This is a genomic window from Brevundimonas sp. EYE_349, assembly GCF_023147505.1.
GTDB lineage: Bacteria > Pseudomonadota > Alphaproteobacteria > Caulobacterales > Caulobacteraceae > Brevundimonas.
The window spans coordinates 169245-213139 of sequence record NZ_JAHXPB010000007.1; the positions used below are offsets into that span (position 1 = coordinate 169245).

Here is a 43895-nt window from a genome sequence, read left to right on the forward strand (position 1 = left end):
CTCGGAGTTTCAGCAAAGGTCAGGCAGGCCGTCAGGACGGCCTGCAAGGTGGCGCGTAGGGGCTCAGCCTGTTGAGGGTCATAGGCTGAGGGCCATGTCGTGGGGTCCGGCGCTTTGGCCGGGTCGTCCATATAGCCGCGACAGGCCAGCTCCATCTGGACGGCGTGAATCCCGATCTCGGGCCTGCCATAGTGTCGCGTAATCCAGCCGCCCCGGAATCGGCCGTTGGTGACGCGGGTGAACGCCCCGGCGTCGCAGGCGGCTTCGACCGCGCGGGTCAGGGCCGGATCGCACGAGAGGTCATCGTTGGTGCCGATGTTTAGATTGGGCAGTTCGCCGTTGAACAGGTTGGGAACCATCGATCGGATAGCGTGGGCGTCGTAGACGACGATGCGATCATGCTGGCGGCAGATGCGGGCGATCTCATCGCGCAGAGCGACATGGTAGGGCTCGAAATAGGATTGGCGGCGCCGCTCGATCTCATGCGCATCCGGACCTGCGATCTTGTACAGCGGCTCCCCGTCGAATGTCTCCCGTGGGCACAGGCCCGTGGTAAACTGACCGGGATACAGAGAGGCGCCCGAAGGGTCGCGGTTCACGTCGATGACGCTCCGACTCAGCCGGGTTCGCACCGTGGTCGCGCCGAGATCGGTCGCGAAGGCGTAAAGCTTATCGACCCACCAGTCAGCGTCCTTCGTCGCCAGCCAGGGCGAGACAAATTCGCCCACGAGTTCGTCCGGAATATCCGAGCCGGTGTGCGGGAGGCTGATGATCAGGGGTGCGGTTCCACGATGGATTTCAAGCCAGTCCATCAGCAGATCCCGGGAAGCGCGACGCCGGCCGCCTCGACCGCCGCGCCGGACCGTACCAAGGAGAGGGCGGCCTCGATGTCGGGATGGAAATGGCGGTCTTCGTCGAGATGCGGGACGCCCTCGCGGATCAGGCTGCGGACAGCTTCCAACGCGGTGCTCGACCCCAGTGGGCGATGGAAGTCGCAGCCTTGGGCCGCAGCCAGAAGTTCAATGCCGACGACGGCGTTGGCCGATTCGACCATCGCCAGAAGCCGCCTCGCGCCGTGGGCGGCCATTGAGACATGGTCCTCCTGATTGGCGGAGGTCGGGATGGAATCGACGCTGGCCGGATAGGCCTTCTGCTTGTTCTCCGAGACGAGCGCAGCGGCGGTCACCTGGGGGATCATGAAACCCGAGTTCAGCCCCGGCCGCGCGGTCAGGAATGCGGGCAGGCCGGACAATGCCGGGTCCACCAGCATCGCGATCCGCCGCTCCGACAGGGAGCCGATCTCGCAGATGGTGAGCGCGATCATGTCGGCGGCGAACGCGACGGGTTCGGCGTGGAAATTGCCGCCGGACAGGGCTTCGTCCGTGTCCCAGAAGATCAGCGGATTGTCGCTGACGCAGTTGGCCTCGATCGACAGGGTGGTGGCGGCTTGTCGCAGCACGTCGAGCACCGCGCCCATCACCTGGGGCTGGCAACGCAGGCAATAGGGATCCTGGACTCGTTCGTCGTCGACGGCGTGGGACGCCCGGATGTCCGAGCCGCCCATGAGGGATCGCAGCGCCGCCGCCGTCTCGATCTGACCGGCGTGACGGCGCAGGACGTGGATGCGCGGATCGAACGGGGTGTCCGATCCCTTGGCCGCTTCCGTGGACAGGGCGCCGGAGACGAGCGCGCTCTGGAACAAGGTCTCGGCACCGAACACGGCGGCGAGCGCATTCGCGGTCGAGAACTGGGTGCCGTTAAGCAAGGCCAGGCCCTCTTTCGGCCCCAACGTCAGGGGCTCCAGCCCCGCCTCGGCGAGCGCCTCGGCGGCAGGACGACGGACGCCCCCAGCCTCGATCTGGCCCACCCCGATCATGGCGGCGGCCATATGGGCCAGAGGCGCCAGGTCGCCGGATGCGCCAACCGATCCCTGGCACGGAATGATCGGCGTCAGGTTGCGGACGATCAGCGCCTCCAGCAAAGCGACCGTCTCTGGCTGCACGCCGGACGCGCCTTGGGCGAGGCTGGCCAGTTTCAGGGCCATCATCAGGCGGATCACCGGCGTTGGCGACGGGTCTCCTATGCCGGCCGCATGGGACAGGACGATGTTGCGCTGAAGCGTGGCCAGGTCGCCCGCCTCGATGCGGACGCAGGCCAGTTTTCCGAAACCGGTGTTGATCCCGTAGACTGGCTCGCCGCGCGCCAGGATGCGCTCGACCGCTGCGGCGCTGGCCCGGATCGGCTCGGCGGCGCTCGCGTGCAGGACGGCCCCCGCGCCCAGATAGACAGCGCGCCACTCGGACAGGCTGACCTCGCCCGGCTTCAGAGTAATCGTTTCGGTCATTGACCTCTCCAGACACGGACATGGAGCGGATTGAACCCCATGCGGTAGACAAGGTCGGCGGGCCGCTCGATGTCCCAGACGGCGAGGTCGCAGCGTTTGCCGACCTCAAGCGTGCCGATCTCGTCGAGTTGGCCCAAGGCGCGGGCGGCCTCGCGGGTGACGCCGGCCAGACATTCGTCGACCGTCATCCGAAACAGGATCGCGGCCATGTTCATCGTCAGCAACAGGGAGGTCAGCGGCGAGGTGCCGGGATTACAATCGGTGGCCAGAGCCATCGGAACGCCTGCCGTCCTCAAGGCCTCGATCGGCGGCAGGCGGGTCTCGCGCATGAAATAATAGGCGCCGGGCAGCAGGGTGGCGACGACGGCCGCCTGGGCCATAGCGGCGATCCCGGCGTCATCCAGATATTCGAGATGGTCGGCCGACAGGGCGCCGAATTCGGCGGCGAGCGCCGCGCCGTGCTGGTTCGACAACTGCTCGGCATGGAGTTTGACGGGCAGGCCGTGCGCCTTGGCCGTTTCGAACACCCGGCGCGTCTGGGCGGGGGTGAAGCCGATACCTTCGCAGAACGCATCAACCGCATCGATCAGGCCTTCGGCGGCGAGCGCAGGGATCATCTCGCGGCAGATGAGGTCGATATAGGCGTCGGCCTGGCCCGCGAACTCGGGGGGCAGGGCGTGAGCGCCGAGGAAGGTCGTGCGGATCGACACGGGGCGAAGTTCGCCCAGCCGCCGCGCCGCTTGAAGCGACAGCCGCTCGTGTTGAAGCGACAGGCCATAGCCGGACTTGATCTCGACGGTGGTCGCGCCCTCGGCGATCAGGGCGTCGAGCCTGGGCAAGGCCGTGGCGATCAGACCGGCCTCGTCGAGCGCGCGTGTCGCCGCGACCGTCGAGGCGATGCCGCCGCCCGCGCGCGCGATCTCCTCATAGGTGGCGCCGGCCAGCCTGACTTCGAACTCGTGGGCGCGGTCGCCGCCGTAAACCAGATGGGTGTGCGGATCGATCAGGCCGGGGGTGATCCACCGGCCCCCGCAGTCGATGATCTCGGCGGGATCAAACGAAGGTGCTTCGGAGGCAGCGCCGACGTGGACGATGAACCCGTCACGGGCGGCGATGACCCCATTCTCGACGATCCCGAGACCAGAAGCGTCGGGCGCGACCGTCGCCAGCCGTGCATTGGTCCAGACGCGATCACATTCCATGGTCCGCCATCCAACATCTCACAGGAATCGCTAGCCGACCGCCCCGGTATTGTATAGACATATTGCAGACCGATGAGGATTGTCCAGTGACAGTCGACGCCCAGAACGCCGCATCGCCAGAGACCTGGCTTTGGTTCGAGCACGCCCTACTCGACACGGGATGGGCGCAGTCCGTCCGTATCGGACTTCGCAATGGCTTGATCGATGTGATTCTGACCGGGGTCGTGGCCGAACCCGGCGACCACATCCATGTGACCGGCGTTCCCGGACTGTCCAATCTACATAGCCATGCGTTCCAGCGCGGTATGGCGGGGCTGGCCGAAGCGCGGGGACCATCGCGCGACAGCTTCTGGACCTGGCGTGAGACCATGTACCGCTTCGTCGATCGGCTGCGTCCCGACGAGCTGGCCGCTATCGCCGCCATGGCCTTCGCCGAAATGCTTGAAGGGGGCTTCACGCGCGTCGCCGAGTTCCACTATCTGCATCACGACCTCGACGGTCGGCCGTATGACAATGTCGGGGAGATGGCTGAGGCGATCGCGGCGGCGGCGGCGGAGACCGGCATCGCCCTGACGTTGCTGCCGGTCTTCTACGCCCATTCGGGGTTCGGTGGCGCGGCGCCTGCAGAGCCGCAGCGGCGGTTCGTCAATGATCTGAATGGCTTCCACCGTCTGATGCAAGCCAGTGAAAGGGCGATCTCGATCCTGCCTGACAGTGTCATCGGCGTCGCGCCCCACAGTCTAAGGGCGGTGACCCGCGAGGAACTCGGCGTTGTCTGCGGCATGACGCGCGGCCCCGTGCATATCCACATCGCCGAACAGGTCCGCGAGGTGGACGACTGCCTGGTCTGGTCGGGCGCCCGGCCGGTCGATCTGTTGTTCGACACGGTCGAGGTCGATCGCCGGTGGTGTCTGGTTCACGCCACCCACATGTCCGCCTCGGAGACCCGGCGACTGGCCAACAGCGGCGCGGTCGCCGGTCTTTGCCCGATCACGGAGGCCAATCTGGGCGATGGAATATTCCCGGCTGCGGCTTATTTGGCGGCGGGGGGCCTCTGGGGCGTAGGGTCGGATTCCAACGTCCTGATCGACGCGGCGCAGGAACTGCGGATGCTCGAATATTCCCAAAGATTGGGCGAACGATCGCGCAACGTAATGGCTGATGAAGCGGGCGGTTCGACGGGCGGCGCGATGTTCCGTGCGGCGCTCGCCGGCGGCGCGCAGGCGGCCGGGGATTCGATCAGTCACGGGCTGGCGGTCGACCAGGTCGCCGATCTCGTCGCCTTGGCCAACGAGTCAGGCGCGGACGAAAGGGTGTTCGGAGACGTCCGCCTCGATCAATGGATCTTCGCCTCGCGTGACCGCCGGGTGGACGCCGTCTGGCGGCGGGGTGGACAAGTCGTGAGGAATGGCCGTCATGTGGCGCAAGCCGAAACAACCCGGCGGTATGCTCGCGTGCTGTCGAGGATTCTGGACCTTGGGAACGCATGACCGGCGGCGCTGACACCACCCTGCACAAACGCATCCGCTCCGAGATCGCGGAACGGATTCTGTCAGGGGATTGGGCGCCGGGTCACCGCATTCCATTCGAACACGAACTGATGGCCCAATATGGCTGTTCCAGGATGACGGTGAACAAGGCGCTGACGCCTCTGGCCGACAACGGCCTGATCGTTCGTCGACGACGGGCGGGGTCGTTCGTCGCCCGTCCGCGCATCCATTCGGCGGTGCTGGATATCCCCGACATCCAGGCGGAGATCACGGGGCGAGGCGAGCCCTACGGATACGAACTTCTGTCTCGCAAGATCCGCACGGCGAGCCGGCGAGACAACAAGAGCCTGGAGCTTGCCGTCTCAGGCCGAATCCTCACCTTGCAGTGTCTTCACCGGGCGAGCGGGCGTCCCTTCGCGATCGAGGAACGGTTGATCAGTCTGAGCGCCGTACCGGCCGCAGAAGCGGTCGATTTCACCCGGACCCCGCCGGGAACGTGGCTTCTGGGGTTCGTTCCCTGGACCGAAGCCGAGCACAAGATCAGCGCGATCAATACGTCCAAGGCATCGGCCAAACTGCTCCTGATCGAACCTTCGGTCGCCTGCCTGTCGCTCGAAAGGCGGACATGGCGGGGAGACGACCCCATTACCCACGTTCGACTGACCTTCCCCGGGGAAGCCTACGATCTCGTCGCCCGTTTCGCCCCGAGAGGGGAAAAGGCGTAAGGGCCGGAGCCCGCGATCTATAAGCCGCTTCGCCTCAGGCGCCGTTGTGACGGCCGAAGGGGCGCGTCGAACCGTCGTGCAGGACGAGCAGGGTCGTATAGGGCTCGCGCCCGGCGGCTTCCATGCCCGGCGAACCGGCCGGCATCCCGGGTGCGCTGAGCGCGCGGGCGGCCGGGCGTTCGCGCAGCAGACGATCGACATCGCCGACGGGACGTGACCTTCGATCGCGTATGAGCCCACCACGGCGGTATGGCAGGACGCCATGGTGTCCGGGATACCGTGACGACGTCTGATGGGCGCCAGATCTTCAAGCTCGACGACCTCGACCGTCCACCCCGCCTGCCGCATGTGAGTGACCCATCCGCCGCAGCAGCCACACCATGGGGTCTTGTAGGCTGTCAGGCGCTTGGCCGGTGCGGCTTGGGCGGCCCCGCCGTTAAGGACGACCACGGAAAGACCCAGCATCAGGGATCGTCGGGAGGTTCGGATTCTCATCGGCGTGTTCTCCAGTTCGTCACGGGGCGACGAGACGATGGATGAGACTCAACGGCTTGGCGACCCAAAGCCCAGCGGTGCGACGCTGCGTCCCGTCCGGGGTTTCCTTGGTGATCGGGCTATCCGTTCGCCTTATGACCAGCGTGCGCTGCGCTCGCGAATCCACAGCCGGCCCGGCTTTTCGACCAGAAGGTGGAGAGCGATGGCGAGCGCGCACGTCGCCACGAACAGGCCGACCAGTTCCAGGGGTGTGATCCTGAACGCGCTGTCGATGCCGCGCATTTCGGCGATCACGCCTTTCCAGGCCACGATGACCGGCATGTGAACCAGGTACAGGGCGAAGGACACTTCGCCCGCGAACACCAGGGGCGGTGACGCCAGGACGCCCTCGCAATGGCTCTTGCCCAGCATGGACCAACTGAAGACGACCGGCGCGGCCAGGGCGACGATGATCCGGTCGTCCAGCGACATCTGCATGGCGGTCAGGAGCAGGATCGTCGACCCGAGAGCCAGGCAGACGACCGTGGCGCGGGACCAGGTCAGGCCGCGCCCCAGTCCGTGAAGCGCCATGCCGAGCAGGAAGGCGGGAACGATCCGCAGGATGCCCATGTCGTCCTCCGCGCGCGGCAGGACCTTTCCGAAAAACGTCCGGTAAACGGCGTCGATAAGGACGTAGGCGATCAGGCTGACGATCACCAATGCCCATGGTCTGCGCCCGAACTTCACGGCCAGGAAGGCGAATGCCGGGAAAAGCAGATAGGCGAACCACTCGGCGGAGAGCGACCAGGCCGGGCCGCTCCAGTTTTGGCCCACCGCGCTGGGAAACCATGCCTGAACCAGAAACAGGGTCTCGAAGAAGCCCCTGACGGTGAAGGTCGACGGGTCATAGCGGACGCCGAACGCCAACGCGCCCAGCACCATGACCAGCACACCCAGCAAGACGGTCAAATGAAGCGGATAGAGCCGCGCCAGGCGCGCGAAGATGAAGCGCCTGTAGCTGAAGGTCCCTGCCGCGAAGGACGGACCGTAGACATGGGCCAGGATGAAGCCCGACAGCATGAAGAAGGCGTCGACGGCGAGACGGCTGCGTTCAATGATCGGACTGAAGCCCAGGGCGGGGTCCCACTGGAGTTGGTAATGGAACAGGACCACGCCCAGAGCCAGAAAAGCCCTCAGGCTGGTCAGCGCGCGAAGATCGGCGGGATAGCCCTCGCGGGTCGGCGATACGGATGTCATTTGCGAGCCCCGCCCCGTACAGGACTCTCTGCCTGTCCAATGGACTACGCGCGCGGAACGGACATCCCTCACGCCGATCGGGGAAGGCGCCGTTCTGACGTGGGAGCCCTTGGCGGATCGGCGCAAGGGCGAGCGATCCTATCGGGACGCCCGGCCGAGAAGCGCGATCAACTCTGTCGCCTTGGCCTTCCGATCCGCAGGATCGTCGCCGGTCATGGCTCCCATCACACAGTGGTCAAGGTGATCTTTCAGCACCTCGCTCTCGACACGCAACAGAGCGGCCCGCACAGCTTGGAGCTGGGTGAGCACATCGACGCAATAGCGCTCGTCCTCGACCATCCGCACGATGCCGCGCACCTGCCCTTCGATGCGGTTCAGGCGGTTCAACACCTTGGGCTTTGTCTCTGCCTGCATCCGGGCCTCCGATCCAATAGGCTGGATATAGCGTGACCCGGACCTTGTCGCATACCCCCATAGGGTATAACTAGCATTCAGCCCTTCAAGGAGCCTGTCATGTCCTCGCCTTCTCATCCGCACGATCACAGTCGCTGTTCGACGGCGAAAGCGCCCGATGACGCAGGAACCGTGATCGACCCGGTCTGCGGCATGTCCGTCGATCCGGCGACGACGGCGCATCATGCCCATCACGACGGGGCCGATTATTCCTTCTGTTCTGCGGGATGCCTCACCAAGTTCGTCGCTGAACCCGGTCGATATCTTGATGAGAAGCGGACGCCCCCGGCGGAAATCCCCGGCGCGATCTACACCTGCCCGATGCATCCGGAGATCCGGCAGCCGGGCCCCGGGTCCTGTCCCATCTGCGGCATGGCGCTGGAGCCCGAAACCGTCACCGCCGTCGCACCCCCAAACCATGAGCTGATCGATTTCACGCGCCGCTTCTGGATCGGTCTCGTGCTGACCGTGCCGGTATTCGCGCTGGAGATGGGCGGGCATCTGACCGGCCTGGCGATGCGTATTCCGGGCCAGACGTCGAACTGGATCCAGTTCGCCCTGGCCACGCCCGTCGTTCTGTGGGCGGGCTGGCCGTTCTTCCAGCGCGGCTGGACCTCGCTGCGCACGCGCCGTCTGAACATGTTCACCCTGATCGCCATGGGCGTCGGCGTGGCCTGGGTCTACAGCGTGGTCGCAGTCTTCCTCCCCGCTCTTTTCCCGCCCGCCTTCCTGCGCATGGATGGAAGCGCGCCGGTCTATTTCGAGGCGGCGGCGGTCATCACCGTCCTCGTCCTGGTCGGCCAGATTCTGGAGTTGCGCGCGCGAGAACAGACGTCCGGCGCCATCCGCGCCTTGCTGGATCTGACACCCAAGACGGCCAGGCGGGTGCGGGACGATGGAACCGACGAGGATATCACGCTCGATCTGGTCATCGTCGGCGACCGGTTGCGCGTCAGGCCGGGCGAACAGGTGCCCGTCGACGGGGAGGTGCTGGACGGGCGGGTGTCCATCGACGAGTCGATGGTGACCGGCGAGTCCATGCCGGTGACGAAGGAGATCGGATCGAACGTCGTCGGCGGCTCGCTCAACAAGACCGGGTCTTTCGTGATGCGGGCCGACAAGGTCGGCGCGGACACGCTCCTGTCGCGAATCGTCCAGATGGTGGCCCAGGCCCAGCGCAGCCGCGCGCCGATCCAGCGGCTGGCCGATACGGTGTCGGGCTGGTTTGTTCCCGCCGTGATCGCGATCGCCCTCCTCGCGGCCTTGATCTGGGGATTGATCGGTCCGGAGCCCCGGCTGTCCTATGCCCTCGTCGCGGCGGTTTCGGTTTTGATCATCGCCTGTCCCTGTGCACTGGGGTTGGCCACCCCGATTTCCATCATGGTGGGCGTCGGTCGCGGCGCCCACGCCGGCGTCCTGATCAAGAACGCCGAGGCGCTCGAGCGTTTCGAAAAGGTCGATACCCTGGTCCTGGACAAGACAGGCACCCTGACTGAGGGGCGTCCCTCCGTGACCGCTGTCCGGCTCGCGACCGGGTTCGACGAGGTCGAACTGCTGCGGTTGTCGGCCAGCCTTGAACGCGGCAGCGAACATCCCCTGGCCGACGCCATCGTCCGGGCCGCGACTGAACGCAAACTTGTCCTCTCCGAAGCCAGCGAGTTCGACAGCCCGGTCGGACGCGGGGTTTCAGGGGTCGTCGACGGGCGGCGCGTGGCCCTCGGCAACGCCCGTTACCTGGGCGAAATCGGTGTCGAGGTCTCGGCGCTGGAAGCTGAAGCCGAGACGCTGCGACGCGACGGCGCCACGGCGATCTTCGCAGCCGTTGACGGCAAGGCCGCAGGCGTCCTCGGCATCGCCGACCCGATCAAGGCGACCACGCCCGAGGCCATCCGGGCGCTTAAAGCGGCGGGCCTGCGCCTGGTCATGATGACGGGCGACAACCGCACGACCGCCGAGGCCGTGGCTCGCAAACTGGGCATCGACGAGGTCCAGGCCGAGGTCTTGCCGCAGGACAAGGCGGCGGTCGTCGAGCGACTGCGCGCCGAAGGGCGGATCGTCGCTATGGCCGGGGACGGCGTCAACGACGCTCCGGCCCTGGCCGCCGCCGACGTTGGCGTGGCCATGGGCGCGGGATCCGACGTGGCCATCGAAAGCGCCGGCGTCACGCTTTTGGGCGGTGACCTTCAGGGCATCGTCCGGGCGCGAAGACTGTCGAAAGCGGTGATGGGGAACATACGCCAGAACCTCCTCTTCGCGTTCGGGTACAATGCGCTCGGCATTCCGATCGCGGCGGGACTGCTCTATCCCGCCTTCGGTCTATTGCTGTCGCCGGCGCTGGCGGCCCTGGCCATGGCCTTGTCTTCGGTCAGCGTGATCGGCAATGCGCTCCGTCTACGGGCCATAAAGCTTTGATCCGAGCCGGCGCGTCCTCGAAAGAGGCGCGCAAGCGGCTTCATTACGCATTTTGGCGCAGTCCCCCTCGCTGTCCGAACGCGGTTCCGGGTTTATTTAATCGGGTCGGAACCGTCGCCGTAACGCAGGATTACGAGGTTCAGGCGGCGGCCCGGACGGATCACGCCGGAAACCCGGACCATGCCGATGGATCGTCGGCGGAGGATTTTGACATGCAGCCGATGCAGGACACTCACGACATGAAGGGCATGGCTCCCATGAAGGGGAGCTACCGTTCGTTTGCGATCGAACTGACCCTCGATTTCATCATCATGTATCTGGTGATGTACACGATGATCGCGTCGCTCGATCATTTCTACCTCAACCTCAACAACGTCTACATGACCCTGATGATGGTTTCGCCGATGGCGATCCTCATGTTGGTTTTCATGCGCTCGATGTATCCCTCGAAGCGCACGAATGTCCTGATCGGCGGGGTCGCGGCGCTCGTATTCGCGCTCAGCTTCATCGGCATGCGGACCCAGGCCGGGGTGGGGGACAGGGAGTTCCTGCGCTCGATGATCCCGCACCATTCCGGCGCCATCCTCATGTGTCGGCAGGCTTCGTTGAAGGATCCCGAGGTTCGGGGTCTGTGTAACGAGATCGTTCAGGGCCAAGAGCGTGAGATCGCCCAGATGAAGGCGCTGCTCGCGCGACCGTAAGCCCCGGTAGGGCGCTCCGACCCGTTTTCCGCGGTCCTGCGTCAGCCTGTCGCGAGGGCGGGGAGCGCCGCCTGCGTAAACCCCTAGAGGTCCTCGCTGAAGAGCGAGACGGCCGCATGACTTTGAGGAGTATCCCATGAAACTCGATCGCCGGGCGCTGCTGCGCGGGGCCGTCGCCGGAGGCGGCCTGTTGAGCCTTCAGGGGCTGATGCCTGCCTGGGCGCAGACCGGATCACCCGGCCTGCGTTCGGACCTTCCGACCCTGAGCGGACCCGACATCGCCCTGACCGTCGGGCAGACGCCGTTCACCCTGAACGGCCGCACCGCGATGGCGACCACGATCAACGGCGTCCTGCCGGCGCCCGTGCTGCGTCTGCGCGAAGGCCAGAACGTCCGGCTGTCCGTGACCAACGGTCTGGACGAGGACACCTCGATTCACTGGCATGGCATCCTGCTGCCCTTCCAGATGGACGGTGTGCCCGGGATCAGCTTTCCCGGCATCCGGCCGCGCGAGACCTTCGTCTACGAGTTCCCCGTGCGGCAGTCGGGCACCTTCTGGTATCACAGCCACTCCGGCCTTCAGGAGGCCATGGGCCATTACGGTCCGATCGTCATCGATCCGGCGGGGGTCGATCCGATCGGCTACGATCGCGAACACGTCCTGGTCCTCTCGGACTGGAGCTTCATTCATCCCCACGAAATCCTCGAGAAGCTCAAGAAGAGCCCGGGCTATTTCAATCGGCAACGCACCACGCTTGCGGGCCTGTTGGACGGCAGCGACAGGATGAGCCTGGAAGAGCGTCGGATGTGGGGGCAGATGCGCATGGACCCGCGCGACATCCTCGACGTCAACGGCTCCACCTACACCTATCTGGTCAACGGCCATGGGCCGCAGGAGAACTGGACCGGTCTGTTCCGGCCGGGGGAGCGTGTCAGGCTTCGCATCATCAACGCTTCGGCGATGTCGATCTTCAACATCCGCATTCCCGGCCTGGCGATGACTGTGGTTCAGGCCGATGGCGAGAACGTCCGTCCCGTAGAGACCGATGAGTTTCAGATCTCGGTGGCGGAGACCTATGACGTCATCGTCCGCCCCACCGAAGATCGAGCCTACACCATCGTGTCCGAGGCGATCGACCGTTCGGGTATGGGGGTGGCGACCCTCGCGCCCCGCCTGGGCATGACGGCGGAGGTCCCTCCGCTCCGCGAAGTGCCCAATCTGACCATGAAGGACATGGGAATGGGCGGCATGGATCATGGGGCGATGGGCGGCCAGGCGATGGCCGGTATGGACCACGGCTCCATGGCCGAGATGACTCCCCAGACGCCGATGGCGGGCATGGACCACGGCGCGAGCCCGGCGCCGGCCGCCGGCGCCATGGCGGGCATGTCGATGGCCGGGATGAATATGCGCGACCCGGAAAATGCGCCTCCCAACATGGAGGTGGGTGTCGGCGTCGATGCGGTCGCCATGTCTCCGACCAACCGGCTCGGCGAGCGCCCGATGGGCCTGGAGAACGTCGATCACCGCGTGCTCGTCTATACCGACCTGGTCGCCTTGTCGCCGAACCGCGATCAGCGTGCGCCGAGCCGCGCCATGGAAATCCACCTGACCGGCAATATGGAACGGTTCATGTGGAGCTTCGACGGTCGCAAGTTCAGCGAAGGCGTCGAGCCTTTCCGGTTCGAGTTGAACGAGAGGGTGCGTGTCACCCTCGTGAACGACAGTATGATGGCCCACCCCATCCACCTGCACGGCCACTTCTTCGAACTGGTGACCGGCGGTCCCGCGGGTCACCAGCCGCTGAAGCACACGGTGAATGTGCCGCCGGGAGGCAAGGTCAGTTTCGATCTCACGGCGGATAACCCCGGCGACTGGGCCTTCCACTGTCACATGCTGATGCACATGCACGCAGGCATGTTCAACGTCGTCACCGTCCGCCCGATGGAAGGGGCCTCGTCATGATCCGCGGATCCATTAGCCTTATCCCATTGCTCCTGGCCGCCTCGGCCGGCCCTGTGTTCGCGCAAAGTCATGCGGGCCACGGAACGACGCCCGCGGCCGCGCAGGCTGCACCCGTTCTTCCTGCCGGTTGTGTGCGCCGCGGTTCGCCGACGGCGGATGCGGCCCGTATCGGGACGCCTGGCGCGCCGGTGTGTCCAGCCGGCTCCGTGCCGGAGCAGTCGCCGCCGGTCGCGGTCGACCCCCACGCAGGCCATGATATGGCGACGATGGGCCAGGCTCAGCCCGCTGCGGCTGCGCCCGCAGGTCACGACATGTCGACGATGAGCCCGGCTCAGCCCGCTCCGGCTGCGCTGGCAGGTCATGATATGTCCGCCATGGGCTCCATGCCCGCTGGCCACGATATGTCGACGATGGGCCAGGCTCAGCCCGCACAGGCGGCTACGGCCGGTCATGATTTGTCCGTCATGGGTCCGATGCCCGCCGGACACGATATGTCGACGATGAGCCCGGCTCAGCCCGCTCCGGCTGCGCCGGCAGGTCATGATATGTCCGCCATGGGCTCCATGCCCGCTGGCCACGATATGTCGACGATGAGGCAGGCTCAGCCCGCACGGGCGGCGCCGGCCGGTCATGATATGTCCGCCATGGGTCCGATGCCCGCCGGTCACGACATGTCAACGATGGGTTCGACCCAGCCCGCTCCGGCTGGGTCCGCAGGCCACGACATGTCCGCCATGGGCTCGATGCCGGCCGGTCACGACATGTCTACGATGAGCCCGGCTCAGCCCGCTTCGGCTGCGCCCGCAGGTCACGACATGTCGACGATGGGACAGGCCCAGCCCACTCCGGCGATGCCGGCGAGCCATGACATGTCCGCTATGGGATCGATGCCAGCCGGACACGACATGTCGACGATGGGCCAGGCTCAACCCGCTCCAGCGATGCCTGCGGGTCACGACATGTCCGCGATGGGCTCGATGCCGGCCGGGCACGATATGTCGGCGATGCCCGCAGGCCATGACATGTCGGGCATGGCGATGCCGCCTGACGTGCCGACCAGTGCGAACAACCCGGGAAGACCTGCGCAGGCGTTCGCCCCAGCAGGGGCGGTCAGCGGACCGCCCCACGCAGCCGATCTGTTGTTCGATCCCGCCGAGATGGCTGCGGCTCGGGAACAACTGCGTGTGGAGAATGGCGATGTGCGCACCACCGCGGTCATCATTGATCAGCTCGAAACGACCTTCGCTGACGGCGAGAGCGGATATGCGTGGGACGCCCAGGGCTGGAGCGGTGGCGACATCAACCGGTTCTGGTGGAAATCCGAGGGAGAAGGCGCCTTCGGCGACGGCGTCGAGGAGGCCGAGGTCCAGGCGCTCTATAGCCGCGCTATCCGGCCCTTCTTCGACGTTCAGACTGGGGTTCGCCAGACCTATCGGCCCGAGGGGGACCGCACCGATCTTGTGCTCGGCATCCAGGGTTTGGCGCCCTATTGGTTCGAGGTCGATGCGGCCGCCTTCCTGTCGACCAAGGGCGAACTGACGGCCAGGGCCGAGGCCGAATACGACCAGCGGATCACCCAGAAATGGATCGTGCAACCGCGCGCCGAAGTGGTCCTGTCGGCGGAGGATATTCCCGAGCTTTCAATCGGCTCCGGATTGTCGTCGCTCCAGCTGGGGGTCCGTGTTCGCTACGAAATCCGCAAGGAGTTCGCGCCCTATATCGGCGTGGAATGGACACGACGTTTCGGCGATACGCGGGACTTCCTCGAAGCCGAGGGTCGCAGCGCCGAGGAGACCCGGCTGGTGGTTGGCATCCGGACCTGGTTCTAACAGGTCCGCTGTGCCCCCCATGGTATGAATCGGCCGGCGTCTTGCGAAAGGCGACCGTCCGATTGATCAAATAGCGACGCCGACGCGGCAGTCCCGCAGGGTGTCGTCACGCACTAAAAACGCCGCGCGGACAGCCGCGCGGCGTTTTCCTGGATGTGGACCCGGCTCCCTGGCGCGGGGCCGTAGCCTTCAGTGCACCATGAAGCGAACGACACCGTTCATCTGATGGCCGTCAGCGCCAGTGGCGCTCCAGGCGGCAGAATAAGAGCCGGGCGCGAGGGCGGGGAGCGGGGCGCTGACCGTCGCGGACGGCGTTGAAGCCGATGCGACTGCGACGTCAACCGCCTGACCGGCAGCGGATGTCAGCTTGACGCTGGTCAGCGTCATGGGGTGCGGGAAGGTCACGGAGAAGGCCGTGGGCGCCGCGCCCATGAAGTTGTCCGCCGGGCTTGTGACCACGCCTTGTGGGGTGGGAGCCGCCTGCATCGTGGCGTGATCTTGCATGGCCATTCCGGCGTGGGGATCGGCCTGGGCCAGCGCGGCGGCGGGCGCGAGGGCCGCGAAGAGGGCCATGACGGCGAGGGAAGAACGATTCATCGAAAAACTCCTGATTTGAAAGCGCGAACTACTGTTTGGGCGGCATGGTCATGCCGTCCATGTTTGACATGTCGTGCCCAGCCATCGGGTCGGCCGGCGGGGGCGTCGGGGCCGGTTGCGCTGCGGCGGGACGGGTCGGGCGCGGAGTCGCGGCCCGGCTGGCGGGCGCCTGCGTAGGCGCTGGCGGCGCAGCGGGGGCCATCTCTTGCGGAACCGGGGGGGCGGCCGTGACAGGAGCCGTTGGCTGCTCGGCCGGCGTCGGCTGGGGTTCTGCGGCGCGCTGGCATGCGCCCAGGGCGAGCGCGGCGGCGGCGGACAGGAGCAGAAATTTCATGAACGAACTCCGGAGAAGGAAGGAACAGAGTGGACGCCAGCGCGAATCGCGGATCGCTGGCGCAAGGCGCTGCCGATGTCATGCGGCGACGCCTTCCTACTGGAATACGCATACACGCCGACTTCCCCTCGCACGACGGCGATCACGAGCGAGGGCGTCCCGCCGCCGCTGTTCAGGTGTCGGATCGAATCCGGGCAGGGACCGCGCTCAGGGCGTCGGACAGCTTACGGCGGGCCCGAGCGAGCCTGGTTTCGACGGCCTTGACCGAGATGCCGAGAATTTCCGCCGCCTCGCCCTGACTGCGGCCTTCGATCGCCGTGAGAAACAGAGGCGCCTTGAGCTGGGATGGAAGGCGGTCCAGCTCGGCGTTGAGACGCGCGAGCCGGGCTCCCGCCTCCATCCGTTCGTCCGCGGGCTCAGATCCATCCGGCACCGCCATGGCTTCGGGCGAGGACAGGTCGACCCCACCCCGGATCAGGCGCCGGACGAAACGCCTGCGGCTCCAGTCTCGGCATTTGTTCAGGGCGATCGTCCGAATCCATGCCTCGAACGGCCGGCTTGGATCATACCGTCGGATGCCGACCCAAGCGGCGGCGTAGGTGTCTTGCAACAGATCATAGGCTTCCTGCTCGTCGCCCACGTATCGGCGCACGAAGCGGAACAACGGGCCTTTCGTCTCCCGCATCAGCGCGCTGAACGCCGCCCTGTCGCCAACGGCGGCGCGCGCCGGGAGGTCTGATGCGGTGTCCACTCCGACGCTAGTTTTCGCCGGGCGCGAGGGCGGCGACGACACGCGCGTCGAACAGATCGGCCTGCTCGGGTGTGAGGACGGACCGCATTTCAAAGACGTGGCCGAGCGTCTCTTTCTGCAGGACGCCCATCGCCATGTGAAAGTGATCGACGGCCGCCTGAACCTGGGGACTGTCGCCGTCGCTCTGTTCGATGGCGCGCGCCAGTTCCAGGTTGGCCGCACGGACAGCGGCCTCCAGCGCGGGGCGTCGCGCCGCGAACCGGGCCTCGATCACTTCGATCCGGCTGAGTTGGTCGGCTGACAATTTAAGGTCGTGGTGGACGATATCGTGCAGCGATGGAGGTTCGCGACGGCTCAGAACCCAGCTGGCGCTGATCCAGGTGCCTGCTCCGCTCGCCAGTGCGGCCAGCACGGCGGTCAGGGCGATGGCGCGCCAGCCACGCATCATCGACCGGTCTCCAGTCTGACGAGGGGTGAAAGATTTGCATCGACGGTGAAGACCGCCATGTCGCCGGACGGACGCGGCGCCGCGACGGCCCCGACGCCGCCCGCGGCAAGTCCGGTGGCCAAGGCGACTGCGACCGCGCCCACGCGCAACTGAGACATCAGCCTCTCGCTCCGAAGCGCCTCGACCCGCCGCCAGACGAGCGGTTCCATCCCGTCGAGCGACCAGCTATCCGGCGTCGCGGCCAGGCGTCCAAGAAGATCGTCCAGATCACGCGTCATCCCACAGTCTCCTCGTAGCCCCTGACTTGTTCTACGCGAGAATGACGGCAACCCCTCACGCGAGGGGCCAGACGTTCGGGCGCGTAGGGAAGGTAGAGTAAGAGAGCGGAGACGACGATGAAATTTCGCGACGGTCTGGCCGGGTTCGCCCTGGCCTTGAGCCTGTTCACAAGCGCGCCGGCCTTCGCACATGAGGACCACGAAGCCGCACCGGTCGCAGCGTCGCATCCCGCCGGATCCGCATCGGCCATGCCGGCCATGGCCGGCATGGCCGATGGCATGGACCACGCGGAGGCCATGGGGGATGCGGCGCCCAGGACCATTCCGCAGCGTGTCGTCCGCTGGCTCGGCGCCATGCATCCGGCCGCGGTCCATTTTCCCATCGCCCTGTTCATCGTCGCCGCCTTGCTGGAGATCGCCGCCCTGACCTTGCGCCGTCCGGTTCTGACGCAGGGGACCCGGGTGATCATCGCTCTGGCTGCGGTGTCGGCTGCCGGCGCCGCCGCCTTAGGTTGGTTCGCCATGGGGTGGCCGGGACAGGACGACGCGACCCATACCGCCCACAGGTGGCTCGGCACCTCGATCGCCCTGATGGGCCTGATCTGCTGGTGGGCCAAGGAACATTGGGTCCGGCGCCCGGGGCGGTCGCGCGAGTGGCTCTACATCGGTGTCCTGACGACCACCGCCGCCGCCGTGCTGGTGAATGGCCTGCTCGGGGGAATGCTGACCCACGGCATGCGGCATCTGATGTTCTGATCCGCCGAGGCGTCCCATCCCGGGGCGTCCCTGTCCGTCGCAGTAACGGCGACGGACCCAAACAGACTGGAGACACTCATGACTGTTCGTCCCGCGCTCGTGGGTCTGGTCCTCGCCATCGTGCTGACGACCACGGCCCACGCCCACGACCCGTCACAATCGTCGGACGAGGCGCAGGTCCGCACGGTCGTGACGGCCTACCGGGATGCCGTCGCCCGGCTGGACGTGTCGCAAACGCCCGACCTGTTTTGGCAGGACTCCGAGGTCTTCGAAAGCGGCGGAGCCGAAGGGACCTTCGCGCGCTATCTGGAGCATCATCTCGAACCGGAGTTCGCCGATCTGGCGAGCTTCACGTTCAGCGAACCCCAGGCGGACGTCGAAATCGACGGGGACATCGCCCTCGTGACGGAGACCTATCGCTACCGGATCACGTTCAAGGACGCCGCGCGGGCGCCCGTCGAACGCCAGGGCGTCGCCACCAGCGTGCTGCGCAAACGGGACGGCGTCTGGCGTTTCTCCCTCTATCATTCCTCGGCGCGGCCCGTCCGGCCCGCTTCCTGAACCCGTATTTAGCCCCAGTCCAAGAGACTTTGACCTATGACTTCATCACTGTCTCGGCGGGCTTTGCTGGCCGCAGGATTCAGCGCTAGCGCCCTCGCCGTCACGGCTTGCGCGCCGGCAAGGTCGGCCACCGCCCTTGCCGTGTTCAAGACCCCGACCTGCGCCTGTTGCACCGCCTGGATCGATCATATGCGCCAGGCGGGCTTCACGGCCGAGGTGACCGAATTGCCCAATCTGCGGAGCCTTCGCACCAGTCATGGCGTGTCCGACAACCTCGCGTCGTGTCACACCGCCCTGATCGCCGGCTATGTGCTCGAGGGACATGTGCCGGCCGAAGACGTCCGTCGCCTCCTGACGGAACGACCCCAGGCCATGGGCCTGGCGGTTCCTGGCATGCCCCTGGGTTCCCCCGGCATGGAAAGCGCCGATGGCCGACGCGAGGCCTTTGAGACCCTCCTCATCCTCAAGGACGGACAGACGCGCGTCTTCGCACCTCACGCCCGGGCCATCGGATGATGTCGGACGTGGGTGCGCCGTCGCCACAACCGCGTCTCGCCGGCCTGGCCACGGCCTGGCCGCCTTATGAACTGTCGCAAGCCGCCGTGGCGGCGAACGGCGCGGAACTGTTCGCGACGACCCATGGCGGCTTCGAACGGCTTGCGCCCATCTATCGCAACGCCCGGATCGAGACCCGACATTCGTGCGTGCCGATCGAATGGTATTTGAAGCCCCACAGTTTCGCCGAGCGCAACGACCTGTTTCTCGAGCACGCGATCGATCTATTGCAGCGATCGGCGAGCGCGGCGCTCGCCGCCGCGGATCTTCGGCCTGACCAGATCGACACGATCGTGGCAGTCTGTTCGACCGGTATCGCCACCCCCTCCCTGGAGGCGCGTCTGATGCAGGTGATGGGCTTTCGACCCGATGTGCGCCGTCTGCCGATCTTCGGTCTGGGGTGCGCCGGCGGGGTTCTCGGTCTGGCGCGCGCCGCCGACATGGCGCGCGCGGATCCCGCAAGTCGGGTTCTTCTTGTCGTCGTCGAACTGTGCGCCCTCACCTTTCGCTATCAGGACCGGTCGAAGTCCAATCTCGTCGCCACGGCCTTGTTCGGAGACGGGGCGGCCGCTGCGGTGATTTCCTGCCGCGCGGACACGACCGGGCCGATCTTGGGTGCGTCCCACGAACACACCTGGCCGGACAGCCTGGACGTGATGGGTTGGGAGGTCGCCGACGACGGATTGAAGGTCGTGTTCAGTCGCGACATTCCGACCCTGGTCGAGCAGGACTTCAAACCGATCGCTGAAGCCTTCCTGACAAGAGAGGGCCTTTCGGCCGCCGACATCGGAGGTTTTGTCTGTCACCCTGGCGGGGCCAAGGTGATCGATGCGCTGGAAGCCTGCTTCTCCCAGCCGGCCGGCAGTCTGCAACACACGCGCGATATCCTTCGCGATCATGGCAATATGAGTTCGGCGACCGTGCTGTTCGTGTTGAAAGCGACGCTGGACGCCAGGGACCCCGGTCCTCTGTTGCTGACGTCGCTGGGTCCGGGTTTCACGACCGCGCTGATGTTGATCCGCCCGTGAGCTGGCTCCCGATCGTCCTGGCGCTGGTGATCGCCCAGCGTCTGGGCGAACTCTGGCTTGCGGCACGGAATACGCGGCGGCTAAAGGCGCAGGGGGCCGTCGAATACGGCGCCGGCCATTATCCGCTGTTTGTCGTCCTGCACGCCGCCTGGATCGCCACGATCGCCGGTCTGACGCCTTGGACGACGACGCCGAGCGCGAGTCTGCTGCTGATCTATCTGGTGCTACAGGGCGCGCGGATCTGGGTCATCGCGACGCTCGGCCCGTTCTGGACGACGCGGATCATCAGCCTCTCCGGCGCCCCTCTCGTTCGCAATGGTCCCTACAGGTTCATCCGACACCCCAACTACTGGATCGCGTCGCTGGAGATCGCCGTCTTGCCTCTGGCGTTCGGCCAGATCGGGATCGCGCTCGTGTTCAGCCTGCTCAATGCCTTGCTGATCGCCTACCGCGTCCGGATAGAGAACGCAGCGCTCGCCGCGCGGTGACCGCAGTGCTCGATGCGGGCTGTCGTCTGCTTACGCCATGGACATGGCGTACAAGGCGCGAAGACCGGGATGGATTCAAAAGGGGGACGCCCCGACCCGTCACATCCTTGATGTTGGCGGTCACGAGGGTCAGACCATGGACCAGTGCGGTAGCGGCCAAGGCGGTATCCTCCTCATCGCCGTCTCGCTCGGCCAGCATCCGGCCCCAGGCCGCCGCTACGGTTTCGCTGATGGGCAGGATACGGCCCTGATAGGCGGCGATGACCGCGTCCACCCCGTGTGTGATCGCCGGTGCGGTCGGATGGCCCGCGGCTGTCGCCCGCGCCGCTCCGTACCGCATTTCGCGGACGGTCATGGCGCTGATGCACAGGTCGTGGTCATCGACCGACCGGAGCCATGCCAAGATGTTGGCGGACGGGTTGGGCTTGCTGCTCTGACTGACGATGTTGGTATCGAGCAGATAGATCATCCCCTCGGCCGCATGAACCGCTCGAGCCCGGTAAGGTCAGCCCCCTGCATCGCGCGCTTCGCCGACGTTGCCGGGTAAGGACGACCGGATTTGGGATGGGCGCGCGCATAAGCGGTCGCCGCCTTGATCTTGGCGAGCGACAGCGACGGATAGTCCTCAAGGATCTCCTCATCCGTCGCCCCGCCTGCCGAGAGTGCCGCCAACCGGTGGACCTCGATGTCGGTGCCTCTCACGACGGGAGCGCCGTGCTTGATCTCTATGGCGCGATCCACGGCCTCCAGCGCCTTCAGGCGTTGCGCGACATTGGTCCGATGCCGCTTCAGGTGGACGATGAGTGGCCCGACAGAGACGCTGGCGGACTGCGCAGGCTCCTTGGCCACGGCGACGTAGAGGTCGTCGAGCGCGGAAGGCGTCAGGGTGTGGCGATAGGTGGCCACCATGTCGAGATAGACGAGATCGGTCAGACCGACGCATCGCACGGCGCGTCTGGACGGGCCCGAGGCCTCTGGTTTGAGCGGTCTCCGATTGACGTCGCGTTTGATCGCGTCGAGCGGTTGATCAAGGACGAACGCCGCTTCGGGCAAGGTCCACTGGGGATCGGGCATCGAACAGGTCTCCTAATATAATCCAATATAGGATCGCATTGGGATTCGGCAATGTCGATGTGGTCCAGGATCGCGTGCGTGACCGAACACCGTCCAAAGGAGCGGAGGAAGGGAGGCTTCGTGTGAAGTGGAATGAGGGAGATCCGCTCTCTCGGCGCTTCGGTTCCATAGGAGACTGACATGCAAAACGTGATGTTCACCGGCCGATTGGCGGCCGACCCCCAGATCACCGACGATTTCGGCAAGGCCGTGTTTCGCCTGCTCGAGAGCCGTGGTGTCGATAATGCCGGCAAGGATAGGCTGGTCGGCGTCAACTGCGTCAGCTGGTCCAAGGGCCTGAACGAAAAGGTCATTGCCCGGGGCCTCGCGCAGGGGTGTGAGGCCGTCGTCATCGGCGCCTTCATCGACACCGCCTACGCGGCCAAGAACGGCACCGAGCGGACGGCCAAGGAACTGGTCATCAACCGGCTCACCGTCCTCGACTGGGCCGAGGACCGCGGCACCCAGGACAGCAGCGCCGACCGCGCCGCCGCCTGATTCCTATCAACATTCAATTCTCAGGAGACTGACCATGCAAACCGTGATCATCGAAGGCTATCTGACCGCCAACCCGTCCGTTCTCGCCGCTCAAGGCACGGGCAAGAAGCGGGCGAGCTTCCGCGTGCTCGAGACCACCCGCTTCCGCAAAGCCGACGGCACGCCCGGCGAACGGACCACCGGCTTCAACTGCATCTGCTTCAACGAGGCGACGGCCGAGAAATACATCGGCCCGTTTGCTCGGAAAGGCAGTCGGGTCGTCATCCAGGGCCACGTCGAGAACGACACATGGACCGGGAAAGACGGCGTCGAACACTACGACATGCGGGTGATCGTCGGCGATATCCGCCTGAAGAACCGGCGCGAAGCTGCGGAAGGCGGCACCGGCGATGAGGGCGGCACCGACCGCCAAGTCCAGGAGCCGGCCAGTGGCTACGACCTGAACGACGACATCCCGTTCTAAACGGCGGACGGAAGAGGGCGGCCCGGCGCGCGAGCGTCGGGCCGTTTTTCCTTGTGGCGGGAGGTGAAGGCAGGGCGGCGCGGGGTGAGCCGAATGGGTTCGTCAGCCTCGGAGCTTCCCATGACTGCCTCTGCCTGGACCGATGACCGCATCGGCCGTCTGAAGAAACTCTGGCTCGAGGGCCAGACCGCCGCGCAGATCGCGCGCGATCTCGCCAATGGCATCACGCGCAGCGCCGTGCTCGGCAAAGTCCATCGCATGGGTCTGTCGGCCGGCCGGTCCGGCCGTCCGCCCAAACGCCCCGACGCCGGTCCAAAGCCACCAACCTTCGCACCGACCAGGTCCTTGGCGGCCCGGCCGATTGACGCTCCCCCAGAGGTCGCAAAGCAGCATGGGCTGGCCACAGTTCTCTCGGTTCGGCGCTGCCAGTGCCGCTGGCCTTTCGGAGAGCCCGGCGCCGCTGACTTCAGTTTGTGCGGTCAGCCGGTCACGCGCGGAGCCTTCTGTGCCGTGCATGCCGCCGTCGCCTATCGGCCTGCGGCGGACACGCCCCGCATCCTCGATCGGCTGGCGCGGCTTGACTGAGATTTGCCACGCCCTTGCTACAATCTTGAGGCAATATGATCGGAACGGCGGCCTCTGCGAGGTCGCCGTTCGTCTTTTGTCCGGGTCGCCAAGGTCGAGCTGCCCGCTGTTCGGCCTCTGGCCGCACGAGGTCCCGATGGCTGCTTCCGCCGCTGAACTGAAAGTCGCCCGTCAAATTCTGGGGTGGGATCCATTGACCATGGCGCGCGCGCTCCGGCTGGCCGGCGCGCCGGACAAGCTTGAGGCCCGCATCCTCGAAATGGAAGCCGGCAAACGCGACATCAGCGGCCCGGTTCAGGTGGCCATGGAAGCCTTTCTCAGTGGCTGGCGGCCCAACGGCTGGACCGAAGGGGAAACCTCCGGGCTCCAGGACGGACTCCACGGGGTCGCCCGCTGACTCTTTACGCCGGGTCGGCGGGTGGTTGATCCTCGGCTTTCGTGGGGACGAAACGCCAGTATTCCGTGACGAGTTGTTTGGGAGCGCCGGTCTGAAAGGCGGAGAGTCCGCGTGGGCGTGGGGCTGGTCATCCCGCGGAATGCGTGCGCCGATCGCTTTTCCCTCGGGTGTATCGTGGATGGCGACATGGGTTTCGCTGCCGTCCGATTTGATCGCGCCCTGCAAGACCATCTCGATCAGGGGGCGTCGCATCTTCATCGTCAGGCTGGCGCCTGGGGCGCCCATTGTAACGCTCGCTCTCACACCGTTGAGCAGGAGCGGAAAGAACATCGACCCGAGCGACATCGGTCGGTTGAAGAAGTTTTCCGCAGTCGCCGAGTTCAATCCCACGACGCGCCCGTCGGGGGTGATGATCGGGCCGCCGCTCTGGCCATGAGCGATGGCGTTATCGAAGGCGAAGCAAGGACCGTTGGTAAAGCCGGCGGTGAACCGCTGGGTGAAAATCTCCTCGACCGTCCCTTCGGTCACGACGAACCGGTGCCGGTAGTGTTTCGCCCAGTCGAAAGATCCGTTCTGGATATCCTCCAGGAGAATGCCGTCCTTGGGCTCGAAGTCGGTGTAGCCCAGACTCCAGACCGTCGATCCGATCCTCGGAGGATCGAAGCTGATCGGCAGCGCCCAGGTCGTTCTGCCGGCCTCGAAGCGGGGAAAGCCGAAGGCGACATCGCCGGGCGGACCGGCGTCGACGGACTCGAGCGGTATCAGGGTGATCCGACCACCATCGGCCGTGCAATCGTCCTGATGCAGGACGTAGAAGGCGCAATTCGTCAGATCGAGGCTCGCCGGCAAATTCCCCGCTGCCAGAAAGCGCTCGTAGCGCGGCTCATGACGCAGGGCCTCGGCGATACAATGCAGAGCGGTCATGACGAAGGGCGCATTGCCGCCCAGCCAATAGGCGGTGCCGATCGGCATGAGGCGTGGGCCGATGCGGATAAATAGCGGCAGCACGCCCTTGGAGAGCACATGCCCCCATGGCGGGAGGTCCCACGTCCGCGCTTCGGGAGAGGGGCGGTGGTCGTAAAGATTGACGGTCGCCACAGCCATTGGGGGGTCCTCCGTCCGGCAATTATGCACCGGTCTTTCTTCACGCCTGACATGGTGATCATGCTCGAAATGACCATGTCTTCGCCAGGGAATGGCGCGGCCAAGTCTGGCCGCACTGGACAGGCCTGTACCCGGATCGTCGTCCGTATCGGCGCAAGCGATGCGCCGAGTTGTGTCGTCGTCGCGAAGGGCGACGACGACTTGCCCCCACACAACGCCCTCCGATTTTGTCACAGCACCCCGGAAGTCAACGGCTTCGCCTTATCCCCTCCACGGAGGGCAAGCGGCCCTCCGCTCCGGTGACTGCCGGGGACCCCGCTGTGGCCAAAACCGGGGTCGTTGCGCATGGGGCGCACGGCAGTCTCAAGGAATGTTCCAATGACCCACTTCAACACTTCATCCTCCGCCTTGGCCGACCTGTCCGCATCCCTGGAAAATGCAGGTTCGCTTCCGACCGAAGACGCCCTGGTTCAGCTCGGGCGCGCGCTCATGACCGAGCTGATCGACGTCATCGCCGACACCGCGCTGGAGGATTTCCAGACCATCCTGGGAGAGGCCCTGATCGGCGCCTTCCATTCGGCGGCCGGGCGGATCGAACGGGATGCGGACCGGGCGCGCGACACGATGCGATCGCTCGACCGCGACTTCGACGGATCGGAGGCTGCGGACGTCGAACTCCAGGAAGCGACTGCCAAGGCTCGAGCAGGCGATGCGGCGACGCAGGCCTGTGAACTGATCCGGGATGCCGCCTCCGAAACCTGGACGGTGGCGACCGGAGAGGTCTGGACGGCCTGGCGCGGATCGCGGCGCGGCACCCATCTGACGGCGGCGCAGCTGGAAGCGAAACAGGCGATACGGGCGATCCGCAACCGGAAGTCGGGAGAGGCGGATCCGGCCGGTCCTGTCATCGCCTTCCGGGGCGCGCCGACGGCGGACACGTCGGAAGATGCGGGCCGGATATTCGACGCTCTGAACTGGGCGAAGCAGGAGTGGCCCGACATGGCTCTGGCGACGACCGGGGCGAAGGGCTCCGAGAAGCTCGCGATCAAATGGGCCCAGCAAAAGGGCGTGAAGCTGATCCTCGCCCGGGCGGATTTCGACACCCACGGCAAGGCCGCTCCCTTCCGGGCGAACGATGAATTGATCGCGCTCGAGCCGGAAGTCTGCCTCACCCTGGTCCATTCGGTGGCGGGGATGAGGGAGGATCAGCGGCCGTTCGGACCGGCGCTCAACCTCCGGCAGAAGGCGATGGAGTCCGGGCTGCGGCATGTGTCGATCAAGGCACGCGCAGCCTGACAGACCAGGACTGAAATCGACGACCCGCTCGGCTTCGGCCGGGCGGGTTTTTGTTTGTCATCCGGCGGCTCGATCCGATCGACGGCCTGTGCAGTGTGTGTACATCTCGCTTCCGGTCACCAACCCTGATGACTGTTGATAGGGTATGTCGGCATGTGATTTCAATGGATGACAATCTGCAAAGAGGGACGGAGGGCAAGATAAAAGGGTGTTTTTGGCTGTGCCGTTTTCTCCTATTCTGTCTGGGAGTTATCGGCAGCCCGGGACGGGATTGACGACTTGTCTTGAGTTGTCGTCCTTCGAGGGCTCTGCGCTTGCTCTGGAGGACTGAGAATGCTGATCCGGAACGAGATCGACGGGCGGGTTTCCGCCGGCTCCGGTCAGGCTGCCGACGCCGTGAGGATCGGCCTGCCGCTGTCCCTCAAGACCGAGCGGATGAACGTCAAGAACGGCATGCTCAAACGTCTAGCGAGCTCGAAAGCCTTCGCCCTGGGCAACCGGTCCGGGGTGCTCAAGGCGGCCCAGAATCGGTCAGGTCGCGCCTTCCGGCTGGACGTTCGCCAGAAGGTGATCGTCAAGGCGCTGGTCTCGCGACACATGGGCAAGGGCGCCGATCGGGCAGCCGCGCTCGCCAAACATATGGCCTATCTCGGACGTCAGGGTGCCGGCGCCGAAGGCGAGCGGCCGGAGTTTTTCGACCGAAATGTTGATGGCGTCCTGCCCGGCGTCGAGACGGAAGGCTGGAGCGAAGACCGCCATCATTTCCGTTTCATCATCTCGCCCGAACACGGGGAACGGCTCGATATGAAATCCTATGTTCGCGAGGTCATGGGACGGGTCTCGGCGGACCACGGAGAGCCCAATCTGAGATGGGTGGCGACCTGCCATTTCGACACCGATCAACCCCATGCCCATGTGCTCGTTCGGGGGCGTCGCGAGGATGGCCGAGACCTCGTCATTCCGCGCGACTACATCGGCTATGGGTTTCGCGCACGGGCGCAGGAAGTGGCCCAGGAACGGCTGGGGGATCTCTCGCGGGTAGAGGCCGAACGGCGCATCTGGAAAGAGACCGAGGCCGACCGCTTCACGGGGTTCGACCGGCGGCTGATCTCGGAAACGGACAAGATGGGGATGGTCGATGACGGGGTCGGATCGACCGACGCTTGGGCGGCTCTGACGCGGGGCCGGCTAAGGCATCTCGAACGCCTGGGCCTCGCGACGCGGAGCGGGCGACGGTATCGGCTGGACGGCGAAATGGAGACGAAACTGCGCACGCTTCAGGTGCGGCGCGACATCATCCGCACCCTCAATCAGCGACGGCTGGAGGGTGCGAGAGACGTGCGGGTTCTGGGGAAGGACACCGTGCGGGGCGTGGTCGTGAAGACCGGGTTTCATGATGAGGCGGGGGCTTCGCCATGGGCGGTGGTGCGAGATGGATCGGGTGTGGAACACTACGCCAGCCTTCGGACGGGGCACGCTGGCGTTCGTCTAGACCAGGGCGTGACCCTGGTTCCATCGACGAACGGCGTCGCTCAACTTATTGTCGGCAAAGGGGCGGACCTGAGCCGCGGCAGTTAGATCCCCTGCCGGTGGTCGGACCCGCCAACTCCAATACAGGCTGGGCCGGGACAGTGCGGACCGTGCATGTCGGCTTGTGGAGATTTGGCGGCTACTAACTCTGGCTGACTTCTTCCTGCAGAAGGACCAAGGCATCCACTTCGAGCGCTCGGGCGATCCGTTCAATAACCTTCAGCGTTGGATTGCGCCTGCCACGTTCCAACTCACCGACATAGCTGTAGGATAAACCAACGTCGTGAGCGAGCGCTTCAAGGGTGATTCCCCTATCGAGGCGCCGCCGCCGTACGTTCGTTCCGAAAACGCCTGCTAACCCCATTTGGGCTAACACAACCAAGCAGCGCGCTAGAGCCAGTTACTATAGTAACCAAGCAGGTCGCGACCCTCTGATTGCGGGCGGATGCTGCAGATGGAGCGTTTACGCCGGAAGTCTAGCTTTCGAACAGCCGTGCAACGTCTATGCCTAGGCCCTTCGCCAATGACTCCACGACATCAAGAGTTGGATTTCGGAGTCCCCGCTCGATTTCACCCACATAGCTGTAAGATAGCTCGCTGTGGTGGGCTAAGCCCTCGATAGTCATGCCTTTGGCTTTCCGGCTGCGGCGGACATTAAGCCCAAATTTCTCCCGCAACTCCATCGCCACAGCCGGCTGGAAATCGCCAAACTCCACCAGTCACTATAGTAACCATTCAGCCCATCCGTTAGGATTCAGCCACCGCATTTGATTTGCTTTTGGGCGGAGGTAGCCATGTCGGATGTGAAGACCGGCGCAGTGTCCGCTATGTCGAGCTCGCGTCGTCGAACTCAGCTTGAAGGGTTTTACCGCCGCTACTCGCCTTGGCTTGTGGCAAGACTTCGTCGTCGGTTTGGGGCGGACACCGAAGATCTCGTCCAGGAAATCTGGCTCCGGATGGAAGCCATCGAGGCGGATCTGGATATCCGCCATCCGCGGGCCTTCCTCCTGAAGATCGCCTTCAACATCGGTCTCAGCGGGGATCGCCAGACGCGGCGACGGCGGCAGATTCTAGACAGCGCCGTTCCATTAGGGGCCGTGACCTGTGAGCCGGCCCAGGACGCAGTCGTGCAGATCCAGGAGATCGTGCTCGCCTTGCCACAACCTCTTCGGGATCGGATCGTTGTCGGTGAGATGCGGGACGGAGCGGCGGCGCTCGAGACGCTTAAGAGCTGGAACACGGGCCATCCCGGTGGCCTGTCGACCATTCACGCAAACTCGGCCGACGATGTCCTGCGTCGCATGGAGGACCTGATCGCCGAGGTTTCGTCGCGCACGCCGCGCCGGGCGATCGCCCAGGCGGTCGATCGAATTGTCCACATCCGGCGGACCACCGCCGGACGACAGGTCCAAGCAGTCCTCGGGGTCGAGCCCTTGGGTGACGACGGATACGCGATTAGCGTTCTAGCCTGATCTTGGTCCAACCAGAAACGACGGACTCTGACTCATCTCGGACGATCGGAAGGTCTGCTTTGGAGAGGGGCCGGCCATTCCCCACGACGCCGACAAGCTTTTGTATGCAGCGCCGCAGGCGCGGCGGTCGCCGAGTTCGGTAACAACCATTTCCCAGTGTCAGGCCGACGTTACGATGGTGGCGCTAGGTCGTCGGCTTCAATGCGTCCGGCGCCGAAACGCCAGTGCTCAAGATGTTTGTAGACGATGATCTTGTCGTGCAGCACGGCCGCGTGCGTCGCGCAGAAAGCCTCCAGTCGGTCGCGGTCGCAGATGAGTTCCACGCACATCGTCAGGTCGGGTTTCCAAGCTCGTAACCCTCGTCCTGGATCCGCCCCCGGTTGCTGTATCCAAAATGGGTCTGGTGGGCGACCGCGTTCATGATGCCGGCGCCCTTGGCCTGTTCGACGATCTGGCGATACAGCGGCTTACGGTGGAAGAAGCGCTTTAGGGAGGCCAATGCCGCCTATGACGCGGGTGCAAGGTGGTGCGGCAAGTCGTCATCGAACCCCTGGCCGTTGGCGGCGTTTTCGTCACCTTGACGCTACGAGGAGACAGAAATGAGCATGCTCAAAACCTTGGCCGCCGTGGCTGTGGTCGGCGTTCTCGCGACGCCGGCCTGGGCTCAGGACGACCGCCCTCCGACGCCACAGGAACGCGCCGCCATCGAACGAGTGCTTCGCGCGGAGGGATTTGTACGCTGGGATGAGATCGAACTGGATGATGGGGTCTGGGAGGTGGAGGACGCCCGGACCGCAGACGGGCGTGATTATGATCTCAAACTGCGACCCCAGAGCCTGGAAATCATCCAGCACGACGCCGACACATAGACCTGAGCTGTAGAAGAGCCCGCTGTCGGCGGGCTCTTCCAGCGAACCGAGACATGCTCAGGCTCAGTGGCCCTTGCGGTTTGTCGCTTTTCCGAACGTGCGGTCCAGGGCCGTCGTCAGTTTTCCGAGCGCGCCGGCCGCCGCTTGATCGATCGAGGCCGACTGGTCGGTCACCGAGACAGGATCGTGGCCCGCAGGTCGGGCCTCGATCTGGCAACGGATGTCGGCGCCATTGCTCCGTTCGCCGTTCTCATCGCCGACATGAAGCTCCACGCGGGTGAGCCGATTTTCGAAGCGCGAAAGGCGATCGCTCACCAAAGCCTCAAGTCGCTCTGTGGCGGCTTGCCTGCCTTCGAGGTTGTTGGCGGTATTGATCTGAATATCCATGGTGTCTCCGGGTTGAGTGATGTCGGTCAGCGCGCCTTGCGCGACCGTTCCAGCACCGGGCGTTGCCCCTCGGCGTCGAAGGCGCCCGATGGCGCGATCTTCGTATTCGGCGTGTCGTTCATGCCCTCATGCGCTGTCGGTTCCGGCGAGGGATGGCGGGGGTCGGGCGCCGCCTTCTTCAAATCCATCGCCTTGGCGGCTTGAGCCGCTTGCGCTGCGGGCTTCACCGTTTGCTCGTCGTCCATGATGGCTCTCCGTTGATGTTGCCAGGAATCAACACGTCCCGGACGGCGGCGTTGCGCCCCTGTGGCAATCGGCGGCAGGCGGGAAGACCGCCTGCGGCGCAGCCGAGGTCTGATCCTGGCGCCGGAGCACCGCCACCATGGTGGGGCCGCCGAAGACGTCGCATGAAATGGCGCTGGTGCTCACCTCGTCCATCACGCCACGGCGGCGCTAACGAAATGACCATGGCGCTAGAGCGCCAAGTCGGCGAACCGAAAGGGTCATTGATCGAGTGCCTCGGAGCGACCTGGCCGGACCTTGGTCAGGTCGCCGTGGAGATCACGGTTGTTGTTCTTCTGGCCCGACGCTGATGGGAGTTGGATCGCCCTCATCCGCCCCGCCGAATGTCGCCCAATCGGATGTTCCCGGCGGGGAGGGCAGACCGTCGATGATGTCGTCGCTTGGGTTGGCGTCAATGCGACGGCCCTGGCGGTAAATATGCGCCTTGGCGATCATATTGGCCGACACCGGGGCGGTCAGGAACAGGAACAAGGTGATCAGAAGCTCGTGGGCCGAATAGGTCCCGCCGAACACGGGGAAATAGATCATCGAGGCGATCAGACAGGCGCCGACCCCCAGGGTGGTGGCCTTGGTCGGTCCGTGTAGCCGGGTCATGACCGACGGCAGTTTGGCCAGCCCCCACGACCCGACCAGGATGAAGGCCCCGCCGACGAGCAGCAGAACCGAGATGGCGATTTCCGCAATTAGGCTCATTCGACGATGTCTCCTCGCAGGAGGAATTTGCAGTAGGCCACGGTGCCGACGAAACCGACCATGGCCAGAAGAAGCGCCGCCTCGAAATAGGACGAGGTCGCATAGGCGATCCCGAACAGAACGATCATGGCGATGGCGTTGATGGTCAGGGTGTCGACAGCGAGGATTCGATCCGCCGACAAAGGTCCCCGCCACAGCCGGAACAGGTTCAGCAGGATCGAAAGGCTGACGCAGGCGAAGGCGAAGCCCAGCGCGATGGGAAGGAGGGTTCCGGTCATGCGAACACCTTCAGAAGACGGGCCTCATAGCGACGTTTGATGCGGGCGACCTCCGCCTCGGGATCGGCGACGTCGAGGGCATGGACCAGCAGCGCACGGCCGCAGCCAGAAATATCGCTCGAGACTGTGCCGGGGGTCAGGCTGATGGTGCCGGCCAGGGTGGTGATAGCCTCGGGCGAACGAAGCTCCAGCGGGATCACCAGCCATTGGGAGCGAAGGTCGCGGTTGCGTCGCATTAAGATCACCCAGGCCACCTGAAAATTGGCGATCAGAATGTCGAACAGGACGATTACGACGTAGCCGACCAGGGCGGGGCCCAAGCGCACGGCGGGCCGATCAGGCCAGAAGCGGCTGGTGAACAGCGGAACGAGCACCGCGAACACGATCGCCAGAAACAGGGCGCCGAAGGTGAATTCGTTCACCAGCAGCATCCAGACCACGACCAGCATCGCGCTCAGGCCGGGGTGAGGCAGAAGGCGGCGGATCATCGGCGACCTCCGGACTGCGGACCAAGGACAGCGTCAATATACTGGTCCGGCGCGAACAACTGAGCCGCCGCCGCCGCCGTATAGTCCGTCACTGGCCCCGCCAGCACGGTAAGGCCCGCCAGCGCCAGCAACAGGGCGGCGGCCGCCCCCACCCCTCCGCGCCTGCCGCGCAGGGACCGCAAGACGATTTCGCCTTCGACCGATGCGCTCTTCCAGAAGATCATGCTGCCGGCGCGTGCGAACGCCAACACGCCCAGGACGGTCGTCGTCAGGATCGCTCCCCAGATCCAGACGGCGTGCGGCGAAGCCCGTGCGCCGTCCAGCACCAGAAGCTTGCCGACGAAACCCGACAGGGGCGGCAAGCCGACTGCGGCGATGGCGGCCAGGAAGAAGAGGGCCGACAGGATTTCGATCTGACGAAACCGCGGGGCCAAGGTGATGGCGTCGCCATGTTCGGCGCGTCTTTGGGCGACCAGGTCCACGACTAGGAACAAGGCGGCGCCGGCCAGGGTCGAGTGCAGGATATAGTATAGGGCCGGCCCCATCGACTGGACGGTGAAGACGGACACGGCGCACAGCAGCGTCCCCATCGAGCCGACGACGGCCCAGGCTGCGAGATCGCGCAGTCCCCGCGCCGCAAACATGCCCACAAAGCCGATGATGAGGGTCACGAGCGCGGCCGGAAGCAGCCAGGGGCCGACCAGAAACGCCAGGCCGCCCGCGTCCTCCCCGAAAATGAGGGTGCTGGTGCGAATGATCGAATAGGCTCCGACCTTGGTCATGATGGCGAACAGGGCCGCGACCGTCCCGGTGGTCGCGGCATAGGTTCCCGGCAGCCAGAAATGGAGCGGCACGACCGCCGCCTTCAGCGCGAAGACCGTGGTCAACAACAGGCCGGCGGCGGCGATGAGCCCTTGATCACCTGCCGGCGCCGCCGCCACGCGCACCGCCAGATCGGCTATGTTGAGCGTGCCGGTGACCCCGTAAAGCAGGCCGACGGCCACCAGGAACAGGGTCGATCCGACCAGGTTGATGATCACATACTGGACCCCCGCCTTCAGCCTCTGACCGCCCTGGCCATGAAGCATCAACCCGTAGGACGCGATCAGCAGGACTTCGAAGAAGACGAACAGGTTGAACAGGTCGCCGGTCAGGAAGGCCCCGTTCAACCCCAGTAGCTGGAACTGGAACAGCGGGTGAAAATGCCAGCCCTTGCGATCTGTCCCGGTGCTGATCGCATAGACCAGGACGACAAAAGCCAGGACGGCGGTCAGCAGCACCATCATCGCCGACAGCCGGTCGAGCACCAGCACGATGCCGAAAGGCGCGCGCCAATTGCCCAGAGCATAACTCTGGATGTCGCCGCCGTTCGCCTGGGCGAGAAGAGCGAGGGCCACGACGATCAGGGTCAGGCAGGATCCGACCGCAGCGAGACGCGACAGGGTCAGGTGGTGGCGCAAGAACAGCAGGATGCCCGCCCCCATGACGGCGGGCAGGAGCACGCTGGCGATGACCCAATAGGAGGTGATCAAACTCACTGTTCGGTCTCCTGGTCCGATGCGCCATCAACGCGGTCGACGCCGGTCTCCAGATAGCTGCGTAGGGCCAGCACGACCACGAAGGCGGTCATTCCGAAGGCGATGACGATGGCGGTCAGGACGAGGGCCTGAGGCAGGGGGTCGGTGTGGCCTTCCGCCGCCTTGTCGTAGAGAGGCGTGCGGTCGATCGCCAAGCGGCCCATGGCGAACAGGAAGACATTGATCGCGTAGGACAGAAAGGCCAGTCCCAGCACGACCGGAAACGTCCGTCGACGCAGCACCAGATAGACGCCGGCGGCTGTCAGGACGGCGATGGCCGAGGCGACCAGGAACTCAAGGCTGATCATCGTTCCACCTCCCCGGCGGCGGCTTGCGGGGTTGCGCGGGACGGATCCACATCCATCGGCTCATCCGCCTGGAGCGGTTCCTGTTTCTCGGCGCTCTGGGCGACCTGGGAGAGTTGCGCCAAGGCCAGGATCACCGCGCCGATGACGGTCAGCGCCACGCCGATGTCGAACAGCATTGCGGTGGCGAGCTCGAACGTGCCGATCACGGGCAGGCTGAAATAGTCGAATGCCGTGGTCATGAAGGGGGCGCCGAACAGTAGCGAGCCGAGGCCGGTCGCCGCCGCGATCAACACGCCCAGGCCGATCAGGGTGTGGTGGTCCGCGCGCAGCCGCTGGGCCGCGAACTGATAGCCCGAGGCCATATACTGCATCAGGATTGCGATGGAGATGACCAGGCCGGCGATGAAACCGCCTCCCGGCTGGTTGTGTCCCCGCAGGAAGATGTAGAGGCCAACCATTACGGCCAGGGGCAGCAACAGGCGGGTGGCGACCACCAGCATCATCGGGTGGTGCTCGGGCGAACGCGGCGTATCGGGTCGCCAGGCCAGGATCCGGCGACCGCTGGCTCCCGTCCCCGCCGTCTCGAGCAGGGAGAAGATCGCCAGCGCGGCGATGCCCAGGACGATGATCTCGCCGAAGGTGTCGAATCCGCGGAAATCGACCAGGATGACATTGACGACATTGGTGCCGCCCCCACCCGAATAGGCGTTCTCCCAGAAATAGCCGGAGATGCTGTCCAGGGGGCGGGTCATGACGGCCCAGGCTGCAGCGCCGACGCCTAGGCCCGATAGCACGGCCAGTCCGCCGTCGCGCAGGCGACGGGGCAGGCGGCTTTCGCGCGGGCTGGTCTTGGGCAGCAGATTGAGCGCCAGCAGCATCAGCAGGATGGTGACCACCTCCACCGAAATCTGCGTCAGGGCGAGGTCCGGCGCGGACATGTGGACGAAGCCTAATGAAATCACCAGGCCGACGATCCCGATATAGATCAGCGACAGATATCGGGCTCGGTGGTTGATCAGCACCAGAACCGTGGCCGCGATCAGGGCTAACCAGGCGACGATGGCCATCGGGGACGCCGCCGTCGTTGGACGGTCCCCGGCGATGAAGGCGAAGCCGAGAAAGCCGGCGAAGCCGACGACCACGGCGGCGCCGATGAACATCGCAATATAGCGTTCAAGCGATCCGTTCTGCAGCCGGGCCGTGAACGCGACGGCCGCCCTGGTCGCCCCCACAACGACCCGATCAAACAGGACCTTGGCGTCGGGCAAAGTCAGGCCATGCCAGAAAGCGGCGATCTGCCGATGGGCGCTCAGAATGACCAAGCCCAGGCCGATGGCCGCGATGCTCATGAACAGGGCGGGCGTCACGCCATGCCAGAGCGACAGCGAATAATAGGGTGTATCTCCGCCGATGACGGCTCGCGACACCTGCTCGACCAGCGGCCCGGCGACGACGGCGGGGAACAGACCGATGGCGACGACCAGGGCGACCAGCACCGCCGGCGGCCCCCATAGGCCAATGCCCGGATCATGGGGCGTCTTGGGATAATCGTCGCGTTTCTTGCCGAAATAGACATGGACGATGTAGCGGAACGAATAGGCCACCGAGAACGTCGCCCCCAAGGTCGCCAGCGCGGCGACCAGCCAGGGCTGGTTCCACCAGACGGCATGCCAGGCTTCTTCGAGCATCATCTCCTTGGAGATGAAGCCGTTCAGCGGCGGTACGCCTGCCATCGACAGACCGGCGACGACCGCCAGGGTGGCCGCGATCGGCATCAGGGTCGCCAGACCGCCCAGCCGCTTGATGTCGCGCGTCCCGGCCTCGTGATCCACGATGCCGGCGTTCATGAAGAGCGCCGCCTTGAAGGTGGCGTGGTTGATGATGTGGAAGACGCCGACCACGGCGGCCATGGGAGTGCCGAAGCCGAAAAGCATGGTCAGAAAGCCCAGGTGGCTGATCGTCGAATAGGCCAAAAGCCCCTTCAGATCGTCCTTGAACAGGGCCGCGACCGCGGCGAACACCATTGTCACCAGACCTGTCGTCGCCACAAGGTAGAACCACTCATCCGTGCCCGACAGCACCGGCCACAGCCGGGCCAGCATGAAGACGCCGGCCTTCACCATGGTGGCCGAATGCAGATAGGCGCTGACCGGCGTCGGGGCGGCCATGGCGTGGGGCAGCCAGAAGTGGAACGGGAACTGGGCCGATTTGGTGAAACATCCGCCGAGTATCAGCAGGAGCGCCGGCAGATAGAGAGGAGACGCCTGGATCGCCTCGCGGTTCTTCAGGATCACCGTCAGGTCATAGGATCCGGCGATATGGCCCAGGATCAGCAGCCCCCCGATCAGCGACAGCCCGCCGGCGCCTGTGACCGCCAAGGCCATTCGCGCGCCCTGGCGCCCCTCGGGCAGATGTCGCCAGAAGCCGATCAACAGGAAGGACGAAAGGCTGGTCAGCTCCCAGAAAATCAGCAGCAGCAGCACATTGTCCGACAGGACAATGCCTAGCATCGCCCCCTGGAACAGCAGCAGATAGACGAAGAACCGACCCATGGGGTCGGCCTTGGACAGGTAGAATCGGGCATAGACGATGATCAGCAGGCCGATGCCCATGATCATGCCGGCGAACATCAGACCGAGCGCGTCGAGGAAGAGGTTGAGGTTCAGCCCCAGCAAGGGGATCCACTCGATCCGGACCTGGACCGTCTCGCCGGCCATCACGGCCGGCGTGAGCGTGCCGAGGATCACCAGCGCCGCCAGGGTCACGGTCCCGGCCGCGACGGCGCTGGCATTGCGACCCGCGCGAATGGCCAAGGCTGGGGCGAGGGCGCCGATCAAGGGCAGGAGGGCAAGCACAAGCAGCAAGGATCGACCTTCTCAGCGGCATTGTTCGGGGGCGGGAGCGCCCACGGTCGCTAGGCGTCGTCCGTACCTTAGCCCGAGCAGCCCGGCCGTGGCGACCCCGCCATTACACGCGGGTCGTTTTGAAGCAGGGTAATGGTGTCTTTTAGGGCAAGACGTTCACTACGAGCCAACCGGCCATCGCGCGCAACAGTATGGGGTCGGGCGCGATACAGAGTTCGGCCAGCACAGCCGGGCGCATGTGCCGGGGGCTAGCGGACCAAGCCTGCCACGGCGCCACTTCTGCGCTAGGCTCGGGCCGACGTATCGGTGGCGGAGCAAAAAAACGATCGTCGGCCAAATAACCGGCAGTCCGTTGAACCGTTTTACCGCCCCAAAGCACCTATGATCGATGACGCGACCTCACACCCGACTTGATGCGACAACCCGCCGCCTCCTGGATGAGTATCTCGTCGTGGCTGCACAGTCAGGTGACCAGAAGGCCTTCGCCGAGCTGGTGAGACGCTGGCATAGGCGCTTTGCTGCCCATGCTTGGCGGCTCCTGGGTGACGATGAGGCGGCAAGTGATGTCGTCCAGTCGGGATGGCTGGAGGTCGCGCGAGGATTGAGCCGCCTCCAGGACGAGCGCGCGTTTCCTGCCTGGGCTTATCGGATCATGTCCCGGGGCTGCGCCCGGCATATCGCGAACCTGCAAGGCCGGCGCGAACTGGACCGTGCCATCTCTGCAGAGCCTGAGCCAGATGCGATCGAGCCTGACTTTGAGAAGCGTGATGAGGCTCAGCGCCTTCACGCGGCAATCCGCTGTCTGCCTCCGCCGCAGCGGGCTGCGGTGGCGCTGTTCCATTTTGAGGACCTAAGCATCGCCGAGATCGCGGTGGCCCTCGATGTCCCGGCGGGCACGATCAAGACCCGCCTTATGCATGCACGCCGCCGCCTTCGCGTCGTGCTGGAAGGAGAAGACGATGCCTAATCCCGATCAGCTAATCGATCAGACACTCGCAGCGGAAGAGCGTGACCTGCTTCGCCGCATTGGAGAGGATCCCAGTCACGTCCAGCAGGCTCTGACGCTTTTCGCAGGGCGTTCCGGATGGGTGAGTGGACTTCTGCTGGCGGTGCAAGCGGTGATGTTCATTGCAGGACTGTGGGCCGGCTGGCAGTTCTTCCAGGCCCAGGACACACTCGCTGCCCTCCACTGGGGTCTGCCTTCCGCAGTCCTGCTCGTCATGTCCCTTATGATCAAGCTCGCGCTGTGGCCCGTCATGCAGACAAATCGACTCTTAGTGGCGCTAAAGCGGTTGGAGCTGATGGTGACCCAACGAAGCGGCGTCGATAGCTAGTCGGGTTGATCGACCGCGTCTCTACCGTCAGTCGTCAATGAAGATCATCAACGTCCGAAGCGTGTCGGCTTGCGAAGTTGGCATTGCGCCTGAAAGCGGACCTTCGGTTCACGCACGGAATGTCGTGTTTGCGGCATGGTCCGCATGACCGCTTCTGGCGCATTTCAGACCCAAGACGCGTCTCAGAGCTCTTGACTCAAGCTCGCACTATCTCACCTCGAAAGGGTAGATGGGGGAGGCAGTCATCCAGATTTCTCTACAGGACACCTCGCCGCTCGATCATCCACGGATCGATGGATGTCCACATCTGGCGGACCGCCACCGAACGGAAGGTTCAGGCTGTGCTCGGTGTCGAGCCCTTGGGCGACGACAGCTACGCAATCAGCGTCTTGGCTTGAGGCCAATCCTTCACCTGAAATTGAGGCGGCGTCGTTTGGCAACGAGCGCTGTCGGGCACGAAACGCAAGTCGTGGAAAGTCGCAATCTAAGTCGGGGTGACTTTCGAACGACAAGTCTTCGCAAGTCATGTTTTGAGTCGTGGCGAGTTGTACGACAGTCGTCTGTAAGTCGCGTAAAATAATCGATCCACAGAGTTGACAACCTGTGGATATATTTGCTTGCAATGTGGTGCGTCGCGCTGAGACGCGCTGAACACAGGAAGCAAGACATGCGTGGAAGACTTGGGCGCCGCCTGTTCGGCGCAATGATGACGTGTGGCCTGATGGTGGCCGGGCCGGCCCTGGCCGGAGGTTCAGGGATGCCCTGGGAAGGGCCGCTCCAGCAGGTGGTCCAGTCCATCACAGGACCCGTGGTCCAGGCCGCAGCGGTCGTAGCCGTAGTCGTCTTCGGCGCCGGGATCGCGATGAGCGAGAACGGATCCTCGATGCGGCGCGGTCTGGGCATCATGTTCGGCCTCTGCATCGCCTTCGCGGCCTCGACCTTCTTCCTCGACTTCTTCGGCTTCGCCGGCGGGGCGGAGATCGGATGATGGCCGGCTCCCTCCAAGACGGCCGACCGGAGGGCTGGGATCTTCCGGTCGCACAGGCTTTGACCGAGCCGGTCCTCATGGCCGGAATGCCTCGGGACTACGCCATCGCCATGGGGACGATCGCGGTGGTGCTCGGCCTGGCCCTGCGGATCTGGTGGCTCGGCCTTCTGTGGTGGGCCGTCGCCCACGCGATCGGCTTGTGGGCGGCCAGGGCGGACCGCCGGTTCTTCGATGTGCTTCGGCGCCACCTCGCCCTGCCTGGCCATCTGGACGCGTGAGGGGCCGATGCGCTTTCTCGAAGAACATCGCAGACGCCCGGCGGCTCTGGCCGACCATCTGCCTTGGGCCGCCCTGGTCGCGCCGGGTGGCCGACGCCCCCGTGGCGCAGCGCACCCTGACGGTCTTCTGCGCCCTGGTTCAGGACAAGGCTGTCGCCGCCGCGCTGGAGCCTCTGACACTCAAAGGTCCGCACGGCGCCCTGCTCGACGGAGAGGGCGAGGCGCTGGTTCCCAGCCGGTTCGACACCTTCGAGCTCGAAAGCATGATGGCCACGCCCTCGGCTGTAGCTCCGGTTCTGTCGGCCCTCTTCCATCATCTGGAGCGCAGCTTCGACGGTCGACCCACACTGCTGGTGCTCGACGAGGCCTGGCTGTTCCTTGGGGAGACCGCATTCGCGGCCAAGATCCGGGAGTGGCTGAAGACGCTGCGCAAGAAGCGGGTCCGCGTGATGATCACCCGCGACCTGATCCTGGAGCCTTACCGGCCATGACCTGGACCCCTCTCGATACTGGAAACCGCTGGGCCGTGCTCGGCGTCACCGTCTTCTTCCTGAGCCTGGGCGCTCTGATTGCCGAGCAGACGCCAGCCCTGGCTTTGGTCAACGAGAGCCCCAGCGTGCCGCGTGGCCTCTATCTGCGACAGCCTGGAGGCGCGCCGGAGAGGGGTGCGATGGTCGCTTTGCCCCAGCCTTCCATCGCCCGGCACTACCTGGGCGCGCTCGGCATGCCGGCGGAATTGCTTCTGATCAAACGGGTCGCGGCGGTCGGCGGCGATCTCGTCTGCCGGCAGGGAAGTGCGGTTCGAATGCCCGGCCGCGTGGCTCACGTTCTGGATCGTGATCGGCGCGGCGCGGCTCTGCCCGGCTGGACCGGCTGCCGTCGGCTCGCGCCGGACGAGCTCTTCCTGCTCGGCGACACGCCGGGAAGTTTCGACAGTCGCTATTTTGGCCCCGTCCGGACCCGAGACCTGGAGGGGGTGTTTCGGGAGACCCTGACATGGTGAGACCCTTTCTGGCCGCTCTGGCCCTGGCGCTTGCAGCGGGTAACGCATCCGCTCAAACGGTCGACTGGCGCAACGCCGGCGGCGATCTGTTCGGCCGTCCCCCCGCGCAGTCTGTGTCGGACGTGGCGGGCGTCGACGACCTCACGCCCCGACTTCCGCCCCTGTCCCAGCCGTTCATGGACGCGATCGCCGTCGCCGCCGAGCGCCACGGGATCGACCCCAAGATGCTTCATGCCCTGGTGATCGTGGAATCCGCATACCGGGTCGATGCCGTGTCTCCGGTCGGCGCCGGTGTCCTTTCTGGATCGCTGGCTGACGCTGTGGATTTTCGCGGCCATGGCGCTGGGTGTCGCCCTGGGGTCGCTCGTTCCCGGACTGCCGGCCTGGATGGACAGTCTGTCGATCGGATCGACCAACATCCCGATCGCCATCGGCCTCATTCTGATGATGTATCCGCCGCTGGCGCGGGTGAAATACGAGGAACTGCATCGGGTCTTCGCCGACCGCCGCGTGCTCGCTCTGTCCCTGTTCCAGAACTGGGTTCTCGGGCCCGTGCTGATGTTCGGTCTGGCCGTCGTCTTCCTGCGCGACCAGCCGGAATATATGACCGGCGTGATCCTGATCGGCCTGGCGAGGTGCATCGCCATGGTGCTGGTCTGGAACCAGCTTGCGCGGGGCGACAGTCAGTATGTGGCCGGTCTGGTGGCCTTCAACTCGATCTTCCAGATCGTCTTCTTCAGCCTCTATGCCTGGCTGTTCCTGACGGTCCTGCCGCCGCTGTTCGGACTGGAAGGCAGCGTGATCCACGTCAGCGTCGGGACCATCGCCGGCGCGGTTCTGATCTACCTCGGTCTGCCGTTCCTCGGCGGCTTCCTGACTCGACGTATCTTCATCGCCAGGAAAGGCGCCGACTGGTTCGAGACCCGGTTCCTGCCCCGGATCGGGCCGATGACCCTGATCGCCCTGTTGTTCACCATCGTCGCCATGTTTAGCCTAAAGGGCGGCGAGGTCGTCGCCCTGCCGTTCGACGCCCTGCGGATCGCCGTGCCCCTGACGATCTACTTCCTCGTCATGTTCATCGTCAGCTTCGCGATGGGGCGCTGGATCGAGGCGGACTATCCGCGCACCACGGCCCTGGCCTTCACCGCCGCGTCCAACAATTTCGAACTGGCCATCGCCGTCGCCATCTCCGCCTTCGGTCTGGCCTCACCGGTCGCCTTCGCCGCTGTTATCGGGCCGCTGGTCGAGGTCCCGGTGCTGATCCTGCTAGTGTCCGTCGCCCTCTGGCTCGGCCGGCGATGGTTCCCCGCCCTCTAGCGCAGCCGGTCATTGCTGGTCGGCTGTTCTATTATCAAACGCCGGGGCCAAACACCTAGACAACGGCGCCGACCAATCCCCCGACGCCGGCGGTTATCGCCATCGCGAGGCTTCCCCAGAAAACGACTCGTGTCACAGAGTGGACGATACCGGCGCCGCCCGCCATCGCGCCCGCGATCCCCAGTGACGTGAGCGAGACCAAGGTGGCGACGACGACGGCGGGGACGACAAGACCCAGGGGCGCGGCCACCACGGCGAGCAGGGGTAGCGCGGCTCCGACCGAGAACGTCACTGCCGATGCGAAGGCGGCCTGGAGCGGGCGCGCCGTTGTGATTTCCGATATGCCGAGTTCGTCACGCGCATGAGCGCCCAGGGCGTCCTTGTTCATCAATTGCTCGGCGACCTGCCGAGCCAGGTCCGGGGTCAGGCCGCGCGTTTCGTAGATGCCGGCCAGTTCCCTGACTTCAAACGGGTAGTCCTCGGTCAGCTCCTGCTTTTCGCGCGCAAGGTCGGCCTTCTCGGTGTCGGCCTGGGCGCTGACCGACACATATTCGCCAGCGGCCATCGACATGGCTCCTGACACCAGTCCGGCCACGCCCGCGACCAGGATCGCGTCCTTGCCTGATGATGCGGCGGCGACGCCGACGATCAGGCTGGCGGTCGAGACGATCCCGTCGTTGGCGCCCATGACTGCCGCCCGCAGCCATCCGACGCGCGAGGAGAAGTGGGTTTCGGCCTGGGGCTGTCGTCGGCTCATGTTTCTGTCCTTGGGCTGGCGGCGGCTTTCACCGCATCTGGAAGGATTCCTGGTGGAAGCGCGTGGCGGGCAATCCTCGCGCCATCATTGCCCTGCGGATGGCTTGTCCGAAAGGCGCAGGACCCGCGCCATCTGATAGTCGATCTGGCGACGCATCCGTTCGCATTGCGTCAGGATGGTGTGCGCCGCCTCGGCCTGCCCCTGCGCGTTCAGCCGCGCGCCTTCGTCGGCCAGGATCGCCAGCGGCGTCTTCAGAGCATGAGCCAGATTGCCGGCCTGCGCCCGAGCGCGCCGGATCATCTCCGCATTGGCGTCGATCAGCGCATTCAGATCCTGGACCAGGGGGCGAACCTCGCTGGGGCTGTCGTCGGGCAGGCGAGCGGCGCGCCCAGAACGGACTGCCGCCAGGGCGCTTCGGATCTTGCCAAGCGGGCGCAGTCCGAACGAGATCTGCAGGAAGGCGGCTCCGACCAGTCCCAGGGCGATCATGCTGAGAGACAGAGCCAGGGTTCGGTTGAATTGGGACAGGACGTCGTCGAGTAATCTCTGGTCCGCACCGATGGCGATCCGCAGGCTTTCACCCGTTCCCGTCGGCGTCACCGTGCGTTCCAGCAGCCGCACCTCGCCGGTTGGGCCGGATATGAAGGACTGGCGCGATACGCCCGGACCCGGCGGCGGTCCGACCATGGGCAGGGCGGCCCCACCGAGCGACGACGACCGGGCCAGTTCCCCGCCCTTGCGTCGAATTTGCCAATAATAGCCCGATCCCGGAGGCTGGAAGCGAGGGTCGCTCAACCAACGTTGAAGATAGGGCGCGCCGTCTGGCGGAACGTGAACCAGCACCGCCAGTTCGTCGGCATGGCCTTTAAGCTCCGTGTCGAACTGGGCGGTCACATGCTCCCTGAAGATTTCCGACAAGACGAAGCCGCTCACAGCCACCCCGGCGAAAATCCAGATCACGGAGCCCAGCAACAGGCGAGCGCGGAAACTTCTCCAGAGGGTGCGCATTCCCTAGCTGCGGTCGCCGAGGTGGTAGTTGAAGATCAATTTCGACTTGGCGCAAACGGCCAGATAGCCCCAGACCGTTCCGGCGCCCTCGACGGGGACGGTCATCCTGTCGACGTTCACCTGCTTGGCGCCCACGAACGAATAGAGTTCGTCCGCCTGGATCGTCTCGACCATCAGGCCCTTGGTGCGCTTCATCAGAGTGATGGCCATAGGCTCAGGACTCATAGCCAGAACAGCACTGTGGCGGCGAGGGCTATGGCGGACAGGAAGACGGTCGGGCAGCGATCGTAGCGAGTGGCGACCCGTCGCCAGTCTTTCAGGCGGCCAAACATGATT

53 protein-coding genes and 3 pseudogenes (1 of these 56 only partly in view) are annotated in these 43895 nt (G+C 65.2%); 25 read left to right on the forward strand and 31 right to left on the reverse strand.

The window, feature by feature from the left end:
* The 3 genes in view from hutG to hutI are tightly spaced (each overlapping or abutting the next) and all read right to left on the reverse strand, a layout consistent with a single transcriptional unit that may run on beyond the window.
* Nucleotides 1-812, reverse strand: partial view of an N-formylglutamate deformylase gene (gene hutG / locus KZX42_RS13765; protein ID WP_248120152.1) — the 5' portion only. Its footprint begins 10 nt before the window's first position; 812 of the gene's 822 nt are visible here — the first part of the coding sequence; it begins with the start codon at nt 810-812; its stop codon lies beyond the left edge, outside the window.
* Nucleotides 812-2356: a histidine ammonia-lyase gene (gene hutH, locus KZX42_RS13770; RefSeq protein WP_248120225.1), complete on the reverse strand. Its 1545-nt coding sequence runs from the start codon at nt 2354-2356 to the stop codon at nt 812-814. Before hutH ends, hutG begins: the two co-directional genes overlap by 1 nt.
* Nucleotides 2341-3546 (reverse strand): imidazolonepropionase, encoded by a 1206-nt coding sequence (gene hutI, locus KZX42_RS13775; protein WP_248120154.1) that lies wholly within the window; start codon nt 3544-3546, stop codon nt 2341-2343. Before hutI ends, hutH begins: the two co-directional genes overlap by 16 nt.
* A gap of 86 nt (nt 3547-3632) precedes the next feature.
* On the opposite strand from hutI, the gene KZX42_RS13780 reads away from it, so the two are divergent.
* Both KZX42_RS13780 and hutC read left to right on the forward strand, forming a co-directional pair.
* Nucleotides 3633-5036, forward strand: coding sequence for a formimidoylglutamate deiminase (locus KZX42_RS13780; protein WP_248120156.1), 1404 nt, complete (start codon nt 3633-3635; stop codon nt 5034-5036).
* Nucleotides 5033-5761, forward strand: a complete 729-nt coding sequence (gene hutC / locus KZX42_RS13785) for a histidine utilization repressor (protein ID WP_248120159.1) — start codon at nt 5033-5035, stop codon at nt 5759-5761. The genes KZX42_RS13780 and hutC overlap by 4 nt, the downstream gene beginning before the upstream one ends.
* Nucleotides 5762-5924: 163 nt before the next feature.
* Here hutC and KZX42_RS17360 read toward each other — a convergent pair.
* From KZX42_RS17360 to KZX42_RS13800, 4 genes and pseudogenes are all read right to left on the reverse strand, one after another.
* Nucleotides 5925-6017 (reverse strand): annotated as a pseudogene (locus tag KZX42_RS17360) (hypothetical protein); the annotation flags it as partial.
* Nucleotides 5991-6256, reverse strand: a pseudogene (locus KZX42_RS17365) (DUF411 domain-containing protein); the annotation flags it as partial. The pseudogenes KZX42_RS17365 and KZX42_RS17360, both read right to left, overlap by 27 nt.
* 132 nt (nt 6257-6388) lie before the next feature.
* Nucleotides 6389-7492 (reverse strand): acyltransferase, encoded by a 1104-nt coding sequence (locus tag KZX42_RS13795; protein ID WP_248120160.1) that lies wholly within the window; start codon nt 7490-7492, stop codon nt 6389-6391.
* A gap of 138 nt (nt 7493-7630) precedes the next feature.
* A complete protein-coding gene (locus KZX42_RS13800; RefSeq protein WP_248120162.1) occupies nt 7631-7906 on the reverse strand; it encodes a metal-sensitive transcriptional regulator in 276 nt (91 codons plus the stop codon).
* A 99-nt stretch (nt 7907-8005) separates the two neighbouring features.
* Between KZX42_RS13800 and KZX42_RS13805 the strand changes: the two genes are divergently transcribed.
* From KZX42_RS13805 to KZX42_RS13820, 4 genes are all read left to right on the forward strand, one after another.
* Entirely contained in the window at nt 8006-10357 is a 2352-nt protein-coding gene (locus KZX42_RS13805; protein ID WP_282438953.1) for a heavy metal translocating P-type ATPase, read from the forward strand.
* Entirely contained in the window at nt 10354-11058 is a 705-nt protein-coding gene (locus KZX42_RS13810; RefSeq protein WP_248120164.1) for a DUF305 domain-containing protein, read from the forward strand. The genes KZX42_RS13805 and KZX42_RS13810 overlap by 4 nt, the downstream gene beginning before the upstream one ends.
* A 136-nt stretch (nt 11059-11194) precedes the next feature.
* Nucleotides 11195-13024 carry a copper resistance system multicopper oxidase gene (locus KZX42_RS13815; RefSeq protein WP_248120166.1) on the forward strand — a complete coding sequence of 610 codons (1830 nt, stop codon included), beginning with the start codon at nt 11195-11197 and terminating at the stop codon, nt 13022-13024.
* 1004 nt (nt 13025-14028) lie between these two features.
* Nucleotides 14029-14853, forward strand: a complete 825-nt coding sequence (locus tag KZX42_RS13820; protein ID WP_248120168.1) for a copper resistance protein B — start codon at nt 14029-14031, stop codon at nt 14851-14853.
* Nucleotides 14854-15042: 189 nt separating this feature from the next.
* Here the strand turns inward: KZX42_RS13820 and KZX42_RS13825 are convergent, their stop codons facing one another.
* From KZX42_RS13825 to KZX42_RS13845, 5 genes are all read right to left on the reverse strand, one after another.
* Complete coding sequence (locus tag KZX42_RS13825; RefSeq protein WP_248120170.1) at nt 15043-15450, reverse strand: copper resistance CopC family protein; 408 nt, start codon at nt 15448-15450, stop codon at nt 15043-15045.
* Nucleotides 15451-15478: 28 nt separating this feature from the next.
* Entirely contained in the window at nt 15479-15784 is a 306-nt protein-coding gene (locus KZX42_RS13830) for a hypothetical protein (RefSeq protein WP_248120172.1), read from the reverse strand.
* A gap of 172 nt (nt 15785-15956) precedes the next feature.
* Nucleotides 15957-16577 carry an RNA polymerase sigma factor gene (locus KZX42_RS13835; RefSeq protein ID WP_314137137.1) on the reverse strand — a complete coding sequence of 207 codons (621 nt, stop codon included), beginning with the start codon at nt 16575-16577 and terminating at the stop codon, nt 15957-15959.
* Nucleotides 16543-16983 carry a periplasmic heavy metal sensor gene (locus KZX42_RS13840; RefSeq protein ID WP_248120176.1) on the reverse strand — a complete coding sequence of 147 codons (441 nt, stop codon included), beginning with the start codon at nt 16981-16983 and terminating at the stop codon, nt 16543-16545. Before KZX42_RS13840 ends, KZX42_RS13835 begins: the two co-directional genes overlap by 35 nt.
* Nucleotides 16980-17261 (reverse strand): hypothetical protein, encoded by a 282-nt coding sequence (locus KZX42_RS13845; protein ID WP_248120178.1) that lies wholly within the window; start codon nt 17259-17261, stop codon nt 16980-16982. The genes KZX42_RS13840 and KZX42_RS13845 overlap by 4 nt, the downstream gene beginning before the upstream one ends.
* A gap of 117 nt (nt 17262-17378) precedes the next feature.
* Between KZX42_RS13845 and KZX42_RS13850 the strand changes: the two genes are divergently transcribed.
* From KZX42_RS13850 to KZX42_RS13870, 5 genes are all read left to right on the forward strand, one after another.
* Complete coding sequence (locus KZX42_RS13850) at nt 17379-18017, forward strand: DUF2231 domain-containing protein (RefSeq protein ID WP_248120180.1); 639 nt, start codon at nt 17379-17381, stop codon at nt 18015-18017.
* A gap of 78 nt (nt 18018-18095) precedes the next feature.
* Nucleotides 18096-18578, forward strand: a complete 483-nt coding sequence (locus KZX42_RS13855) for an SgcJ/EcaC family oxidoreductase (protein ID WP_248120182.1) — start codon at nt 18096-18098, stop codon at nt 18576-18578.
* Between the two features lie 141 nt (nt 18579-18719).
* The gene (locus tag KZX42_RS13860; RefSeq protein ID WP_248120183.1) at nt 18720-19094 is read left to right on the forward strand and encodes a DUF411 domain-containing protein; all 375 of its coding nucleotides are present in this window, start codon (nt 18720-18722) and stop codon (nt 19092-19094) included.
* Nucleotides 19091-20161, forward strand: coding sequence for a 3-oxoacyl-[acyl-carrier-protein] synthase III C-terminal domain-containing protein (locus KZX42_RS13865; protein ID WP_248120185.1), 1071 nt, complete (start codon nt 19091-19093; stop codon nt 20159-20161). Before KZX42_RS13860 ends, KZX42_RS13865 begins: the two co-directional genes overlap by 4 nt.
* Entirely contained in the window at nt 20158-20649 is a 492-nt protein-coding gene (locus tag KZX42_RS13870) for an isoprenylcysteine carboxylmethyltransferase family protein (protein ID WP_248120187.1), read from the forward strand. The genes KZX42_RS13865 and KZX42_RS13870 overlap by 4 nt, the downstream gene beginning before the upstream one ends.
* Here the strand turns inward: KZX42_RS13870 and KZX42_RS13875 are convergent.
* Nucleotides 20588-21118, reverse strand: a complete 531-nt coding sequence (locus KZX42_RS13875) for a type II toxin-antitoxin system VapC family toxin (RefSeq protein WP_248120189.1) — start codon at nt 21116-21118, stop codon at nt 20588-20590. The genes KZX42_RS13870 and KZX42_RS13875 overlap by 62 nt on opposite strands.
* Complete coding sequence (locus KZX42_RS13880; RefSeq protein WP_248120191.1) at nt 21115-21723, reverse strand: DUF433 domain-containing protein; 609 nt, start codon at nt 21721-21723, stop codon at nt 21115-21117. Before KZX42_RS13880 ends, KZX42_RS13875 begins: the two co-directional genes overlap by 4 nt.
* A gap of 180 nt (nt 21724-21903) precedes the next feature.
* Between KZX42_RS13880 and KZX42_RS13885 the strand changes: the two genes are divergently transcribed.
* From KZX42_RS13885 to KZX42_RS13895, 3 genes are all read left to right on the forward strand, one after another.
* Nucleotides 21904-22260 carry a hypothetical protein gene (locus KZX42_RS13885; RefSeq protein WP_205682268.1) on the forward strand — a complete coding sequence of 119 codons (357 nt, stop codon included), beginning with the start codon at nt 21904-21906 and terminating at the stop codon, nt 22258-22260.
* 34 nt (nt 22261-22294) lie between these two features.
* Nucleotides 22295-22723, forward strand: coding sequence for a single-stranded DNA-binding protein (locus KZX42_RS13890; RefSeq protein ID WP_248120193.1), 429 nt, complete (start codon nt 22295-22297; stop codon nt 22721-22723).
* Between the two features lie 120 nt (nt 22724-22843).
* The gene (locus KZX42_RS13895) at nt 22844-23308 is read left to right on the forward strand and encodes a GcrA family cell cycle regulator (protein WP_205682270.1); all 465 of its coding nucleotides are present in this window, start codon (nt 22844-22846) and stop codon (nt 23306-23308) included.
* On the opposite strand, the gene KZX42_RS13900 is transcribed toward KZX42_RS13895, so the two are convergent.
* Nucleotides 23211-24809, reverse strand: coding sequence for a serine protease (locus KZX42_RS13900; RefSeq protein WP_248120195.1), 1599 nt, complete (start codon nt 24807-24809; stop codon nt 23211-23213). The two genes, KZX42_RS13895 and KZX42_RS13900, sit on opposite strands and share 98 nt — an antisense overlap.
* Nucleotides 24810-25187: 378 nt before the next feature.
* On the opposite strand from KZX42_RS13900, the gene KZX42_RS13905 reads away from it, so the two are divergent.
* Complete coding sequence (locus KZX42_RS13905) at nt 25188-26105, forward strand: DUF2493 domain-containing protein (protein ID WP_248120229.1); 918 nt, start codon at nt 25188-25190, stop codon at nt 26103-26105.
* 333 nt (nt 26106-26438) lie between these two features.
* Nucleotides 26439-27683, forward strand: a complete 1245-nt coding sequence (locus KZX42_RS13910) for a DUF3363 domain-containing protein (protein WP_248120197.1) — start codon at nt 26439-26441, stop codon at nt 27681-27683.
* Nucleotides 27684-27777: 94 nt separating this feature from the next.
* Here the strand turns inward: KZX42_RS13910 and KZX42_RS13915 are convergent, their stop codons facing one another.
* Both KZX42_RS13915 and KZX42_RS13920 read right to left on the reverse strand, forming a co-directional pair.
* A complete protein-coding gene (locus KZX42_RS13915; protein ID WP_248120231.1) occupies nt 27778-27999 on the reverse strand; it encodes a helix-turn-helix transcriptional regulator in 222 nt (73 codons plus the stop codon).
* Between the two features lie 112 nt (nt 28000-28111).
* Complete coding sequence (locus KZX42_RS13920) at nt 28112-28318, reverse strand: helix-turn-helix transcriptional regulator (protein WP_205682273.1); 207 nt, start codon at nt 28316-28318, stop codon at nt 28112-28114.
* 111 nt (nt 28319-28429) lie between these two features.
* Between KZX42_RS13920 and KZX42_RS13925 the strand changes: the two genes are divergently transcribed.
* Nucleotides 28430-29107 carry an ATPase, T2SS/T4P/T4SS family gene (locus KZX42_RS13925; protein ID WP_248120199.1) on the forward strand — a complete coding sequence of 226 codons (678 nt, stop codon included), beginning with the start codon at nt 28430-28432 and terminating at the stop codon, nt 29105-29107.
* 170 nt (nt 29108-29277) lie between these two features.
* On the opposite strand, the gene KZX42_RS13930 is transcribed toward KZX42_RS13925, so the two are convergent.
* Together KZX42_RS13930 and KZX42_RS13935 are read right to left on the reverse strand one after the other, a co-directional pair.
* The gene (locus KZX42_RS13930) at nt 29278-29436 is read right to left on the reverse strand and encodes a hypothetical protein (protein WP_185225672.1); all 159 of its coding nucleotides are present in this window, start codon (nt 29434-29436) and stop codon (nt 29278-29280) included.
* A 2-nt stretch (nt 29437-29438) separates the two neighbouring features.
* Nucleotides 29439-29606: a hypothetical protein gene (locus KZX42_RS13935; RefSeq protein WP_185225671.1), complete on the reverse strand. Its 168-nt coding sequence runs from the start codon at nt 29604-29606 to the stop codon at nt 29439-29441.
* A 100-nt stretch (nt 29607-29706) separates the two neighbouring features.
* Between KZX42_RS13935 and KZX42_RS13940 the strand changes: the two genes are divergently transcribed.
* On the forward strand, nt 29707-29976 hold the full coding sequence (locus KZX42_RS13940) for a PepSY domain-containing protein (RefSeq protein ID WP_205196333.1): 270 nt from the start codon (nt 29707-29709) through the stop codon (nt 29974-29976).
* 63 nt (nt 29977-30039) lie between these two features.
* Here KZX42_RS13940 and KZX42_RS13945 read toward each other — a convergent pair whose 3' ends face one another.
* The 8 genes from KZX42_RS13945 to KZX42_RS13980 form a co-directional block, all read right to left on the reverse strand.
* Nucleotides 30040-30363 carry an HPF/RaiA family ribosome-associated protein gene (locus tag KZX42_RS13945; RefSeq protein ID WP_185225670.1) on the reverse strand — a complete coding sequence of 108 codons (324 nt, stop codon included), beginning with the start codon at nt 30361-30363 and terminating at the stop codon, nt 30040-30042.
* A 26-nt stretch (nt 30364-30389) separates the two neighbouring features.
* Nucleotides 30390-30608 carry a hypothetical protein gene (locus KZX42_RS13950; protein ID WP_185225669.1) on the reverse strand — a complete coding sequence of 73 codons (219 nt, stop codon included), beginning with the start codon at nt 30606-30608 and terminating at the stop codon, nt 30390-30392.
* 316 nt (nt 30609-30924) lie between these two features.
* Nucleotides 30925-31359: a Na+/H+ antiporter subunit G gene (locus tag KZX42_RS13955; protein ID WP_185225668.1), complete on the reverse strand. Its 435-nt coding sequence runs from the start codon at nt 31357-31359 to the stop codon at nt 30925-30927.
* Complete coding sequence (locus KZX42_RS13960; protein ID WP_185225667.1) at nt 31356-31637, reverse strand: K+/H+ antiporter subunit F; 282 nt, start codon at nt 31635-31637, stop codon at nt 31356-31358. Before KZX42_RS13960 ends, KZX42_RS13955 begins: the two co-directional genes overlap by 4 nt.
* On the reverse strand, nt 31634-32125 hold the full coding sequence (locus KZX42_RS13965) for a Na+/H+ antiporter subunit E (RefSeq protein ID WP_185225666.1): 492 nt from the start codon (nt 32123-32125) through the stop codon (nt 31634-31636). The genes KZX42_RS13960 and KZX42_RS13965 overlap by 4 nt, the downstream gene beginning before the upstream one ends.
* Nucleotides 32122-33663, reverse strand: coding sequence for a monovalent cation/H+ antiporter subunit D (locus KZX42_RS13970; protein WP_185225665.1), 1542 nt, complete (start codon nt 33661-33663; stop codon nt 32122-32124). Before KZX42_RS13970 ends, KZX42_RS13965 begins: the two co-directional genes overlap by 4 nt.
* A complete protein-coding gene (locus tag KZX42_RS13975; protein WP_185225664.1) occupies nt 33660-34010 on the reverse strand; it encodes a Na+/H+ antiporter subunit C in 351 nt (116 codons plus the stop codon). Before KZX42_RS13975 ends, KZX42_RS13970 begins: the two co-directional genes overlap by 4 nt.
* Nucleotides 34007-36865, reverse strand: a complete 2859-nt coding sequence (locus KZX42_RS13980; protein WP_248120239.1) for a monovalent cation/H+ antiporter subunit A — start codon at nt 36863-36865, stop codon at nt 34007-34009. Before KZX42_RS13980 ends, KZX42_RS13975 begins: the two co-directional genes overlap by 4 nt.
* Nucleotides 36866-37262: 397 nt before the next feature.
* Between KZX42_RS13980 and KZX42_RS13985 the strand changes: the two genes are divergently transcribed.
* The 7 genes from KZX42_RS13985 (at nt 37263) to arsB (ending at nt 41794) form a co-directional block, all read left to right on the forward strand.
* Nucleotides 37263-37841: a sigma-70 family RNA polymerase sigma factor gene (locus KZX42_RS13985; RefSeq protein ID WP_185225662.1), complete on the forward strand. Its 579-nt coding sequence runs from the start codon at nt 37263-37265 to the stop codon at nt 37839-37841.
* Nucleotides 37834-38208 carry a DUF6768 family protein gene (locus KZX42_RS13990; protein WP_205196332.1) on the forward strand — a complete coding sequence of 125 codons (375 nt, stop codon included), beginning with the start codon at nt 37834-37836 and terminating at the stop codon, nt 38206-38208. The genes KZX42_RS13985 and KZX42_RS13990 overlap by 8 nt, the downstream gene beginning before the upstream one ends.
* Nucleotides 38209-38875: 667 nt before the next feature.
* Nucleotides 38876-39196, forward strand: coding sequence for a TrbC/VirB2 family protein (locus KZX42_RS13995; RefSeq protein WP_248120201.1), 321 nt, complete (start codon nt 38876-38878; stop codon nt 39194-39196).
* Entirely contained in the window at nt 39196-39474 is a 279-nt protein-coding gene (locus KZX42_RS14000) for a VirB3 family type IV secretion system protein (RefSeq protein WP_035306146.1), read from the forward strand. Before KZX42_RS13995 ends, KZX42_RS14000 begins: the two co-directional genes overlap by 1 nt.
* 86 nt (nt 39475-39560) lie before the next feature.
* Nucleotides 39561-39965, forward strand: a complete 405-nt coding sequence (locus KZX42_RS14005; RefSeq protein ID WP_248120203.1) for a hypothetical protein — start codon at nt 39561-39563, stop codon at nt 39963-39965.
* Complete coding sequence (locus KZX42_RS14010; RefSeq protein WP_201099742.1) at nt 39962-40477, forward strand: S26 family signal peptidase; 516 nt, start codon at nt 39962-39964, stop codon at nt 40475-40477. Before KZX42_RS14005 ends, KZX42_RS14010 begins: the two co-directional genes overlap by 4 nt.
* A gap of 267 nt (nt 40478-40744) precedes the next feature.
* On the forward strand, nt 40745-41794 hold the full coding sequence (arsB, locus tag KZX42_RS14015) for an ACR3 family arsenite efflux transporter (protein ID WP_248120205.1): 1050 nt from the start codon (nt 40745-40747) through the stop codon (nt 41792-41794).
* Between the two features lie 55 nt (nt 41795-41849).
* Here arsB and KZX42_RS14020 read toward each other — a convergent pair whose 3' ends face one another.
* From KZX42_RS14020 to KZX42_RS14035, 4 genes and pseudogenes are all read right to left on the reverse strand, one after another.
* Nucleotides 41850-42551, reverse strand: a complete 702-nt coding sequence (locus KZX42_RS14020) for a VIT family protein (RefSeq protein ID WP_201099710.1) — start codon at nt 42549-42551, stop codon at nt 41850-41852.
* An 84-nt stretch (nt 42552-42635) separates the two neighbouring features.
* On the reverse strand, nt 42636-43559 hold the full coding sequence (locus KZX42_RS14025; protein ID WP_248120207.1) for a hypothetical protein: 924 nt from the start codon (nt 43557-43559) through the stop codon (nt 42636-42638).
* Nucleotides 43560-43562: 3 nt separating this feature from the next.
* Nucleotides 43563-43769 carry a hypothetical protein gene (locus KZX42_RS14030; RefSeq protein ID WP_248120210.1) on the reverse strand — a complete coding sequence of 69 codons (207 nt, stop codon included), beginning with the start codon at nt 43767-43769 and terminating at the stop codon, nt 43563-43565.
* 11 nt (nt 43770-43780) lie between these two features.
* A pseudogene (locus KZX42_RS14035) lies at nt 43781-43895 on the reverse strand (IS5/IS1182 family transposase); the annotation flags it as partial.

What these genes read in the sequence shown, in the direction of transcription:
- hutI (WP_248120154.1), bottom strand. Translation starts at nt 3,546, where the DNA reads ATGGAATGTGATCGCGTCTGGACCAATGCACGGCTGGCGACGGTCGCG.
- hutC (WP_248120159.1), top strand. Translation starts at nt 5,033, where the DNA reads ATGACCGGCGGCGCTGACACCACCCTGCACAAACGCATCCGCTCCGAG.
- KZX42_RS13795 (WP_248120160.1), bottom strand. Translation starts at nt 7,492, where the DNA reads ATGACATCCGTATCGCCGACCCGCGAGGGCTATCCCGCCGATCTTCGC.
- KZX42_RS13800 (WP_248120162.1), bottom strand. Translation starts at nt 7,906, where the DNA reads ATGCAGGCAGAGACAAAGCCCAAGGTGTTGAACCGCCTGAACCGCATC.
- KZX42_RS13805 (WP_282438953.1), top strand. Translation starts at nt 8,006, where the DNA reads ATGTCCTCGCCTTCTCATCCGCACGATCACAGTCGCTGTTCGACGGCG.
- KZX42_RS13815 (WP_248120166.1), top strand. Translation starts at nt 11,195, where the DNA reads ATGAAACTCGATCGCCGGGCGCTGCTGCGCGGGGCCGTCGCCGGAGGC.
- KZX42_RS13820 (WP_248120168.1), top strand. Translation starts at nt 14,029, where the DNA reads ATGCCCGCAGGCCATGACATGTCGGGCATGGCGATGCCGCCTGACGTG.
- KZX42_RS13825 (WP_248120170.1), bottom strand. Translation starts at nt 15,450, where the DNA reads ATGAATCGTTCTTCCCTCGCCGTCATGGCCCTCTTCGCGGCCCTCGCG.
- KZX42_RS13830 (WP_248120172.1), bottom strand. Translation starts at nt 15,784, where the DNA reads ATGAAATTTCTGCTCCTGTCCGCCGCCGCCGCGCTCGCCCTGGGCGCA.
- KZX42_RS13840 (WP_248120176.1), bottom strand. Translation starts at nt 16,983, where the DNA reads ATGATGCGTGGCTGGCGCGCCATCGCCCTGACCGCCGTGCTGGCCGCA.
- KZX42_RS13845 (WP_248120178.1), bottom strand. Translation starts at nt 17,261, where the DNA reads ATGACGCGTGATCTGGACGATCTTCTTGGACGCCTGGCCGCGACGCCG.
- KZX42_RS13850 (WP_248120180.1), top strand. Translation starts at nt 17,379, where the DNA reads ATGAAATTTCGCGACGGTCTGGCCGGGTTCGCCCTGGCCTTGAGCCTG.
- KZX42_RS13855 (WP_248120182.1), top strand. Translation starts at nt 18,096, where the DNA reads ATGACTGTTCGTCCCGCGCTCGTGGGTCTGGTCCTCGCCATCGTGCTG.
- KZX42_RS13865 (WP_248120185.1), top strand. Translation starts at nt 19,091, where the DNA reads ATGATGTCGGACGTGGGTGCGCCGTCGCCACAACCGCGTCTCGCCGGC.
- KZX42_RS13875 (WP_248120189.1), bottom strand. Translation starts at nt 21,118, where the DNA reads ATGATCTATCTGCTCGATACCAACATCGTCAGTCAGAGCAGCAAGCCC.
- KZX42_RS13880 (WP_248120191.1), bottom strand. Translation starts at nt 21,723, where the DNA reads ATGCCCGATCCCCAGTGGACCTTGCCCGAAGCGGCGTTCGTCCTTGAT.
- KZX42_RS13885 (WP_205682268.1), top strand. Translation starts at nt 21,904, where the DNA reads ATGCAAAACGTGATGTTCACCGGCCGATTGGCGGCCGACCCCCAGATC.
- KZX42_RS13890 (WP_248120193.1), top strand. Translation starts at nt 22,295, where the DNA reads ATGCAAACCGTGATCATCGAAGGCTATCTGACCGCCAACCCGTCCGTT.
- KZX42_RS13895 (WP_205682270.1), top strand. Translation starts at nt 22,844, where the DNA reads ATGACTGCCTCTGCCTGGACCGATGACCGCATCGGCCGTCTGAAGAAA.
- KZX42_RS13900 (WP_248120195.1), bottom strand. Translation starts at nt 24,809, where the DNA reads ATGGCTGTGGCGACCGTCAATCTTTACGACCACCGCCCCTCTCCCGAA.
- KZX42_RS13905 (WP_248120229.1), top strand. Translation starts at nt 25,188, where the DNA reads ATGACCCACTTCAACACTTCATCCTCCGCCTTGGCCGACCTGTCCGCA.
- KZX42_RS13910 (WP_248120197.1), top strand. Translation starts at nt 26,439, where the DNA reads ATGCTGATCCGGAACGAGATCGACGGGCGGGTTTCCGCCGGCTCCGGT.
- KZX42_RS13915 (WP_248120231.1), bottom strand. Translation starts at nt 27,999, where the DNA reads ATGGGGTTAGCAGGCGTTTTCGGAACGAACGTACGGCGGCGGCGCCTC.
- KZX42_RS13920 (WP_205682273.1), bottom strand. Translation starts at nt 28,318, where the DNA reads ATGGAGTTGCGGGAGAAATTTGGGCTTAATGTCCGCCGCAGCCGGAAA.
- KZX42_RS13925 (WP_248120199.1), top strand. Translation starts at nt 28,430, where the DNA reads ATGTCGGATGTGAAGACCGGCGCAGTGTCCGCTATGTCGAGCTCGCGT.
- KZX42_RS13930 (WP_185225672.1), bottom strand. Translation starts at nt 29,436, where the DNA reads ATGTGCGTGGAACTCATCTGCGACCGCGACCGACTGGAGGCTTTCTGC.
- KZX42_RS13940 (WP_205196333.1), top strand. Translation starts at nt 29,707, where the DNA reads ATGAGCATGCTCAAAACCTTGGCCGCCGTGGCTGTGGTCGGCGTTCTC.
- KZX42_RS13945 (WP_185225670.1), bottom strand. Translation starts at nt 30,363, where the DNA reads ATGGATATTCAGATCAATACCGCCAACAACCTCGAAGGCAGGCAAGCC.
- KZX42_RS13950 (WP_185225669.1), bottom strand. Translation starts at nt 30,608, where the DNA reads ATGGACGACGAGCAAACGGTGAAGCCCGCAGCGCAAGCGGCTCAAGCC.
- KZX42_RS13955 (WP_185225668.1), bottom strand. Translation starts at nt 31,359, where the DNA reads ATGAGCCTAATTGCGGAAATCGCCATCTCGGTTCTGCTGCTCGTCGGC.
- KZX42_RS13960 (WP_185225667.1), bottom strand. Translation starts at nt 31,637, where the DNA reads ATGACCGGAACCCTCCTTCCCATCGCGCTGGGCTTCGCCTTCGCCTGC.
- KZX42_RS13965 (WP_185225666.1), bottom strand. Translation starts at nt 32,125, where the DNA reads ATGATCCGCCGCCTTCTGCCTCACCCCGGCCTGAGCGCGATGCTGGTC.
- KZX42_RS13975 (WP_185225664.1), bottom strand. Translation starts at nt 34,010, where the DNA reads ATGATCAGCCTTGAGTTCCTGGTCGCCTCGGCCATCGCCGTCCTGACA.
- KZX42_RS13985 (WP_185225662.1), top strand. Translation starts at nt 37,263, where the DNA reads ATGACGCGACCTCACACCCGACTTGATGCGACAACCCGCCGCCTCCTG.
- KZX42_RS13990 (WP_205196332.1), top strand. Translation starts at nt 37,834, where the DNA reads ATGCCTAATCCCGATCAGCTAATCGATCAGACACTCGCAGCGGAAGAG.
- KZX42_RS13995 (WP_248120201.1), top strand. Translation starts at nt 38,876, where the DNA reads ATGCGTGGAAGACTTGGGCGCCGCCTGTTCGGCGCAATGATGACGTGT.
- KZX42_RS14000 (WP_035306146.1), top strand. Translation starts at nt 39,196, where the DNA reads ATGGCCGGCTCCCTCCAAGACGGCCGACCGGAGGGCTGGGATCTTCCG.
- KZX42_RS14010 (WP_201099742.1), top strand. Translation starts at nt 39,962, where the DNA reads ATGACCTGGACCCCTCTCGATACTGGAAACCGCTGGGCCGTGCTCGGC.
- arsB (WP_248120205.1), top strand. Translation starts at nt 40,745, where the DNA reads ATGCCGTGTCTCCGGTCGGCGCCGGTGTCCTTTCTGGATCGCTGGCTG.
- KZX42_RS14020 (WP_201099710.1), bottom strand. Translation starts at nt 42,551, where the DNA reads ATGAGCCGACGACAGCCCCAGGCCGAAACCCACTTCTCCTCGCGCGTC.
- KZX42_RS14025 (WP_248120207.1), bottom strand. Translation starts at nt 43,559, where the DNA reads ATGCGCACCCTCTGGAGAAGTTTCCGCGCTCGCCTGTTGCTGGGCTCC.
- KZX42_RS14030 (WP_248120210.1), bottom strand. Translation starts at nt 43,769, where the DNA reads ATGGCCATCACTCTGATGAAGCGCACCAAGGGCCTGATGGTCGAGACG.